Source organism: Jatrophihabitans sp. (genome assembly GCF_036388195.1).
Lineage (GTDB): Bacteria > Actinomycetota > Actinomycetes > Mycobacteriales > Jatrophihabitantaceae > Jatrophihabitans_A.
On sequence record NZ_DASVSG010000034.1, the window covers coordinates 1 to 54410 of the forward strand.

Consider the following 54410-nt stretch of genomic DNA (forward strand, 5'->3'; position numbering starts at 1 on the left):
GGGCGCCGTCCCACTTGGTCTCGTACGCCCACTTGTGGTCCTCGACGGGCCCGGGCAGCTCGCCGGCGGTGGCCAGCATCGGGGTGAGGGCGGGCAGCGCGGGCCAGGACGGGGCTGGCGCTCTGCCACCGCGGGTCATCGTGCCCTCCTAGGCGCTCCTCTAGACGAAGTGTCTATACGGATTCACCCTAGCGTCTCGGGTGCGGCGGAGCCGGGGCGAGCGGGTTCACTAGGTTGGAGGGGTAGCTACTTCGAGATCGACGTCCTGGAGGTCACCGTGTGGGTCCTGCTCTCGTCCCGACTTCGTACCTGGCTGATGCTGGCCGTCGCCGTGCCGGTTCTGCGGGCGGTGCTCCGGCGCGCCTCGGCCTCGGCCGACCGGCGCGACCCGACCTCGACCGCGTCCCGGGCGCTGCGGACGGCGGAGTCAGGGCTGTCCCGGCTGGACCGGCGGCAGCGGCGGCGGGACCGGCGCCAGCTCTGAGCGTGACCCCTCCCCAGCGCGGTTCGGCTGCGGTCTGTCGGCCTCACAGGTGCGTGCACCAGCGGCGCATAATTAGTGACAGACGGTAGCCGTATCGTCGCCCCTGCTCAGCGCAGGACAGAAGGGGACGTAGCCAGTGACCAGGCAGAAGCCAGCGTCCCGCCTGCAGTCATTGGCCGTCCGGGTCGCCGACGGGAATTTCGTCCTCGACCTCAGCGGCCTGTCCTGGCTCGATCCGCTGCACCTGGTCGGGGTCGCCTCGATCGCTCAGCTGGCCGCGGCCCGCGGCTTCCGGCTTCGGCTGAGCGGGCTGCGCGCCAACCAGGCCGGTTATGCCTCCCGGATGCACCTGGGCGCGATCGTCGAGCATTTCGGCGGCAGCCACGACCTGCCGGTCAAGGAGCGAGAGCTCGATCGCAGCGACAGCCTGCTCGAGGTCACCGAGCTGGCCACCGGCGGCGATGTCCGGAAGCTGAGCGCCTTGGTCTATGACCGGGTGGCCGGGCACGACGCCGAGATCGCGCACGCGTTGCACACCGCGCTGGCCGAGATCGGGGCCAACGTGTGCGAGCACTCCGGAACCGTGGGTTTCATGGCGGCCCAGACGCTGCCCTCGCAGGGCGTGCTGCGGTTCGCCGTCGCCGACGCCGGCGTCGGCCTGCTGGGGACGCTGGCCAGCCAGGGCGCCGAGGATGACCGGATGGCGGTCACGATGGCCCTGTCGGGGACCAGCAGGAAAGAGGGCCCGGGCCACGGCACCGGCCTGCCTACCGCGGTGACCGTCGTGAGCCGGCTGGGCGGGCAGGTGCTGCTGGCCAGCGGGTCGGAGGTGACCACCGCCAACGCCCGCGGTCGGCGTCATGCCGAGCTGTCCAGCGGCTTCGTCGGGACCATGTTCGAGGGCTGGGTTCCGGTCACCGGCGCCCGACACAGCAGCCCAACGCTGTACGACTGGGCCCGTTAGTGAGACGATGACGCTATCGTTGACGACGGAACAGCTCCATGCTAGGGCCGTCGGAAGGGCTAGGGCCGTCAGAACACCGATGGTGCGGATGCTGACATGCTGAGGGGGTGGTCGTGGGCGTTCGAACATTGCCGTTGCCGCGACTGGTAGCGGGTCGCGACTACGCCGACGACATGGTGAGCACGCTGGGGACCGTGGTGGGGCAGGATGTCGTGGTCGATGCCACCAAGTTGCTCTCGGGCACCACGTCGTTCGCCTACCAGCTGATCGAGCGGTTGCTGGCCGAGGAGAAGGCCAACTCGGTGCTGCTGGTCGGGGCGCCGGCCGACTTCGCCGAGTACGCCACGTCCGCGGCCCGCGAGCTGCACGTCACCGACCGGTTCGACCTGGCCGAAGAGCTGCCCCGCGCCGCTGCCGCCAGCTGAGGCCGGCAGCGCTTTGGTGCTGCCGCTCAGGACCGTGCCACTCAGGACCGTGGCGAGGTGCCGTCCTCGCTTCGCAACGCGCTGCCGATGGCGGCGTTCACGGCCTGCCATTCCCGCTGCTCCTGGGCCGCCGAGATCTCCGCGGTGCTGATGAAGCTGACCTCGGCCGCCGACCGCCAGCGCTGTGCCGCCGCCACCACGGCCTGGTCGTCGACCCGGGTGAGGGTGACCTCGAGCAGGGCCCGGGCGTCGAGGTAGCGGCGCTCGGCGGCCTCGACCTCTGCCGAGGGCCGGCCGGCATTGGCCCGGCTGAGCGCCCCGTACTCACCGACCCGGCCGCGCAGGGCGAGCGCGGCATCTTGGGCGTCGATCAGCGCGGCCCGCCGGCGCAGGTACCGGCGAGCATGGCTCTCGCGCACGCTCAGGGCCACCTGGGTGCCGATCGCGACGATCAGCGAGACGACCGCCGCGACGACCCCGCTGATCAGGGTGACCGCCGTCGCCGACGCGGCGGCTGTGATCGTCGCGGCGGTCACTGACCGGCGGCGCGGCGGCCCTCAGCCGGCTTTGCCGAGCGCTCGGCCGGATTGGCGGCCAGCAACGGCCGCGCGGCGTTGGCGTCGGCGACCTCGATCAGCTTCAGGTCAGCCTGCACGCCGAGGATGGCCGCCTCGATGGTCAGCGCGGCCAGCGGCTCGTCCTTGTGCTGGCGCCGCAGCGCCCGCAGTGTCTGCAGCTCGGCCATGCGGGCGTCGCGTTGGGTCCGGCAGACCTCGTGCACCTGCTCCTCGCTGCGCCGGCCGGCGGCCATCACCTTGAGGATGAAGTCGTCCCGATAGCCGGCGGTTCGGGTCGTGGGTTCGGCAAGCCAGCCATCCAGTTCGCGGCGTCCAGCAGCTGTGATTTTGTAGACAGTTCGGTCCGGACGGACCTCTTGGGAGACCGTTCGCGAGGTCACCAGCCCGTCCCGGCTGAGCCGTTCGAGGATTTGGTAGACATGACCGATATTGAGCCCGCCCCATTGCGGCCCGACCGCTTTCTCAAAATTCGTCTTTATTTCATAGCCGTAGCTGGGTCCGTCGGCGAGAAAGGACAACACCGCGTGTTGGATAGCCACGGCGACCACTATAGGGCCAAGGCTTTGGTCCCGAGGGAGAGTGGTCAAAGCCAGCCGCGCCGGGTGGCAGGAGCATGATGGAGAGGTGGTGTTACCAACGGGTACGTCGTCGCCAGCGCGCGCGGGCGCCCGGGTCGAACTGGCGGCGGTGACCAAGACGCGGCGCCAGGGACGGACCACCGTCACCCCGCTGGACGACATCTCCCTCACGATCTCACCCGGCCAAATCGTTGCAGTCACCGGGCCGTCCGGAGCCGGGAAATCGAGCCTCCTGCAGCTGATCGGCGGCCTCGACATTCCTGATTCCGGGCGCATCCTGGTCGACGACGCCGACATTGCGGAGCTGTCCGGCAGACATTCGGCACACTTTCGCAGCAGTGTCGGGTTTGTCTTTCAGCGCTATCACCTGCTGGGCAACCTTTCCGCCCTCGACAACGTGATAACCCCGGTGTTGCCGCTGCGGGTGGACTTCGACAAGTGGGAGCGCGGTCAGCAGCTGCTCGCGGCAGTGGGGCTCGCCGACCAGGCCACGGTGGCCGCGCGCGACCTGTCGGGCGGGCAGCAGCAGCGGGTGGCGATCGCCCGGGCCCTGGTCAACCGGCCGCGGCTGCTGCTCGCCGACGAGCCGACCGGAAACCTCGACTCCCGGACCGGTGAGGACATCCTGGACCTGTTGACCGACCTGCAGGCCCAGCACGGCATGACGATGCTGCTGGCCACCCACGACTGGACGGTCGCCAGCCAATGCCAACGGGTGATCGAGCTGCGCGACGGGCGGGTGGTCAACGACCATGACCTGCCCGGGACCGATCCGGACAGCACGCTCCGCCGGATCAGCCGGCCGGGCTGAGCTTCGGTCACGCTACGGCATCAATGCGGCAGCGAGGGCGCATGCATTGTGACAAGCCAGCTTGACCGAATGTAGTTCCAATGCCTAACGTACCTCTGATCCAAATCTGGCTCAGTGTAAGGGAATTCGCTCATGACCGCTCTGCTAGCACGAGCACACTCCGCGGCGTTGCGGGCGAAACCCACCAGCCGTCCGGTCATCGACGGCTGCGCGCCTGACTGCTTCTATGACTATCTCTGCGACTCCAGCCACCGGTATTTCCGACGGCTCTGCTGCTACCGCCCGGACTGCACGGATTACTGCGGCGATTGGGTGCTGGTGACAGGCGGCTGCTGAGCTCGGGCTTGTTGTTCAACGGGGGGAAGTACCGTGTTCGGTTATGCCGTGATGTCCGTTCGGTGCCTGCTGGTGCTGGTGCTGGCCGCCGCAGCGATCGGCAAGGTGTTGCGACGCTCGGAGCTGGCCGAGTTCGCCCGCACCCTGCGGGTCGGTCTGCGGCTGCCGTACGCCCGGCTGGTCGCCGGCGCCTGGGTCGCCCTTGAAGGCGGCACCGCCCTCGCGCTGGCGCTGCCCTCGACGGTGGGATTCGCGGCGCCGCTGGCGGCAGGGGAGTTCGGGTGCCTCACCGCCGGAGCCGCCCTGCTGGTCGCCCAGCACCGCGGCTACACCTGCACCTGCTTCGGAGCCAAGCGGTCCGAGCTGAGCTGGGCAACGGTGCTGCGCAACGGCGCGCTGACCGTGGCCGCACTGCTGCTGGTGGCCGGCCTGCGGTCGCCCGGCGGCTCCGCGGCGTCGGCTGCGGTCCTGCTGGCCGCGGTCCTGACCGTCCTGCTCGGCGCCGTGCTGACCGCGCAGGCCGGCCCGCTACGGGCGCTGCTCGAGCAGTCCGGGGCCTGGCATCCAGCTGGCGGGGCAGCGTCGCCGCCCTCGGCGATGTCGGGCGGACGGCGATGACGATCACCACCGTGCTGGTGGGGTACACGACGTTGGTGGCGACGCTGGCGCTCGGCATCTCACTGCTGATGCTGCGCACCCTGCAGGGTTCCGCGCAGCCCGGCAAGCCGTCGATGAGGCCCGTCGCCCTGCCGGCCAGTGGTCCCGAGGTCGGCAGCACGGCGCCGCCGTTCACCGCCCGGACCGGCACCGGGGGACTGCTGCGCAGCGGCGAGCTGGCCGGGCGCAGCTACCTGCTGGCCTTCGTCTCCAGCAGCTGTCAGGGCTGCCGGAACGCGTTGCCGGGCATGATCGGCTACGCCAACCAGCTGCCCGGAGGGTTCCGCGTGATCACCGTGATCGTCGGGGACCCGCGGCGCGGCGCGGACCTCGAGCAGGCGCTGGCTCCGGTGGCCACGGTCGTGTCCGAACCGGACGGCGGCCCGATCAGCACCGCCTACCAGATCCACCTGTTTCCGTCCTACGTGCTGATCTCCGACACCGGGAGCGTGCTGGCCACCGGGCAGTCCGTGCGCGACCTGCCGCAACCCCAGCCGCAATGACATCGAGCGGGAAAGGGACATCACCGGGGCAAGAGGATCACACTGGCCCGATGAGGACTCCGCACGGCTGCTCGCGGCCGTGATCCACCTGCTGCTGGCGCGGCTGCGGGCCAACCGGCTGCGAGCGGCCGTGCTGGTCCTCGGCATCGCCGCGGCCACCACCGCGTTCATCGTGCTCACCGGCGAGGTGGCCGAACAGCACCTGGAGCTACGCGGACGGGTCAGCGATCAGAGCGCCCCGAACTTCGACATCCTGGTGCGGCCGGCCGGGTCGCGAACCGACCTGGAGACCAAGCAGGGCCTGGTGCGGGCCAACTTCCTGTCCGGCCAGTTCGGCGGCATCACGCTGCGGCAATGGCGCCAGATCCAGGAGCTGTCCGGGGTGCAGGTGGCGGCGCCGGTGGCGATGGTGGGCTACGTCCTGCAGAGCGTGACCATCCCGATCGACATCACCAACCGGCTCAGCCCGGCCGACCAGCAGCTGTTCACCGCCTCGGTCCGCCGGCGCAGCGCCCGCGGGCTGAGCGAGTTCGCCCGGCCGGCCATCAACTACAGCTACGTCACCACAGCCCGGATCAGCGAAGTGGGCACGCTCAACGACCCCGGAGAATTGGGCTACGGGGTCACCCCGCCAGGTGGCCGGCCCCGGGTCATCTGCCCGGTCCGCCCGAAGGCCACCGGCGGCCCGTTCGAGGTGCGCAGCCAGCGCAACGGCACCTGCTGGTCTCGGGTGAACGGCCCGAACGGAACCGGCTTCACCCTGCTGCCCCGCGGCCACGTCGGGATCCTGGTGCAGTGGACGTTCCCGTTCCTGCTCGCAGCCATCGATCCCGCCCAGGAGGCCGAGCTGGCCGGCCTGGACCGGGCGGTGACCCGCGGCAGCTACCTGCTGCAACGCGGGATCGCCCCCGGCCATGGCAGGCACAGCGTGCCCGTCCTGATGGCCGAGCACGCCCGATTCGACGATCAGGACGAGATCAGCATCCAGCGGCTGTCGGCCGCGGCGGCCGCCGAGTTCGGCTCCGGACTCAGCACCGACCGGCTGGACGCCCTGCTGGACACCGAGCGGGGGCCGGTGGTGGCCACCGCCTCGATCACCGCCGACGCCGCCTACCAGCGCCTGCTGACCGCCAGCCTGCAGCTTCCGGCGGGCCCCGTGGTGGACAGCTACTGGACCAGCGGGCGGGTCAGCTACCGCCTTGAGCCGGACGGGTCGCTGCGGCCGCGGCCGGTCGACAACCCGGCGAGCATCTGGACGGCCCCGCTGGACCTGCGTGGCTATGTCGAAGTGGCACCCGACGCCGCCGACACCGCGTTCCGCCCGCTGAGCAAGCACGCGTTGCTGGCCAAGAGCGTCGCCCCCGACGGCGCCGGGCCGCGGCTGGCAGCCATCGGCGTCTTCGACGAGTCCCGGCTGGAGCAGGGATCGGGGCAGGCCTGGCTGGGTGGTTACCGCACCGAGCCGTTGCAGCCGGCCGATCCGGCCAGCAGCGCCCTGCTGGGCGGCCGGACGCTGCTGCCCGACAGCAACATCGCCGGCTACCTGCTGTCGTCCCCGACCATGCTGACCTCCCTGGACGCGGCGTCGGTGTTCACCGATTCCTCGGTCTTCGACAACGTCAGCGACGCAGCGCCGATCAGCGCCGTCCGGGTTCGGGTGACGGGGGCGCACGGCGTCGACGCGGTCAGCCGGGAGCGGGTCCGGCTCGTCGCCGAGGCGGTGGCGGAGACGACCGGCCTGGACGTCGATGTCACCGTCGGCAGCTCGCCGACCACCCGGCGCATCGTGCTGCCGGCGGGCTCGGCGGGCCGGCCGGAGTTGCGGCTTTCCGAGCAGTGGCAGCGCAAGGGCGTGGTCGTGGCCGTCCTGCTCGCGGTGGATCGCAAGAGCCTGCTGCTGTTCGCCCTGGTGCTGGTGGTGTGCGGGGTCTTCACCGCCAATGCCGCGGGCGCCGCGGCTCGCTCGCCCCGGCTGGAGCTGTCGACGCTGAGCTGCCTGGGTTGGACCCGCGGCCAGCTGATGTCGTTGCTGCTGGGCGAGATGGCGGTGATCGGCGCCGCCGCCGGGATCACCGGGGCGCTGGTCTCGCTGCTCACCGCCGAGGCGCTGGGCGTGCCGGCGAGCATCGGCCGGGCCTTGGCCGCCGTGCCCGCGGCGCTGGCGGTGACGTTGCTGGCCGCGGCCTGGCCGGCCTGGCGAGCCTCGCGCGCCTCGCCGCTGCCGGAGCTGTCAGCAGCGGCCGCCTGGAGCTCCCCGGCCAAGGGAGGTGGGCTCAAGAAGGTACGCGGGCCGTCGCGACTGGCGTACCGGAACCTGCGCGCCGAGCCCGTCCGGACCGCTCTGGGAATGGCCGCGGTCGGGGTCGGCTCGGCCGGGCTGACCTTGCTGCTGGCCATCACGGTGGCCTTCCGGGGCAGCGTGGTGGGCAGCCTGCTCGGAGACGCGATCTCGTTGCAGGCCCGCCGGGTCGACTACCTGGCGGTGCTCATCACCCTGCTGCTGGCGGCGATCGCGGTGGCCGATGTCAGCTACCTCAACATGCGCGATCGCCGGGACGATCTGGCGCTGCTGCGGGCGGTCGGCTGGACCGCTGGACGGCTGGGCCAGCTCATCGTCAGCGAGGGCGTGCTGATCGGCCTGGCAGGGTCGGCGGCGGGCGCCGGGCTGGGACTGGCGACCACCGCCGCGCTGGCGGGCTCGGCGCCGGGCAGCCTCTGGCTGCTGGCCGGGCTCACCGCGCTGACCGGCACCCTAATCAGCGCGGTGGCCAGCCTGCTGGCGGCGCTGTCCCTGCCGCTGCTGGTTCGGGCACCCTCGCTGAGCCGGGACTGAAACCTGGGGCAGACTGCAGGCTGTGCCCGACCCGACCGCCCAGCCTGCCGGCGCCGAGCTGCCTGCTGCGCAGCTGGCCGGCGACGGCGCAGCCGGCCCTGCGGTGGTGGTGATCGGGATCGGCGCCGATGGCTGGGACGGGCTCGGCCCGTCGGCCCGGACCGCCCTGGCCGAGGCTGAGCTGGTGCTGGGCAGCGAGCGGCAGCTGCTGCTGCTGCCGGCCGGCCTGCCAGCCGAGCGGCAGGCCTGGCCGTCCCCGATGGTGCCCGCGCTGCCGGGGCTGCTGGCCGAACGCCACCGCCGCCGGCTGGTGGTGCTGGCCAGTGGCGATCCGATGTTCTACGGGATCGGCGGCACCCTGGCGCGGCTGCTCGGCCCGGGCTCGGTCCGGATCATCGCCGGGGTGTCCTCGCCGTCGCTGGCCGCCGCCCGGCTCGGCTGGCCGCTGGAGGAGATCGAGGTGCTCAGCGTGCTGGGCCGTCCGATGGCCGCCCTGCACCCGCTGCTGCAACCGGGCCGCCGGCTGCTGGTGCTGCTCGGCTCGGCAGCCGATGCGGCGGCCATTGCCCGGCTGCTCTGCGAGCGCGGGCTGGGGCCGAGCGAGCTGGTGCTGCTGTGTGAGCTGGGCGGCGCCGGCGAGCGGCTGGTGCGCGGCAGCGCCGCCGGCTGGCCCGGCCAACCGGACGAGCCGCTGGCGGTGCTGGCGATCGAGGTCCGTCCCGAGCCGGGCGCGGCGCTGCTGCCGGCCTCGCCGGGGCTGCCCGACGCCGCCTTCGACAACGACGGCCAGCTCACCAAGTCCGAGGTCCGCGCGATCACCCTGGCGGCGCTGGCACCGGTGCCCGGTCAGCTGCTCTGGGACGTCGGGGCCGGCAGCGGCAGCGTCGGGATCGAGTGGATGCGCAGCCACCCGTCCTGCCGGGCGGTGGCGATCGAGGCGCGCCCGGACCGGCTGGAACGGATCGCGGCCAACGCGCAGGCGCTCGGCGTGCCGGGACTGCGGCTGGTGGACGGGCACGCGCCGCAGGCGCTGGACGGGCTGCCCGCCCCCGATGCGGTCTTCGTCGGCGGCGGGGTGAGCCGGCCCGGGGTGCTGGCGGCCTGCGAAGCCGCGCTGGCGCCGGGTGGGCGGCTGGTCGCCAACGGCGTGACCGTGGAGACCGAGACGGTGCTGGCCGACTGGCACCGCCGGCTGGGCGGCCGGCTGATCCGGATCGCGGTGCAACGCGCGGAGCCGGTCGGCGGGTTCACCGGCTGGCGGCCGGCCATGCCGGTGACCCAGTGGAGCTACACCAAATGAATCTCAGGACGGCGGCAGCCCGATGACCGTCCATTTCCTCGGCGCCGGCCCCGGGGCGGCCGACCTGATCACCGTGCGGGCCCAGCGCATCCTGGCCTCGTCCCAGGTCTGCCTGTACGCCGGCAGCCTGGTGCCCGCGGAGGTGCTGGCCCACTGCCCGCCCGGCGCCCGGCTGGTCGACACCGCCGGGCTGAGCCTGGACGAGATCGTCGCCGAGCTGGTGGCCGCGGACCGGGCCGGGCACCAGGTGGCCCGGCTGTGCAGCGGCGATCCATCCCTGTTCAGCGCGGTGGCCGAGCAGGTCCGCCGGCTGGAACAGGCCGGCGTCGAGTACGACATCACCCCCGGGGTGCCGGCGTTCGCGGCGGCGGCGGCGGCGCTGGGCCGCGAGCTCACCGTCCCCGGGGTGGGCCAGAGCGTGATCCTCACCCGGACGGCCGAACGCGCCACCGCGATGCCGCCGGGGGAGGAGCTGAGCACTCTGGGTGCGTCCGCGGCGACCCTGGTGCTGCACCTGGCGGTGCAGCGCATCGACGCGGTCGTCGCCGAGCTCGTCCCCAGCTATGGCGCGGACTGCCCGGTCGCCGTGGTCGCCTCCGCCAGCCGGCCCGAGCAGCAGATCCTGCGGGGCACCCTGGCCGACATCGGCGAGCAGGTCCGCACCGCCGGGATCCGCCGCACCGCCGTCATCGTGGTGGGCCGGGTGCTGGCCGCGGCGGGATTTCCCGACAGCTACCTGTACTCCGCAGCCCGGAACCGGGACGGGCACTAGCCCCCTTGCGGAGCGGGCTGGGGCGCCCTGCAGCAGGCGGCGGGTTTGACTGCGTCGGGGGTTCTGCCGCCGGAGCGAGTTGAAAGTTGTTCAACTCGTGTGCGTCAGGGATGATTCTCCAGTGCCGGACGCAGCGTATTCAACCCAGGACGGCAAGGCGCTGCTGTCGGTGGGCGCCGCGGCGGGCCGGCTCGGCGTCGCGCCGGCCACCGTTCGGAGCTGGGAGCGCCGCTACGGTCTGGGCCCGGGCGGCCGCAGCGACGGCGGTCACCGCCGCTATACCGAGGCCGACCTCAACCGGTTGCTGCGGATGCAGGAGCTGGTGAACCGTGGCCAGGCCCCCGCCGTCGCGGCCCGGATGGTGCTGGGAGAGCAAGGCTCGTGTAACCCGTCGACTGCTCGGGTCGCCAGCACGGCTACCACCCGCACGCCCGGTGGGCCCGGTCCACGCCGGCCCAATCGCGGCGGTGGCCCCGGTGGCCGGGTCCTGGCGGTGCCCGGCGCGTCACCCGAGGTCCGGGGGCTGGCGCGGGCCGCGAGCAGGCTGGACGCCGACGCCGCGTCCGGCCAGGTCGGTGACCTGCTGGTCAGCCGGGGCGTGGCGCGGACCTGGAACGAGGTGCTCCGGCCGGTGCTGGTCTCGATCGGGGTGCGCTGGATACGGGCCGGCGTCGATGTCGAGCACGTCCTCAGCGAAGCGATCATGGATGCGCTGCGGTCCTACCGCGCCTTCCTGCCCCGTCCGGTGCCCGGCCGTCCGGTGCTGCTGGCCTGCGCGCCGGAGGAGCAGCACACGCTGCCGCTGCACGCGCTGGCGGCGGGGCTCGCCGAACGACGGACGCCGTTGCGGCTGCTGGGCGGCCGGGTGCCCACCGCGGCGCTCACCACGGCTGTCCGGCGGACCGACGCCGGCGCGATCTTCCTGTGGCGGCACTGCCTGGAGGGCCACGAGTCGCCGGTCGAGCCCACAGTCGCCACCGACCCTGCCGAGCCGGATGAGCTGGCAGAGCTGGCCGGGCTGACCCGCAGCCGGCCGGCCCGGCGGCTGGTGGTCGGCGGGCTGGCCTGGCAGCAGTCGGCGCTGCCGGCCGCGGCCCGCTATGCCCCCGACCTGGACACCGCGATTCAGCTGCTTGCTCCCGATTCTCGGTAACTTGTGCAAGGTTGCCGTTCCGAGAACCGGCGACTAGACAGGAAGTAACGGCGATCGGGGTGCTTCGGCGCCGCCCGGCTTGGCCGGCGCTCGACAGGCCCCAGCGGGGCGGAGCGCGGAGCCATGACCCACTTGGACGTTCTGGTGACGGGCGCATCAGGCTTCATCGGCTCGCACCTGTGCCCTGCGCTGGAGCAGGCCGGCCATCGGGTCCGGGCGATGACCCGGCATCCCGACAGCTATACCGGCGCCGGTGAGCCGATGGCCGGCGATGTCAGCGAGCTGGCCAGCCTGCGAGCCCCGATGGACGGTGTAGACGCCGCTTACTATCTTGTGCATTCTCTGGACTCGGCGGAGTTCGAGGAGAAGGACGCCCAGGCCGCGCGAGCATTCGGCATCGCGGCTTCCGAAGCCGGCGTGCGGCGCATCATCTACCTCGGTGGCCTGGGAGCCGAGAACCAGCAACTGTCTGCGCACCTGCGCTCGCGCCGGGCGGTGGAGTCCCTGCTCGGTGAGGCGGGCGTCCCGGTCACCGTGCTGCGGGCGGCGGTGGTGATCGGGCATGGGGGCATCTCCTGGGAGATCACCCGGCAGCTGGTCGACCACCTGCCGGCGATGGTCGCCCCGCGCTGGGTGAGCACCCGCACCCAGCCGATCGCGCTGGACGACGTGATCCGGTACCTGGTGGCGGTGCTGGGCGCGCCGGAGTCTGCCGGGCAGGTCTATGAGATCGGCGGGCCCGAGGTGCTCCGCTACCTCGACATGCTGCAGCGGGTCGCGTGGATCAAGCATGGCCGGAGGCTGCCGGTGCTGCCGGTGCCGCTGCTCACCCCGCGGCTGTCCTCGGCCTGGCTGGCGCTGGTGACCGACGTCAACCTTGCGACGGCACGCACGCTGGTCGATTCGATGACCACCGAGGTGATCGTGCGCGAGAACCCGATCCAGCGGCTGGTGCCGGGCCCGACGATCGGTTACGACGACGCGGTCCGGCAGGCGCTGGCCGCGCGCGCAGCCGCGGCCGGCCAGGACCCGGTGGGCGCCGGCGGCCCGCTGCCCCGGTCCGGATGAGGTCCGCTCCGTCCCGGCTGCCCCGTGTCCTGCGGCCCGCCCTGGTCGACAAGGTGCCGCGCGATCACCACGAGCCCGACGGTGCGTTCCGGCGCCGCCGGCTGGTCGTCGCGTTGGTGCTGGTGGCCGGGGCGCTGATGCTCGGGCTGTCGCTGTCGGTGGAGCCCGCGGACCCCGCGTTCTACCCGCTGACCGGGGCGCTGGCTGGGATCTGGCTGATCGGCGGGCTGGCGTCCGGACCGCTGCACCTGGGCCGGATCGCGTTCCGGGGCGAGCTTCGCCGGCCGATCCTGACGCCGGTGGTGATCGGGCTGGCGGCCGCCGCGGTGTTCGTGCTGGGCGCCCTGGTGGTACGCGAGATCGACCCGTTGCGGACGTTCACCGAGAACGTGCTGGCCCATGCCCGGCGCGGCTCGCTGCCGCTGGTGGCCCTGGTGACGGTGCTCAACGGGATCGCCGAGGAGATCTTCTTCCGGGGCGCGCTGTTCGCCGCCCTGGGCGACCGGCGTCCGGTGCTCGTCTCGACCGGGATCTACGCGCTGGTGACCCTGGCCACCGGCAACCCGATGCTGGTGTTCGCCGCTGCCACCCTGGGCCTGGTGCTCGGCCTGCAACGGCGGGCCTCCGGCGGCATCCTGGCGCCGATGCTCACCCACGTCACCTGGTCGGTGGTCATGCTGCTGGCGTTGCCGCCGCTGTTCGCCGGCTGAGCCTTCGCGCGCCGGCTCAGTGCACCGGACTGCCGGTTCTGCGCTGCTCAGGTCACGCGCTGCTCAGGTCACGCGCTGCTCAGGTCACGCGCTGCTCAGGTCACGCGCTGCTCAGGTCAGGCGCTGCTCAGGTCAGGCGCTGCTCAGGTCAGGCGCTGCTCAGGTCAGGCGCTGCTCAGGCGTGCGCCGCCGGCTGGCCGTAGCTGGCGAAGGCCGCCCGGGCCGCCGCGAGCTGGCCGGCGTCGAGCACCTGCGGAGTTCCCAGCTGCCGGGCACGCCAGGCCAGCTCCGCGGTGTACTCCACGGCCTCGGCCACCATCATCGCCGCGGCCAGGTCGGCGCCGACCGCCACCACGCCGTGGTTGGCCAGCAGCACCGCGAAGCCGCTGCCGAGCGTCCGCACGCAGGACTCGGCCAGCTCGGCAGTGCCGTAGCGGGCGTACGGCGCCACCGGCACGCTCTCGCCGGCCCGGACGATCAGGTAGTGCACCGCCGGGATCTGCTCACCGAGCACCGCGAACGTGGTGGCGAACATGGAGTGGGTATGCACGACGGCGCCGGCGTCCGGTCGGGCCCGGTAGATACCGAGGTGCAGCGCCACCTCGGAGGTCGGCCGGAGATCGCCGTCGAGCTGTTCGCCGTCGGCCGAGAGCACCGCCACGTCGCTGTCCCGCATGCCGATATAGCCAAGCCCGGTAGGGGTGATCGCGATCGTGCCGGAGGCCGGGTCGCGGACCGAGACGTTGCCCGAGGTGCCGCGCACCAGCCCGGTGGCCAGCAGCTCTCGGCAGGCCTGCGCCACCGCGGCGCGCTGGTCGGGGAGTAGCACAGCTGGCTACGCTACCGGCCATGCGCACCATTGACTGGGTCGACGGCACGGTTCGGATCATCGATCAGACCAGGTTGCCGGCCGAGCTGGTGAGCATCGACATCACCGAGGTCGACGAGCTGGTGGTCCACATCCGGTCGCTGGCGGTCCGGGGCGCGATGGCGCTGGGTGTGGCCGGCGCGCTGGGGATGGCGCTGGCCGCCTGCCGGTCGGCCGAGCGGCAGGGCGACCTGGACGCCGACCTGGCGGTGGCCGCCGACAAGCTCATCGGCGCCCGGCCGACCGCGGTGAACCTGTCCTGGGGAGTGCGGCAGCTGACGTCTGCCCGCGAGCAGGGCGCCGGCGTCGAGGAGCTGGTAGCCGCCGCGCTGGCGATCCGGGACGCCGACATCGAGATCAACCAGGCGCTCAGCGACCGTGGCGCGCAGCTGCTGGCCGGCGCCCGCCGGGTGCTGACCCACTGCAATGCCGGCGCGCTGGCCGGTGTGGAGTTCGGGACCGCGCTCGGCGTCATCGAGCGGTTGCACGCCGCCGAGCCGCTGGAGATGGTCTACGTCTGCGAGACCCGGCCGTTGCTGCAGGGCAGCCGGCTCACCGCCTGGGAGCTGGGCCGGCGGGGCATCCCGCACCGGATCATCGTCGATTCGGCAGCGGCCGGGCTGGTGCTGGGCGGCGAGGTGGAGGCGGTCGTGGTGGGAGCGGACCGGATCGCTGCCAACGGCGACGTCGCGAACAAGGTCGGCACCGTCTCCCATGCCCTGGCCGCCAGCTATGCCGGCATCCCGTTCGTGGTGGCTGCCCCCGAATCGACCATCGACTTCGCCACCGAGACCGGCGCCGGGATCTCCATCGAGCTGCGCGATGCCGACGAGGTGCTGGCGCTGGCCGGCCAGCGGGTCGCGTCCCCGGGCAGCACCGGCTGGAACCCCGCCTTCGACGTCACCCCGGCGGGACTCGTGACCGCCATCGTGACCGAGCGGCGCACCATCGACGGCCGCGCCGACGCCAGCGACCCAGACGGCGGCAGCGACGCCGGCAGCGACCCCGACGCCGGCAGCACCGGGAATGACGTCCACAGCGCCCCGGACGCCGGGTTCGTCCCCGCGGCGGAGAGCCCGCAGGGTTAGATGTGCAGGTGCCTGCCGAACGCCATCCTCTGGAGGAGCATTTCGTCACCGCGGTGTCCGCGCTGGAGCGCGGGCCGAGCCGCGATCTCGACAGCCCGGTCCGGCCCGGCAGCGCGCTGACGATCCGGCAGGCCGGCGAGCTGTTCCAAGCGCAGTGCCAGTCCCGCCAGGCCGACCTGGCCGCGATCTGGATGCAGACCCAGGGCCGCGGCTTCTACACCATCGCCTCCTCCGGCCACGAGGGCAACGCGGCGGTCGCGGCGGCGCTGCGGCCGGGTGATCCGGCGCTGCTGCACTACCGCTCGGGTGGCTTCTACTGCGCCCGGTCCCGGCAGCTGGCCGGCCACGACCCGGTCCGCGACATCCTCGGCGGCGTCGCGGCGGCAACCAGCGAGCCGATCGCCGGTGGCCGGCACAAGGTGTTCGGCAATGCCGAGCTCAACATCATTCCGCAGACGTCCACGATCGCCTCGCACCTGCCCCGGGCGGTCGGCCTGGCCTTCGCCCTGGGACGGGCCCGGCGCACCGGGATACAGACGCCGTGGGCGCCGGATTCCATCGTGATCACCAGTTTCGGCGATGCCTCGGCGAACCATTCCACCCTGGTGGGAGCGCTCAACACCTCGTCGAACACCGTCTACCAGGGGCTGCCGATGCCGCTGCTGATGGTGTGCGAGGACAACGGCCTCGGCATCAGCACCCGCACCCCGTCCGGCTGGATCACCCAGCGGTTCTCGGGGCAGCCGAGCCTGCGCTATCTCGCGGTGAACGGCTGTGACCTCGCCGATGTCTATGACGCGGCCAGCCAGGCGGTCGAGTTCGTCCGGACAGCTCGCAAGCCGGCCTTCCTGCATCTGAAGACCGTCCGCTTCCTGGGCCATGCGGGCTCGGACGCTGAGGTGGCCTACCGGACCCCCGCCGAGATCGTCGCGGACTACCAGCGGGACCCGCTGCTGGCCACCGCGGAGCTGCTCGCGGCGGCCGGGTTCGCCGACGGCCCGGAGTTGGCCGCGCGGTACGAGGCGATCGGGGACCAGGTTCGCGAGATAGCGGTCCAGGTGATGGCCGAGCCGCAGCTGGGCTCGGCCGCGCAGGTGATGGCGCCGCTGGCCCCGTGCAGCACCGAGCAGGTGGCCGCGGTCGTGGCCCGGCCCGCCGAGGCCGACCGGGCGGCGCTGTTCGGTGGCCGGCTGCCGGAGCACGAGGGGCCGCTGACCCTGGCGCAGTCGATCAACCGCGCGCTGCACGACCAGCTGGCCCGGTGGCCGCAGGCGATGGTGTTCGGCGAGGACATCTCGGTCAAGGGCGGGGTGTACGGGCTGACCAGGGGGCTGCGCAAGAGCTTCGGCGGGGCTCGGGTGTTCGACACCCTCCTCGACGAGCAGGCGATCCTCGGGGTGGGCCTGGGCGCCGCGCTGGCCAACTTCCTGCCCATTCCGGAGATCCAGTACCTGGCCTACCTGCACAATGCCGAGGATCAGCTGCGCGGCGAGGCCGCCACCCTGCAATTCTTCTCCCAGGGCCAGTACCGCAACCCGATGGTGGTGCGGATCGCGGGCCTGGGATACCAGAAGGGTTTCGGCGGGCACTTCCACAACGACAACTCGGTCGCGGTGCTGCGCGACATCCCGGGCGTGGTGGTGGCCGTGCCGTCGCATCCGAGCGATGCGCCGGCGATGCTGCGCACCCTGCTGGCCGCCGCAGTGGTGGACGGCACGGTCAGCGTCTTCCTGGAGCCGATTGCGCTTTACCACCAACGGGATCTGCATTCAGCCGGCGACGGCGGCTGGCTGGCCGAGTATGCCGGGCCGGAGCAGTGGGAGGCAGCGCACGTCCCGATCGGGCAAGCCCGGCGCTGGATGGTCAGCGGCGAGAGCGGGCGCCCGTCGCATTCGAACGCGGCTGACCTGAGCATCCTGACCTTCGGCAACGGGGTGCCGATGAGCCTGCGGGTCGCGAAGACCCTTGCCGAGGAAGGCACCTCGACTGCCGTGCTGGATCTGCGGTGGCTTTCTCCCTTGCCGGTCAAGGACATGCTGCGGGAGGCGGCCAGCAGCGGCCAGGTGCTGGTGGTGGATGAGACCCGGCGCTCGGGCGGGGTCTCGGAGGGCATCGTGGCCGCGCTGATCGACGGTGGCTTCCGCGGCCCGATCACGCGGGTCACCAGCGCGGACAGCTTCGTTCCGCTCGGCGACGCGGCGCGGGCGGTGCTGCTGGACGAGGCGACCATCCTGCAGGCCGCCCGGTCGATGATCTCGGCGCTGGCCGGGGACTAACCGTGACGCACCCTTACTGGCCCCTGTTCGACCTGCGGCTGCGGGTGGGCGAGCTGGAGCTGCGGCCGATGACCGAGGCCGACCTGCTGCCGCTGGCCGAGCTGCTGCCTGACGACGTCGAGCTGGATCCGGCCGCCACCCGCTATCCGGGCCTGTCGGAGGCCGCCAACCGGCGGGTGATCGGTTTCCAGCACTACTGGAGGAGCTATGGCAGCTGGCGTCCGGACCGGTGGCGGCTGGCGTTCTGCGTACGGGCCGCCGGCGAGCTGGTGGGAGTGCAGGAGCTGGAGGCGGAGGACTTCGCGGCGCTGCGCACCGTCTACAGCTCCTCGCACCTGATCGGTTCGGCGCGGGGCCGCGGGATCGGCCGGCAGATGCGCCGCGCGGTCCTGGCGCTGGCGTTCGGCCCGCTGGCGGCCGAGGCCGCGATCAGTTGGGCCTGGCATGACAACCACGCCTCGCTTGCGGTGTCCCGAGCGCTCGGCTACCTGCCGAACGGCCAGTCCCGGCACCGCCGCGACGGCGGGGTGGACACCATGCTGTACATGCGGCTGAGCCGCTCGGACTGGCTCGCCGCCAGCGGGGGAGCCGGGGTGGCGATCGAAGGCGTCGAGCCGTGCCTGCCGTACTTCGGGCTGCCGGCGGGGACGGAGTAGAAAGGGAGGATGAGCGAAACGACACCGGGCGACCAGCAGGATCCCGCCGCCGCCGACGACCTGCGCCAGCACACCCAAACCGACACCGAGGGCGGGGACGTCACGGACGAGGGCCCGGACGTGCCGCGCGAGCACACCGAGGACCCGGCCGAAGGCTGATCCGAGCGGGCCTGCCGTCTTGAGCGGTTTCCCGTGGGACCTGCCGGCCCTGGCAGCCGCTGACCCGAGCGAGCCTGTCACAGCCTGGCCGGATGGCTAGCGGGCTGGCCGGTTCTCGACCCGCCAGACGAACCGCAGCGCCGACCAGTCCTCGTCCAGAGCTGCCACCTTGACGTCGACGATGCCCAGCGGCAGCGCTTCGTCCCGCAGCAGGTTCTCGGTGATGTCGCTGCGGTGCCCGGCTGCGCGACGCGGCCAGGCGACCCACAGCGCGCCCTGGGGGTAGATGGCGGCGGCAAGCGCCGGCAGCCCGGCCGCAAGCTCCGCGGCAGTGCGGAAGAAGCTCACGATGACGTCAGCCGGTTCTGCCTCGTCGACCAGGAGCAGGTCGGCAGGCTGGTCCAGCGTCCACCCGTCGGGCGGTTGGTCGATCCGGACCCGGTAGCCCGGTTTCAGCCCGAGCTTCTTCGCTTGAGGAGTCGCGGAGTACCCCGCTGCCACCGGCATACCCTCCGCTTCGAACACAGCCAACCTGACGGCCCATGATCGCTGATCCCGGCACTGCCAGGTTCGAGCTCGGCCCGGCTTATCTGTCGATGTCGTCAGCCGGAAGTTCCGGCACGGCTGATTCGCAGCTGTGCTCTTCAAGCCATCGCGTAATCGACTCAAGGGACGCATGGCCGGCAACCAAACCGACCATGAACTCCTCGCCCGCGGCTGCGGTCGCCATGAGCCGCTGGCCGTTGATGGCCAGGAACACCTTCGTCGTCAGCCATGCCAGCCGCTTGTTGCCGTCTATCAGGCTCTGGTTGTTGTCGATGGACTGGCACAGCGCGGCTGCCTTCTCCCAGAGCGAGCGATAGGCGTCCTCGCCGAACACGCTCGCCTGCGGCCGGGCGAGCGCGGCAGCCAGCAAGCCGGCGTCCCGCAGGACGAACCCCAGCCTTTGGACCTGACGCAGCACGTCGTCCAGCTGGAGGTATCGAACCACCGTTACTGGGCGAGGCGGTGGAGAAGCTCGGCGTCCTCGCTGGCCGCGGCATCGAACAGGCCGTCAAGCACGGCCGCTCGACGGTCGGCTGCGATCCGGGCACGGATGGCGAGCACCGCCACCTCGTGCATCGACCTGTGCTCCCGGGCGGCCTGCTCCCGCAAGCCCTCGGTTTCTTCGGCGCTCAAGCGCACCACGAATGCCATATCAAAATGATATCGCGTAATCCCTCTGCGGTCAGGTGAGGACGGTCCGGCAGCCGAGCTTGGGGCTGGCCGTGCCGGGGCCGGCATTGGCGGCGTAGAGGCACACCGAATGCGTCCCGGCCGGCAGCGTGATCGTGATGTCGAAGCCCTGATTCGGGCCGGTCGTCCTGGCCTTGGCGACGTCCGGGCGCGGCACCGCCGACGTCCGGAACCACGCGACCGGCCGGCCGTCGTAGTACACGGCGATGGGCCGCGGCAGCGACCGGTTGTCCGGGTCGACCGCCCAGCCGCGCAGCCGCACCCGGTGGCCGGTCAGCGCCACCGCGCTGTCGTAGTGGCCGAACGGGTTGTGATTGGCCATCGGCGGGGGCACCGGGCCGCCGACGTCGGCGAAGTCCTGGGTGAGCCAGAGCTTGCCGGTGCGGGCGTCGATCAGCACGTCGATGCCCACGAACCGCACCGAGGTGGACAGGATGTTGCGCCGGTGCCCGTCGTTGGGCGCCACCTCGTTGTACATGGCCTTCTGCAGGCCCTCGGCACCGGCCGTGGTCTGCGCGGTGGTCCAGCCGACGTTCTCGGAAGCCGAGCGCCAAGGCACCCCGGCCTGGCTGATCCGGGTGCTGAACACGGCCTCACCGGGCAGCTGGTGGGACAGCAGGTTCGCCTGGGCCATCGTGATGTTGTGCAGCCGCGCGCCGCTGACCAGCGCCGGGCTGGAGGCCAGGGCGGGCAGGTGATGGGCGGCCCGCTCGGCGTTGAGCATCCGCAGCACTGCGGTGGCCGCGGCGGTCTCGGCGGTCGTCGCAGCCTCGGCGGCGCCGGGATGCACCACCAGGGCGGCGGCAGTTGCCAGGCTGGCCAGCGCGATCACCAGTCGAGGCCGGCGCGACGGGCGCGTGGCAGCCGCCACCTGCGAGGAGGGCATCGGTCTTCCCATCTGCAACCCGCCGGCGGGACGCAGGCGGCAATGGGTTACCTATCGGCAACTCGCCCCATGCCCTTAACGCGACGCCCGCTGCCTGCCCGCGTGAGGCCTGCCTGCGTCACGGCGGAACAAGCCGATGCTCAGCGGCTGGCGGCCTTCTTGTACTGGCGCACCGACAGCGGGACGAAGATGAGCAGCAGCAGCACGATCCAGCCCACGGTGTAGAGAACTGGATGCTGCAGCGACCAGTAGTCCGGCTTCGGGACAGTGGCGGGGGTGTTGCCGAACAGGTCCCGGGCTGCCTGGGTCACCGAGGACACCGGATTCCAATTGGCGACGAACTTCAGCGGCGCGGGGAAGTTGTTGGTGGGCACGAAGGTGTTGGCGATGAACGTCAAGGGAAAGATGACGACGAACGAGGCGTTGTTCACCACCTCGGGGCTCGGCACCAGCAGCCCCACCCAGGCCATGATCCAGGAGATCGCGTAGGCGAAGGCCAGTAACAGCAGGAAGCCACCGATGGCTTCGCCCACCGAGCTGCGGATCCGCCAGCCGATCAGCAGCCCGGTCAGCGACATCACCGTGATGATCAGGACATTGTTGGCCAGATCGCTGCCGGTGCGCCCGATCAGCACCGCCGAGCGCGACATCGGCAACGACCGGAACCGGTCGATGATGCCCTTCTTGATGTCATCGGCCATGCCGGCTCCGGTCAGGGTGGCGCCGAAGATCACTGTCTGGGCGAAGATGCCGGGGATCAGGAACTCTCGGTAATTGGTGCCCTGCACCTCGATCGCGCTGCCGAAGACGTAGGCGAACAGCAGGATGAACATGATCGGGGAGATGGTCGAGAAGACCAGGATGTCGGGAACCCGCTTGATCTTGATCAGGTTGCGCTTGGCCACGATGGCGCCGTCGGCGATCGGTTTCAGCATGGTCATCGGGCGCTCGCTTCCTGCTTCAGGCCTGCGACGGGGGCATCGGCGTCGTCCTCGGAGGGATGGCCGGTCAGGGTCAGGAACACGTCGTCCAGGGTGGGACGGCGCAGCGCCACGTCGAGCAGCGAGATGTCGGCGGCGTCCAGCCGCCGCAATGCCTCCATCAGCAGGCTGGCGCCACCGGTCACCGGTGCGACGATCCGGCGGCTGTGCTCGGAGATCTCGACCGGAGCGCCGGCGAGCTCGGTCATGATCGCACGCGCCGCGGGCAGGTCGTCCGCGCGCACCAGCACGATCTCGACCCGCTCGCCACCGACCTGGTTCTTGAGGCTGTCTGCGGTGCCCTCGGCGATGGCCCGGCCGTGGTCGATCACCAGGATGTTGTCGGCGAGCCGGTCGGCCTCTTCCAGGTACTGGGTGGTGAGCAGCAGGGTGGTGCCGCCCTGGACCAGTTGGACGATCACCTCCCACATGTCGGTCCGGCTGCGCGGGTCGAGCCCGGTGGTCGGCTCGTCGAGGAAGAGCACCGGCGGACGGGCGACCAGGGCGCCGGCCAGGTCCAGCCGGCGCCGCATGCCTCCGGAGTAGGTCTTGACCGGCCGGTCGCCGGCCTCCTCGAGGTCGAACTGGGCCAGCAGCTCGCGGGCCCGCTGCTTGGACGGGGCACGGCCCAGCCCGTAGAGCCGGCCGACCATGTCCAGGTTCTCGAAGCCGGTCAGGTACTCGTCCACCGCGGCGTACTGACCGGACAGGCCCAGCTTGGACCGCACCAGGCCGGGATTCCTCGCGATGTCGATGCCCGCCACGCTGGCCGTGCCCGCGTCCGGTTCGAGCAGGGTGGTCAGGATCCGGACCGCCGTGGTCTTGCCCGCTCCGTTGGGCCCCAGCAGCCCCAGGATGGTGCCCTCGGGCACCGTCAGGTCCAAGCCGTCCAGCGCGCGGAGCTTGCCGTAGGTCTTGACCAGTCCACTGGCCGTGATGACGTCACCCATCGGATGTCACGGGGGGCTGTTCGGTCATGTCGTCGGTCCTCACGGTGTGCGTCGGTAGGGAAGTGTTCAAGCTAGGGCACGGCTCCGACAACCCATTTTCGCCGCGCCGCCCCCGAGCGGGGGATGGGCACTCCGTCGCAGTCCACAGGCGGCCCGTCGCCCGCGCAGGCTCACACGCTCACGACCCGGGCGCGAACGCGAACGTCTCCAGCAGGTGCTCCGCGCGCCGCATCGACTCGGCGGGGTCGGCGTCCGGCGAGCCGATCTCGGGATCGAAGTTCAGGTCGAGGAACAGCTCGGTCACCCCCACCGCGGCCAACTGCTCGAAGTCCCCCCGGAGCTGGCCGGCATCGCCCTGCAACGGCCGCCGGTCAGCCCCGGCCGGTTCGTCGGTGAGCCTCGGCACGCCGCGGATGATGAACCGCAGCCGGTCCGGGTCCCGGCCGGCATCCCGGGCAGCGGCGCGCATCAGCTCCAGGTCGTCGCCGACGGTCCGCAGGTCGTGCCGGCTGCTGCTGATCCAGCCGTCGGCGAGCCGGCCGACCCGGCGCAGCGCGCGCTCGGCGGTGCCACCCAGCAGCAGCGGCGGGTGCGGCCGCTGGACCGGCTTGGGATCCACCCGGGCGGACGGCATCCGGTAGAACTGCCCGTCGAAGCTGACCACGTCCTCGGTCCAGATGGCCTTGAGGCAGGCGATGAACTCCTCGGTCCGAGCCCCGCGGCGCGCGGAGTCCACTCCGACCGCGGCGAACTCCTCCTCGGCCCAGCCCAGGCCCAGGCCGGCATCCAGCCGGCCTCCGGACAGCTCGTCCAGGGTGGACAGCTGCTTGGCCAGCACGATGGGGGAGTAGAACGGCGCGTTGACCACGGCGATCCCGAGCCGGGCCCGCTCGGTGACGGCGGCCACGTGCGCCAGCGTCACGATCGGGTCCTGCACCGCGTGGTACATCGGGCCCCAGTCGCCCTCGGCCGGATGCAACAGCCGCTGGAAGGTCCACAGCGACTCATATCCCAGCTCCTCGGCCCGGGTGGCGATCCGGACCAGGTTGGCAGGCCGCGCCCAGCTGCCCGAGACCGGCAGCCCGAACCCCAGCCGCAGCGGGCTCACCGGCCGTCCAGCCACTGGCCGCCGAAGTACATCAGCTCGTCGCGGAGCAGCTCGATCTGGATGCCGTCCGGATCACGGAAGTACAGCGACTCCTCGATGCCCTGGTCCGGGCCGCCGTAGGCGATGCCCTCGACGTCCAGCCGGGCCCGCAGCTCGGCGTGCCGGCCCGGCTCCACCGAGATCGCGATGTGCTGCACCGTGCCCAGCGCTTCCTTGCCGGGCTCCAGGCCCAGGCCGGGGAAGTCGAAGAAGCCCAGCAGGGTCGAGTTGCCGAGGTCGAAGAAGAAGTGCGACGAGCCGGGGTAGTCGCGGTTCTCGACCAGCTCGATCAGCGGAAAGCCCAGCAGGTCCTGGTAGAACCGGATGGTCGCCTCGGGGTCGCTGCAGATCAGCGCCGCGTGGTGGATGCCGCGGCCGCTGGTGGCCGGCCGGCTGCCGGGCGGACGCAGGTACCGCTGGCGCAACTCGTCCCGGCGCTCGGCCAGCCGCGCCTGCTCGGCCTCGTCCGGCTGCTCGGACGGGGGAGTCATCAGCTCAGCCGTTCCTTGAGGAACGCCACGGTGCGCTCCCAGGCCAGCCTGGCGCTGTCCGGGTCATAGGTGCCGAGCAGGTTCTCGTCGTTGTGGAAGGCGTGCCCGGCCGGGTAGAAGAAGAACTCGACATCGGCGCCGGACTCCTCGCGGATCTGCTGCTCCAGCTCGCGGGCGGTCGAGGCCGCATACATCTGGTCCTGCTCGCCGTAATGGCCCTGCACCGCCGCCCGCAGGCCGGAGTAGTCGGTGGGCACCCCGGAGCCGACCCCGTAGAACGGCGCCGCGGCGCCGATCCGGTCGCCCTGCTGGGCGGCCAGCATCAGCACGAAGCCGCCGCCCATGCAGAACCCGACGGCGCCGACCTTGCCGGAGGTGACCGCCTCGTGCCCGAGCAGGAAGTCGACCGCCCCGGACAGGTCCTGCGCGGCCTTGGCCACCGGCAGCTGCGACATCAGCTCGCCGGCCTCGTCCGAGTCGTGGGTGGTCCGGCCGCCGAACAGGTCCGGCGCCAGCGCCACGAAGCCCTCGGCCGCGAGCCGATCGGCCACGCCGACGATGTGGTCGGTCAGCCCCCACCATTCCTGGATCACGATCACCCCGGCCCCGCTGCCGCTGGGCGGCAACGCCAGGTAGCCGTACGCCTGGCCGCCGTTGCTGGCGAAGGTGGTGTTCTGGGCGCTGCTCTCCTCGCTCACGCGGGGCCTCGCTCTCGGATCGGACGGTCGGGTCGGACGGTCGGGTGGAAAACCTGCCTCGAACCTAGGTCCTGCTCCGGATCTCCGGCAACCCGTGATCCCCGCCGCTGATAGGGCGCGATTCTCCCCCGTCCGGGCTGGCTCAGCCGCGCCGGTAGGACAGCACCGCGACCCGGCCGGCCTCACCGGAGGCCCAGCATGCGCCGCTGCGCGCGCAGCTGATCGTGTCGAAGCTCCCGGTGTCGAACTGGCGCCAGCTGCGGCCGCCGTCGTAGCTGATGTCGCTGCCGGAGATGCCGACCGCGATCGCGGTGGGACGGGGGCGGTGCGGCAGCCAGGCGACTCCGGAGCGGTAGCCCCTCGGCGCGTCCGACACCAGCTGCCAGCTGTCGCCACCGGTGCGGGTGCGGGCCAGCGCCTTGGTCGCGCTGGTCGGGGTGGTGAAGTCACCGCCGGTGGCCAGGCCGTGCCAGCGGTCGCGGAAGGCCAGCGCGAAGACGCCGGCGGTCGGGCCGCTGCCCATGCCGGTGGTGGTCACCGTCCAGCTGAGTCCCCGGTCGCGGGAGTGGAACACCCGGGCCTGGCCCTGGCCGCCGGTGCCGAACCAGGCATCGCGGCCCAGCGTGGTGATGCACTGACCGCCGGCGGCGAAGGCTGCCTCGCCGGGCAGCGCGGCCGGCATCGCGGCATTCGAGCGCACCCACCAGCTGCGGCCGCCGTCGTTGGTCGCCAGGATCCGGAACTTGCCGCCGACCGGATCGCTCAGCACCAAGCCGTGCTTGCGGTCGGAGAACGACATGCAGTCGAAGAAGGCCTCCGGGTTGGTGTTCTGGTAGGCGACCCGCCAGTGCCGGCCGCCGTCGCTGGTGACATAGAGCGCCGAGTCGGTTCCGGCGCCGGCCGCCATCGCGACCGCATGCCTGGTGTCGAAGGCATGGATGTCGCGGAACTGGAGCGCGCCGGCCCCGGCCGGCGAGACGTCGCGCCAGTGCCGGCCGCCGTCGACCGTCCTGAGGATCGTGCCGTCGTAGCCGCCGACCCAGGCGACCCGGGCGCTCACCGCGGACAGGCCCCGGAAGTGCGAGGTGCTGCCGGTGTCGACCAGTCGCCAGGCCGGGCTCGCGCCGGGTTTGGAATGCCCGGCGGCAACCGGATGGGCAGCGGCAGGGGTGGCGAGGGCGGGCCCCGCCAGCGCCAGCGCGGCGGTCGTCACGACGAGGGCTCGGATGATCGGCTTCATGCGCCGCGACGTTACTCAGAGCCCGGTTCGCAGTGGATGAAGTCCAGCGCCGGTTCTTCGATGCCCGTCCTAGCGAGGTTGGCAGGGGTTCGCGATGTCGTGGCATCGTGGAGCCATGAGCGTGCAGGCAATCTGGAACGGAACGGTCATCGCCGAGAGCGACGACACCGTGGTGGTCGAGAACAATCACTACTTCCCGCTGGAGTCGGTCCGGCAGGACGTGCTCCGGCCGTCGCGGTACGAGACGGTCTGTCCGTGGAAGGGCACCGCGTCCTACTACTCCCTCGAGGTGGAGGGCAAGCTCAACCAGGACGCCGCCTGGTACTACTCCGAGCCCAAGGAGGCCGCGGCCCAGATCCGGGACCGGGTGGCCTTCTGGCGTGGCGTCGAGGTACGCGGGAGCTGAGCCGTGGCGGGCATCCCGCCCGGTTTGCCGCATGGCGGCTGGTTCCGGCATGGCTGAAGTGGGAGGGTGAGGTGTCCGCTTGCTGCTGACCTACGAAAGGCTGGCTCGCCATGCCTATCCATGAGGGCTCGTGGCCCGATGGCATGCCCTGCTGGGTGGATGTGTCCGTCCCGGACCTCGACGCCGCCCGGCTGTTCTACGAGGGCCTGTTCGGCTGGGAGATGCAGGGAGGCGAGCCGGAATACGGCGGCTACCTCAACTGCGCCAAGAACGGCCGGCTCGCCGCCGGGATCAGCCCGAAGATGATGCCCGACGCGCCGACGGCGTGGCTGGTCCACTTCGCAACCTCCGATGTCGACGCCGCCGCCGAGCGGGTCAGCGGTAACGGCGGCCAGGTCGTCATGGGGCCGATGGAGGTGATGGACCTGGGCAGGCTCGCGGTCTGCGCCGATCCCAGTGGCGCCAGGTTCGGGCTGTGGCAGCCGGGCCGCCACACCGGTGTCGGCGTCGTGAACGAGCCTGCCGCGCTGATCTGGACCGAGCAGCTGAGCCGGTCGTCGGAGCCGATCCGGGCCTTCTACAGCGCGGTGTTCGGCTGGGAGTTCCATGACGTGTCCAGCGAAGGCTTCCGCTATGCCACCTTCTTCCTCGGCGACGACCGCGACATCGGCGGGGTGGGCGAGTACCCCGACGACGACCTCGAGCTGCCCGCCCAATGGTGGACGTACCTCGCGGTGGACGACACCGACGACGCGGTCGATCGGGTGGTCAGGCTCGGCGGCAGCGTGATCCGGCCGCCGAGTGACTCCCCGTACGGTCGGACCGCGATCGTGGCTGACGACCAGGGGGCCTCCTTCTCGCTGATGGCCGCGCCGCCTGAGGGCTATGGTGAGTGACCTCGCGCCGGAGGTCGGGCCGTCCCGGCTGAACTGGCGCAGCACAGCCGGTGGCGGGCACCTGCTCGCGCCGCCGGTCAGCGCGTTCCTGGCCGGCTGGCCCAGCGCCGGGCTGGTCTCGGTGGCAGAGATCGATCCGGAGCTGGCTGACACGGCCGCGTTCTGCGAGTTCTACGGGGTGCCTGCGGAGGCGTCGGCCAACTGCGTCGTGGTCACCGGCAAGCGGGCCGGTGAGGTCAAGTACGCGGCCTGCATGGTGCTGGCCACCGACCGGGCCGACGTGAACGGCGCGGTGCGCCGGCTGCTGGACGTCCGCAAGGCGTCCTTCGCCCCGATGTCGGAGGCGGTGGAGCTGACCGGGATGGAGTACGGCGGCATCACCCCGATCGGGCTGCCGGCGGGCTGGCCGGTGCTGGTGTCTGCCGAGGTGGCCGCGGCCGGGCCGGTGGTGATCGGCAGCGGGTTGCGGCGGTCCAAGCTGCTGCTGGACGGCGCGCTGCTGGGCGACCTGCCGGGTGCTGAGGTGGTGGCCGAGCTGTCCCAGCGCTGAGCGGCCCTGGGGGTTTGCTTGCTCAGCGCGGGTCGTTCAGCGCTCGCCCAGCGCGGCCAGCAAGGCGTCGTGCAGCAGCCCGTTCGAGGCAGCGGCGTTGCCCTGTTGCACGCCGGCCACCCCGTTCAGCCCGGTGAACCGGCCACCGGCCTCGGTCACGATCGGGGCCAGGGCGGCCAGGTCCCACAGCGACAGCTCCGGCTCGGCGGCCAGGTCCACCGCGCCCTCGGCCACCAGCATGTAGGACCAGAAGTCACCGTAGGCCCGGGAGCGCCAGACCCCGTCGATCAGCTGCAGGAAGGCCTGCTGCCGGCCCTGCTCGGCCCAGCCGGACAGCGAGGCGTAGGACAGGCTGGCGTCGGCGAGCCGGCTGACCTGCGACACCCGCAGCCGCCGGGACGGCTGGCCGAACGAGCTGCAGAACGCGCCCTGCCCGCGGGCGGCCCACCAGCGCTGCCCGAGCGCCGGGGCGCTGACCACCCCGAGCACCGGGTCGTCGTCCACCAGCAGCGCCAGCAGCGTCGCCCAGACCGGCACCCCGCGGACGAAGTTCTTGGTGCCGTCGATCGGGTCGAGCACCCAGCGGCGCGGGCCGCTGCCGGACGTCCCGGACTCCTCGCCGCAGAACGCGTCCGCCGGCCGGTCGGCGGCCAGCCGCTGCCGGATCAGCTGCTCGACGGCCTGGTCGGCGTCGCTCACCGGGGTCAGGTCCGGCTTGCTGCTCACCACCAGGTCAGCGGCCCGGAAGCGTTCGGTGGTGACGGTGTCGGCAAGCCCTACCAGCCGCAGCGCCAGCTCCAGGTCGGCTGCCAACCCGGCGTCCGGGGGATATTCCGGGGTGCGGCTCACAACAAGCAGGCTATCGTCGCCGGGTGACCCAGGGCCAAGCCGCAGTGGACCGCGCGCAGTCGCTGGCCGACCCGGCCTCGTTCGATGAGATCGCCGATCCCGCCCTGCGGCGGGTGCTGCGCGCCTATCTGGTGCGCGGACGGCTGCCGGTGGTGCCGCGCGGCGCCAAGCGGAGCCTGCTGCTGGCGTACCTGGCGACCGCCTTCGAGCCGGGGGTGCGCTACCCGGAGCCGGAGGTCAATGAGATCGTCGGGGTGTGGAACCCGGACGTGGCGGCGTTGCGCCGGTACCTGGTGGACGAGGGGCTGCTGGCCCGGCAGGACAGCGTGTACTGGCGATGCGGGGGATGGGTATGACCGGCCCTTCTGAGCGCTCGGCGGTGGCGCCGTTCTACGTCATGCAGGTGTTCCAGGCCGCGGAGTCCCGGCGGCGGCTCGGGCTGCCGGTCTACAACCTGGCGATCGGCCAGCCGGGCACGCCGGCCCCGGCGCCGGTCCGGGAGGCGGCCCGGCAGGCGCTGGACGGGCACCGGATCGGCTACACCGACGCCCTCGGCCTGCCGCAGCTGCGGTTGGCGATCGCCGAGCACACCCGGGCCTGGTATGGCATCGAGGTGCCGGCGGCCAACGTGGTGGTCACCACCGGATCGTCCGGTGGCTTCCTGGCGGCGTTCCTGGCCGCCTTCGAGGCCGGTGATGTGGTGGCGATGCCCCGGCCCGGTTACCCGGCCTACCGCAACATCCTCTCCAGCCTGGGCTGTTCGGTGGCCGAGTTCGGCTGCGGCCCGGAGCACGGGTTCACGCCGACGCTGGCGATGCTGCAGCAGCTGGACCCGGTGCCCGCAGGGTTGATCCTAGGCTCGCCGGCCAACCCGACCGGGGCGATGGTGGCGCCGGACCGGCTCGCCGAGATCGCGGCCTGGTGCCGGGCGTCCGGCGTCCGGCTGATCTCCGACGAGATCTATCACGGCATCAGCTACGCCGGGCCGGGCGCCAGCGCCTGGCAGTTCGACCGGTCCTCGATCGTGGTGAACTCGTTCTCCAAGTACTACTCGATGACCGGCTGGCGGGTGGGTTGGCTGCTGGTGCCGGACGAGCTGCTGGACGCGGTGGACCGGCTGGTCGCCAACTACACGATCTGCCCGCCGACGCTGTCGCAGCTGGCGGCGGTGGCGGCCTTCCAGTCCCATCCCGAGCTCGAGGCCAACGTCGCGCGATATGCCGAGAACCGGGCGCTGCTGCTGCAGGCGCTGCCGGCGATCGGCCTGGACCGGCTGGCGCCGGCCGACGGGGCGTTCTACATCTACGCCGATGTGTCCGACCACACCGACAACTCGCTGGTCTGGGCGCGCAACGTGCTGGCCGAGACCGGGGTGGCGCTGGCGCCGGGACTGGACTTCGACACCGTCGACGGCCACCGGTTCGCCCGGCTGTCCTTCGCCGGCGACATCACCGAGATCGAGCAGGGCGTGACCATGCTGGGCAAGTACCTGCAGGCCGGCGGCTGACCGGCCGGGTCAGCGCAGAACCGCGGCCGTGCTGTGCTGGCCGATCGGCTGGCGCCCCCTCGCGCCGCGCAGCACCCGCAGCACGATGCCCGGCGCGAGCAGCCGGGTCGGCGGGTCCACCAGGTTGAGCACCCGCAGGAACGCCGCCCCCAGCACCGGATCGGCCACCGCCGCCACGTGCAGCCAGTGCACGTACGCGTTGACGAACCGGACCTTCGGCGAGCGCCGGCCGGCAACCTGCGGAAAGCGCAGATCGGTGCCGACCGCGATCGACCACGGCCCGTCGATGACCTTGGCGGCGCCGGCGAAGAAGCGCCGTGCGAGGTCATCGACCCCCGAGGCGAGCAGCCGGCGCAGCAGCAGCGCCTCCAACGCGGCGACCGTCATCCCCTGGCCGTAGATCGGGTTGAAGCTGCACAGCGCATCTGCCACCACCAGGTAGCCGGCCGGGAACCGGCGCAGCCGCTCGGGCAGCACGTCCCGGTCGAGCACCACCACCCGGGCATAGGAGTCGCTGAGCGCCCGGGCCGCGAGCAGCCCGCCGATGCTGGCGCCGATGACCACGGCGGTGCCGGCGGAGGACATGGACGCCCCGCTAGGGACTCCCGAGCCGCGGCACGTCTCTGATCGTGTTCGATGCGCCAGTTACTGGGCGAGCTCCATGAACTTGGCCAGGATGTCGGCGAGCTCGTCGGTCCCGGGCAGCACCTCACCGCTCAGCTGCGTCTCGACCCACATCAGGATCTCGTTGCGGTGCGCGGCGTTCTGGGCGCCCCCGCCCACGCCGCTGCGCTCGTCCAGCAGGTCGAAACCGAAGTTCGCGCCGAAGTCGATGGGGTCCTCTGCCAGCAGGGCGGCCGGCGCGGTCGGGTCCTCCTCGTCCATGTCGCCCTTGACCTCCTTCAGCCACTGCTCACGGCGGGCCGCGAGGAGTTCCCTGATCGAGCCCATCAGCTCGTTGAGCTTGGGCAGGGTGCCGGACTTCCCGGCCCGGCCGGCCACCGCCTTGTAGCTGTTGAAGATCAGCCGGAGCATCTCGTCGTAGACGCCGGCGATCGACACCTCCTCATAGCCCTTGGCCCGCAGCGCCCGGCCGTACTGCTCCACCGGGTCGGCGGCGAACCCGATCAGCTGGTTGTCGCCGCCCACGCCGGCGAACAGGTTGCCGAGGTTGAGGTAGAGCGCCTGGTAGATGTCCTGGACGATGCGCTCCGACGACCCCTTCGCGGTGACCTTCACCCCGAGCCGGGCAGCCATCGAGGCGTACCGGTCGCACAGCTCCTGCTCGATCTTCAGAGCCCGCTCGGTGTCGTCCAGCAGGTCGGCGTAGGCATCCTCGAAGAGCATCTTGGTGTCGTCGTAGTCATCGAGCAGCGCCTTCTTCAGGGTCGCGTTCCGCACGACGTGCCTGATGTTGTCGCCGCCCTGGAACTTCAGCAGCTCCTTGTACTCGACCGGCCAGGCCGGCCTGGACAGCGAGGTCAAGGTGCGCAGCTTGCCGAGGTCGGAGAGCCGCTCCTTGAACGCCACCAGGAACGCCGCCGGGCTGGCGTAGTCGACGTCGGACTTGCAGAACTCCTTCAGGAAGACATCACGGGTCCCGTACGTGCTGAACATGTTGTTCTTGGCGTACTCCCACAGCTCCTTGCCGGTCTTGCCGTACGGCTTGATGGCGGCGCCGGCCACCGTCATCCGGCGCAACGTAGGCACCGACGCGGCTTGCAGGCTGTCCCCGGCGGGTCGGCCGGCAGCCGGCGCGGTGGTCCGCCGCAGGGCCGTCATCACGGAGGCAGCGCTGGCCTCGGCGTCCCGTTCGGCCGGGTCATCGGCACGGCCGATCACCGGCGCGGCGCCGGGGGCGGCAGAGGTTCCGCGGGCGTGCTGGGCCACGTGGCTGAGCTCGTGCGCAAGCAGGTGCTGGCCCGCCGCTGAGCCCGGCGCGTAGCTGCCCTGGCTGAAGTAGATGTCGGCGCCATAGGTGAACGCCGTCGCCTGCACCGAACGGGTCAGGGTGTGGGCGTCGGCATCGGCATGGATCCGGACCGCGCTGAGGTCGGTGTCCAGCGCCGCGCCCATCGGCTCGGCGACCTCGGCCGGCAGCGCGCTGCCCCGGCCGGCCCGGCTGCGCAGCACCGACACGATGTCCTGGCTGACCGGGGCGCCACCCAGCGGGTCGGCGATCGGGGCGCCGGACCGGGCGAGCCCGGCGACCGGCGCGGGCCGGGCAGGCATGGCGGCGGCGTCGGCGAGCGCTTCCTCCTCGCGGCGGCCGGCTCGGTGGGCCGACTGCCGGACCCGGGAGGCCCGCTCTGCCATCGTCACTCCCTTCACTGGCTGAATTTGACGCCAGCTTAACCCGGTAAGGCGGTTTTCGGGCCCGATCAGCCGGCGCCACGGCGGAAATGTCAGCTGAGCGGGATGGCGCCGCCCAGGTCCTTGCGGCTGACCAGCAGCCGCCGGTAGGCGTCCAGCCGGGCCGGGGTGGCATGCCCGGCCGCAACCCAGGCGTCGAGCTTGCAGCCGTCGGTGGCTGTCAGGTGCTCGCAGCTCCCGGGGCAGGTGGCCGCGCCATCCTCCAGGTCCGGGAACGCCCACAGCACATCGTCGGCGCTGACATGGGCCAGGCCGAACGAGCGCACCCCGGGGGTGTCGATCACCCAGCCACGCAACGGTTCGGGCAGCGCCAGCGCGAACACCGAGGTGGAGGTATGCCGTCCCTTGCCGGCCTCGCTGACCACGCCGGTGCTGCGGGCCGCGCCCGGCACCAGCGCGTTCACCAGGGTGGACTTGCCGACCCCGGAATGCCCGACGAAGACGGTGACGTGGGAGTCCAGGACGGCCCTGATCGGCTCCAGATCGGCCCCGCGCGAGGTCACGATGGCGGGGATGTCGAGCTCGGCGTAGTTGGCGAGCACCTGTTCCGGGGAGGCCAGATCCGCCTTGGTCAGCAACAGGATCGGCTCCAGGCCGGCAGTCAGCGCGGCCACCACGCACCTGTCGATCAGGCCGTAGACCGGCGGCGGGTCGGCCAGCGCGGTGACGATCAGCAACTGGTCGGCGTTGGCCACGATGACCCGCTCGTACGGGTCGTTGTCATCGGCGGTGCGTCGCAGCACGGTCTCCCGCGGCTCGACCCGGACGATCCGGGCCAGGGTGTCGGGCGCCCCGGTCAGGTCGCCGACCACCCCCACCCGGTCGCCGACGACGATCGCGGTGCGGCCGAGCTCACGGGCCCGCATCGCGGTCAGCAACACCTCGCTGCTGCCCTCCAGCAGCACCGTGAACCTGCCCCGGTCGACGGTGACCACCATCCCGGTCGCGGCGTCGGAGTGTGCCGGCCGCTGCTTGGTACGGGCCCGGCTGCCGTGGCGGGTGGGCCGGTTGCGGACGTCGTCCTCGTCCAGCCGCCTGGTGTCGCGCTGCGCCATCCAGGCCGCTTATCCCACAGTCCGGACAGGCTCGGACGGCGCAGCGGACCCAGGCGGCGCGAGCAGCTGCTGCCACATGCCGGGGAAGTCTGCCAGGGTCTTGGTGGTGCACCCGATGTCGTCGATCTCGACGCCGGGCACCGCCAGCCCGAGCACCGCGCCGGCCTGCGCCATCCGGTGGTCGGCGTAGCTGCGCCAGCGGCCGCCGTGCAGGGCCGCCGGTCGCAGCACCAGGCCGTCCGCGGTCTCGGTGACGTCGCCGCCCAGCCCGGTCAGCTCGGCGGCCAGCGCGGCCAGCCGGTCGGTCTCGTGGCCGCGGATGTGGGCCACCCCGGTGATCACCGACTCGCCGTCGGCCAGCGCGGCCAGCGCCACCAGCACCGGGGTCAGCTCGCTCACATCGTGCAGGTCGGCCACCAGCGGGCCGATCGGACCGGCGCCGGTGACCGTCAGGCCGGCTTCGTTGCAGATCACGGTGGCGCCCATCGAGGTGAGCAGGTCGGCCAGCAGGGCGCCGGGCTGGTTGGTGCTGAGCGGCCACAGCGGCGCCGTCACCGACCCACCGGTCACCAGGGCCGCCGCCAGGAACGGCGCGGCGTTGGACAGGTCCGGCTCGATGACCTGGTCGGAGGCCTGCAGCGTGCCGGGGTGGATCCGCCACCGGTTGGCGCCGCCGGTGTCGACGCTGGCGCCGGCCGCCCGCAGCGCGGCCACGGTCATCTCGATGTGCGGCAGCGACGGCAGGCTGGCGCCGACATGGATGAGGTCGAGGCCCTTGTCGAACCGCGGCCCGGCCAGCAGCAGCGCCGAGACGAACTGGGAGGATGCGGCGGCGTCGATCCGCACCCGGCCACCGGGCAGCGAACCGGTGCCGTGCACGGTGAACGGCAGCGCGCCCCGGCCCTGGTCGGAGATCAGCGCGCCGGCCTGGCGCAGCCCGTCCAGCAGGGTGCTCATCGGACGGGTCCGGGCCGGCGGGTCGCCGTCGAAGTCGCTGTCGCCGGTCGCCAGCGCAGCCAGCGGCGGCACGAACCGCATGACGGTGCCGGCCAGCCCGCACTCCACCGGGCCGCCGGTCAGCTCACCGGGCTCGACCACCCAGTCCGCGCCGTCGTCGCGCACGCCGATGCCGAGGCTGCGCAGCGCCCCTGCCATCAGCAGGGTGTCGCGGGCGCGCAGCGGAGCGCTGATCCGGGTCGGAGCCGCCGACAGGGCGGCCAGCACCAGCGCCCGGTTGGTCAGCGACTTCGAGCCGGGCAGCGCGACGGTGGCCGATACCGGTCCCTGGGCCACCGGCGCCGTCCAGGGACGTCCGGTCGCCCCGGGGTCGGTAGAGGAGCTCATGCTCGCCGGCCGCACACTCGCACGGCGATGTCAGTCCTGACCGGCCTCTCGACGGCTGCCTGCCCGGGTGCGCAGCGGGTCCGGCGCGGCCTCCTGCGGAAAGCGCCTCAGGAACTCCTCCTCCATCGCGAGCATCCGCTTGGTGTGGTTCTCCAGGGCGTCCTCGCTGCCGCCCAGCAAGGTGTCGTGCCGGGTGTCGTGCAGATGCTTGAGCTCGCGTCGAAGGTCGTCGTCCGCGAGCGCGGCCGGCTCGATACCGTGCGGGTGCTCTGCCATTCACAAGCTCCTTAACTTCGAGTGCTGGCCTGCCGGCTGCTTGGCGCCAGTCCTGCCGCGCAGGCTGGTCGCCGCGCGCCGCTGCCGATTATGCGCAGTGCTGCAGATTATGCCTGTGCGGCTCGGCCGCCGTTACAGCTGCAGGCGTTCCTGCTCCGGCATGGCCACCGGCTCGATCAACTCCGGCCCGTCATTGCGGACGTTGCCCACCGCCGGCGACACGACATAGGGCTCCAGCCGCGCCTCCGGGATCTGGTCGAGGATCTTGCGCGCCGTCTCCGGGTCGTCGCTGGAGCAGTCCAGCCAGGCCGCCCGCAGCTCGGGCGGCACGAACACCGGGTTGCGGTCGTGGATCTCGCCGAGCAGGTCGGGGGCCTGCTGGGTGATGACCGTGCACGACCACAGCCACCGGTTCGGGTCGTCGTCTGCCAGCGTCGGATCACGCCACAGCTCGTACAGCCCGGCCATCGCCAGCAGCCGGCCGTCCGGGTCGTGCAGGAAGTACGGAACCTTGCCGTTCTCGGTCTTCTGCCACTCGTAGTAGCCGGCGGCCGGCAGCAGGCACCGGCGGCGGGCGGCGGCCTTCTTGAACGCCGGCTTCTCGGTGACCGTCTCGATCCGGGCGTTGATCATCCGGGCGCCGCCCTTGGCGTCCTTGGACCAGCTGGGCACCAGTCCCCAGCGCAGCGGCCGCAGCTGCCGAACCGGCTCGGGCGGCGTGGCCTGCTCGGAGGCTTCCTTCGGCGGACGTTCCAGGATCGCCCGCACCGCATTGGTCGGGGCGACGTTCCAGGACGGCGCCGGTTGCTCACCGACCACCTCCTCGACGTCGAACTCGGAGAGGAGATCGGCTGTGGAGGCTGAGCTGACATAGCGACCGCACATGCAGACAATTGTGCCGTACCCGGGGCGGCTCAGCTCGGATGCGACAGGATGGCGGTCCGGAACCCGAGCATGTCAGATATGGAGAGCCGATGCCGCGGTTGACGATCGCGACCCCGGTCGGCCCGGCGGCCGTCGAGCTGGAGACGGCAGCAGGGGCCCGGCGGCTGCTGGTGATCGGCCACGGCGCCGGCGGCTCGATCGAGGCGCCGGACCTGCTCGCCGTCCGCACCGCGTGCCTGGCGGCCGGGATCAGCGTCGCCCGGGTGATCCAGCCGTACCGGGTCGCGGGCAAGAAGGCGGTCCCGCCGATCGGGACGCTGGATCAGGCATGGCGGGCGGTGATCGCCTCGCTGGGCAGGCGCAAGGCCACCGCCGGGCTCGACTTCGTCTACGGCGGCCGGTCCTCCGGCGCCCGGGTGGCCTGCCGGGCGGCCGCGGACGAGACCACCAGACCGCGCGCGGTGGCGGTGGTGGCGCTGGCGTTCCCGGTGCACCCGCCGGGACGCCCGGAGAAGTCCCGGCTGCCCGAGCTGGCCGGGGCGCCGGTTCCGGCGCTGGTGGTGCAGGGCGTCAACGACCCGTTCGGGATGCCCGAGCCCGCCCCGGGCCGGCAGGTCGTGCAGGTGCCCGGCGATCACGGGCTCAAGCGCGACACCGCCCGGATCGGTGAGCTGGTCGCAGGCTGGATCGACGCCCTTGACGACCAGCCCGCGTGACAACCCGACGGACAGCCGCGTACCGACCCGACGGACAGCCGGCGTGACAACCTGATCGCGGCAGTGCCAGAGTCGGGATATGACCGACGACACCGCAGGCATCACCGAATTCCTCGCTGCCCGGGACCTGCTGCTGAACACCCGCGGCGACTATGCCGGCGCCTACCGGCAGTTCCGCTGGCCGCGTCCGGAGCGGTTCAATTGGGCGCTGGACTACTTCGACGGGGTGCTAGCGGCAGAGCGCGGCGGCCAGGACGCGCTGCGGCTGATCGAGGACGACGGCAGCGAGGGCCGTTACACCTTCGAGCAGCTGTCGGACAGCTCCTCGCGGCTGGCGGGCTGGCTGGCCGCCAACGGGGTCAGCCGGGGCATGCGGGTGTTGCTGGTGCTGGGCAACCAGGTGGAGCTGTGGGAATCGATGCTGGCCTGCATGAAGTTGGGCGCGGTGATCATCCCGGCCACCACGCTGCTGTCCCCGGCGGACCTGGCCGACCGGCTGCAGCGTGGCGCCGTCGGGGCGGTGATCAGCCGCTCGGACCTGACCGCCGGTTTCGGAGAGCCCAACGGCTACCTCGCGATCGCGGTCGGCGAGCCGGCGCCGGGATGGCTGAGCTACACCGAGGCCGCCGGCTTCGACCAGCCCTACCAGCCCGATGCGCCGACCGCGGGCTCGGACCCGCTGCTGCTCTACTTCACCTCCGGCACCACCGCCCAGCCCAAGCTGGTGGAGCACACCCACCTCAGCTATCCGGTCGGGCACCTGTCGACGATGTACTGGATCGGGCTGCGTCCGGGCGACGTGCACCTCAACGTCTCCTCGCCGGGCTGGGCCAAGCACGCCTGGTCCTGTTTCTTCGCGCCGTGGAACGCCGGAGCGACCGTGGTGCTGTTCAACTACGCCCGCTTCGACGCCGCTCGGATGCTGGACGTCCTCGCCGGCGCCGGCGTGACCACGTTCTGCGCGCCGCCGACGGTGTGGCGGATGCTGGTGCAGCAGGACCTGACCAGGTGGCAGCTGCCGCTGCGGGAGGTGGTCGGGGCCGGCGAGCCGTTGAACCCCGAGGTGATCGAGCGGGTCCAACGCGCCTGGTCGCTGACGATCAGGGACGGCTTCGGCCAGACCGAGACCACCGCCCAGATCGGCAACCCGCCCGGCGAGCCGGTCAAGCCGGGGTCGATGGGCCGGCCGCTGCCCGGGTACCGGGTGGTGCTGGCCGATCCGGTCACCGGCCGGCCCGTCCAACCCGACGTGGCCAACACAGCTGAGGGAGCATCGCTCGCTGAGGGTGAGATCTGCCTAGACCTGTCCGAGCGGCCGGTGGGGCTGATGGTGGGCTACCGGGACGACGCCGAACGCAACGACGTGGCGATGGCGCACGGGCTCTATCACACCGGCGATGTCGCCACGATCGACGACGAGGGCTACATCACCTACGTCGGGCGCACCGATGATGTGTTCAAGTCCAGCGACTACCGGATCAGCCCGTTCGAGCTGGAGAGCGTCCTGATCGAGCATCCGGCGGTCGCCGAGGCCGCGGTGGTGCCCGCGCCCGATGAGATCCGGCTGTCGGTGCCCAAGGCCTATGTCGTGCTGGCCGAGGGCCACTCGCCGTCGCCCGAGCTGGCCGGGGAGATCCTCGGCTTCTGCCGCGAGCACCTGGCGCCCTACAAGCGGGTCCGCCGGCTGGAGTTCGCCGAGCTGCCCAAGACGATCAGCGGCAAGATCCGGCGTGTCGACCTGCGCCAGGCCGAGACCGGCCGGGCCGGGGAGCGGCCAGTGGGGGAGTACCGCGAGGAGGACTTCAGGCCGTAGCGATCGGCTTCAGGGGGTGGCAATCGGCGCGGTGTCGGCGCCGGTGAGCCGGAGCAGGTCGGCGGGGGCGAGCTCCACCTGCAGGCCGCGCTTGCCGGCCGAGACGAACACGGTCTCGAAGCCGGTCGCGGAGGAATCCACCACCACCGGGATCGCGCTCTTGTGCCCGAGCGGGCTGATCCCGCCGAGGACGTAGCCGGTGGCCCGCTGTGCCTTGGCGGGGTCGGCCAGATCCGCTCGCCGCCCACCGGCCGCGCCGGCCAGGGCCTTGAGGTTCAGCCGGCTGGCCACCGGAACCACCGCACAGACCAGCCGGTTGTCCACCGCGGCGATCAGGGTCTTGAAGATCCGGCGCGGGTCGACGCCGAGCAGCGCCGCGGCCTCCTCGCCGTAGGAGCCGGCCCGGCTGTCATGGGCGTACGGGTGCAGGGTGTAGCTGACGTGGGCGCGGTCCAGCGCGACGGTCGCCGGGGTTCCACCGCTCATGACCGGCGATCCTGCCAGCCGCGGCCGGCGCCAGAATGAAGGGCATGCGCGAGGTGCACACGTCCAAGGGCTCCGGCGAGCCGATCCGGCTGGGGCAGTTCCTGAAGCTGGCCGACGCGGTCGAGCTGGGCTCGGACGTGAAGCTGCTGCTCGATGCCGGCAGCGTCGAGGTCAACGGAGTGGTGGAGACCCGCCGCGGCCGGCAGCTGGCCCCTGGCGACGTGGTGAGCGTGCGCGGTGAGCAACTGGTCGTGCACTGACAGTTGGCTGTTGCTCCAACGTGCCGCATCACTGATAATGTCCATGTAAAGAAAGGCCATCTGCCTTTCGAAATAGGCCGGTTCGAGTCGGGCTCGGCCACGGGGGATCGGATCCGAGTTGGCTCACAGTATCGGCCTGCCTTACTCCGGCGGCCTTGCGCGCGGCTGGGGACACCGCGCTCCGTACCTGCTCAGCGGCGCCATCCTGGGGGCCATCGCGCTGGGTGTGCTCCCCATGACGCCGACGCTGCTGACGATGCTCACCGCGCTGATGCTGCTGGTGTTCGTGATCGTCACCTGGCTGTTCATGCGCCAGCACGACCGGCGGCTGTGCGAGAGCTGCGCGGCCTCGATGCCGCTGAATGCCGCCGAGCACGCCGCCCGGTTCACCCGTCGGTTCCGGCTGGCCCATGCCGGCAGCAATCCCCGAGTGATGGTTCCGTACCTGATCGTCCTGATCGGATCGAACTTCCTGACCGGGACGGTCGGCCGGATCGGCTGGGCGCTGGTGCAGTCCACGATGATCTACCTGATCCTGGCGCACTGCAGCCACCGCAAGCTGCAGCCCTGGTGCCCGCAGTGCTCCGGCGGCGGCAGCGGCAACCGCGACAGCGTGGATGAACCCGACTCACCGCGTGGGGACCGGCTGCTGATCTGAGCCCGGTGGGTGCATGCGGGGAATGGATCGGGCACGGGGGCGTGTTGCAGACCTCGAACGCCGTAGGTCCTCCCCGGCCACGAATGCCCGCCCCTGGAGCAAGCCATGCTCGTATTGGATCGCCTGTCACCGCCGGGCGGGCAATTGATGACCATTCGCCGCGCCTCCTTCGCCGCACCCGTAAGCTCACAGGTGCCGGACCCGATCGTCGGTCCGGCAGCTCCGGCGAAGGGAACTGTGGTGGCTGAGGAGACAGTCGAGGAGCGTCGAGCTCGGTTCGAGCGTGACGCCCTGCCGTTCCTCGACCAGCTGTATGCCGCCGCGATGCGGATGACCCGCAATCCGGCTGACGCCGAGGACCTGGTCCAGGAGACGTTCGTCAAGGCGTTCGCGGCCTTCCACCAGTTCTCCGAAGGCACCAACCTGAAGGCGTGGCTGTACCGGATCCTGACCAACTCCTTCATCAACAGCTACCGCAAGAAGCAGCGGCAGCCGCAGCAGTCCAACTCCGACACCATCGAGGACTGGCAGCTGCACGCGGCCGAGTCGCACACCTCCAGCGGGCTCCGCTCGGCGGAGATGGAAGCCCTGGACCACCTGCCCGACTCCGACGTCAAGGACGCCTTGCAGTCCTTGCCCGAGGAGTTCCGGCTCGCGGTGTACCTCGCCGATGTCGAGGGCTTCGCCTACAAGGAGATCGCAGAGATCATGGATACCCCCATCGGCACCGTGATGTCCCGGTTGCACCGGGGCCGCAAGCAGCTTCAACTGCTGCTGGCCGACTATGCGCGTGACCGCGGGCTGGTCAAGGCAGCCACTACGACGGCCCCGAGCGCCGAAGGAGAACTCGCATGACCGGCTTCGGCCCGGGCGGCATGGACTGTGAAGAAGTCCTCGCCGACGTCTATCTCTACCTCGACGACGAGACCGACGGGGCTGTCCGCCAGCGGATCCGCACCCATCTCGACGGGTGCGCCCCGTGCCTGCGCCAGTACGGCCTCGAGCAGGATGTGAAGGTGCTGGTGGCCCGCAGCTGCGGTGGGGATGTCGCGCCGAGCAGCCTGAAGTCCCGGATCCGGCTCCGGCTGCAGCAAGCGGCCATCGAAGCGAGCCACCTGGAATACCGCGCCGAATAACGGCCGCGCCGAATGACCGGGGCGCCGGATGACGGCGGCGCCGAAGCAACGCCACGCTAAGCAATCCGCATGACGCCGAGCAGCCGCATACGCCCAAGCAGTCGCCTGACGCCGGCTAATCGCCTCACAACGCCGAACGCCTGACTCCCGGGAGCTACCCGGGAGTCAGGCGTTGTCGACGGCGCGTGCCGGTTAGGAGTCGAGCCTCAGGCCCGGACGCCACCGGGCACCGGCAGCCCGCCCTCGGTGCCGGGGAGGTCGGTCACCTCCGGTCCTGCCTTCTCCGCGTAGTAATCCTCGGGGGTCGTCGCGTCGACTCCCTCGGGCGCCTTCATCGCCCGCAGCACCAGCGTGAGCACCACCGTGACCACGATATTGAGGACCAGGGCCGAGAGCGCGATGTACACCCTGGTGTCGGTGAACGGGAAGTTCGCCAGCGAGCCGCCGAAGTGCTTGGTGACACGCGACGCCTGGTTGTAGGCCGCGAGCGTTCCGTAGATCATGCCGACTGCCCAACCGGCCAGCAGCGCCCACCGGTGCAGCCACCGGGTGTAGAGCCCCACCACGATCGCCAGCACCGTCTGCAGGATCCAGACACCGCCGAGCAGCTGCATGTTGATGGCGTTCTGCTTGTCCAGCACCAGCACGAAGATCAGCGCGCCGAACTTCACCACCAGCGAGGTGATCTTGGCCGCCTGCGCCTCCTGCTTGTGGGTTGCGTTCGGAACCAGGAACTCCTTGTAGATGTTGCGGCTGAACATGTTGGCCGCGGCGATGGACATGATCGCCGCCGGCACCAGGGCGCCGATGGCGATGGCCGCATAGGCGACGCCTGCGAACCAGCTGGGGAACTCGTCGCGGAAGAAGTGCGGCACGGCGAGCTGCGGATTCGGCTTTCCGTCGACGCCGATGACTGACGTCTTGGAGGCGATCGCGGCGTAGCCGAGCAGCGCCAGCATCGCCAGCAGCAGCGAATAGGCCGGCAGGATCGCGGTATTGCGCCGGATGACGTTGCGCGACTTGCCGGACAGCACCGCCGTCATCGAGTGCGGGTACATGAACAGCGCCAGCGCTGAGCCCAGGGCGAGCGTCGCGTAGGCCCAGTAGTTGTTGCTGGCGGGCACGAACACCCCGGTGGCAGCACCGGTCGCGGGGTTCTTGGTGGCCATCTTGGCCTCGGCCGCGTCGAACAGCTGCCCGTAGCCGATGTGCACGCCGACGTACACGATGGCCACCGCGATGACCAGGTAGATCAAGGTGTCCTTGACGAACGCGATGATTGCCGGCGCCCGCAGGCCGGAGGAGTAGGTGTAGGCGGCCAGCACCGCGAAGGCGATCAGCAGCGGCAGGTCGCGGAGGAAGGCATTGCTCTCGCCACCCAGGCCGATGCTGTCGAGGACTGCCTGGATGCCCACCAGCTGCAGGGCGATGTAGGGCATGGTGGCGAGGATGCCGGTCCCCGCGACGGCCAGCGCCAGGAACCGGGAGTCGAACCGGCCCCGGACGAAGTCCGCGGCAGTCACGTAGCCCTTGCTGTGCGAGACCGACCACATGCGCGGCATGAAGATGAAGACGATCGGGTAGATCAGGATCGTGTACGCCACGGCGAAGAAGCCGGTGACGGCTCCGGTGGCGAACATCGCGGCCGGAACCGCGATGAAGGTGTACGCGGTGTAGAGGTCACCGCCCAGCAGGAACCAGGTGATCACGGTGCCGAAGCTGCGCCCGCCCAGGCCCCACTCGTCCAGGCTGTGGGGGTTGTCTGCCTTGCGCCAGTTGGCGGCCCAGAAACCGCCGATGGTCACCAGCAGGAAGAAGAACAGCAGGACACCCAGGGCGACCCCGTCCACCTTGCCGTCGGCAGCCAGCACGACGTCGGCGCTCGCGGCCGTGGCGCTCATCGAGGACCTCCGTTACGGCCGCGGCGGTCGCGCTGGATCAGTGCGTAGGCGCCGGCGGTGCAGAATCCGCAGATGATGACCCAGAGCATCTGATACCAGTAGAAGAAGGGGAAACCCCACAGCTCAGGGTCCTTGCGTGCATAGAGTGGCACCCAGAGCAGGGCGATGATGGGTATCGCCAGCAGGATGCCGGCGGCTGCCGCAACGCCCGGGGACAGGCGGTGCCTGGACGGCTGGGTCAAGACGACCTCCTAGATATGAGAACCGTCGAAATCGAGATACGAACCGTCGAAATGTAGTGCAGGGCCGGTTTGGCCAGCGTCTTGACACGCTATCGCGGCTTGATCCAGTTGGGCCAGCGATCGCCGGGGCCTTCATCCGCGCTCCGCCCGGGCCGCAGTCCCCGGCGGGGCACCCAGCCGGCCGGCAGGACGCGGCGGCTCGCACGCCCGGCCGGGGCGGCTACCCGTCGCGCACGCCGGCTGTGGCACTCTCAGCTCACCATGTCAGCACTGTCGGACCTGCTCGCCAGCCAGACCCAGCTGGATCAGCACCAGACCGCCCACCTACAGCAGCTGGTCGCCGAATGGCAGCTGCTGTCGGACCTGTCCTTCGCGGACCTGCTGCTCTGGGTCCCGACCGCCACGGAGGGTGAGTTCCTGTGCGCGGCCCAGTGCCGGCCCACCACCGGGGCCACCGCCTACGTCCAGGACTGGGTCGGTGAACGGCTGTCGGGCAGCCGGGCCGCGGCGCTGCGGATCGCCCTGACCGAATCCCGGATCTTCCGGGAGTCAGACCCCGACTGGGAGGGCGAGACCCCGATCCGGCGGGAGGCGATCCCGATCCTGTTCGGTGACCGGCCGGTGGCCGTGCTGGGACGCGACGGCAACCTGACCAGCCTGCGCAGCCCCAGCCAGCTGGAGCTGGCCTACCTGCAGAGCGCCGCCGACCTGGCCTCGATGGTGGCCACCGGCAAGTTTCCCGGCCCGCCGAACGAGCGCGAGGAGGGCGCCGGGCCGCGGGTCGGCGACGGCATGGTCCGGTTGGACCCTGAGGGCCAGGTGCTCTACGCCAGCCCGAACGGCTCGTCGGCATTCCGGCGGCTTGGCCTGACCGGCAACCTGCTGGGGGCGGGGTTCGCCGACGTGATCACCGAGCTGGCCCGGGATCCGTTCAAGGCCGCGGACCTCAACCAGATGACCGCGGAGGCCTTGGGCGGCCTGCACCCGCAGAGCCGGGAACTCGACGGCGACGGCGCGATCGTGCAGTTCCGGGCGATCCCCCTGCACCCGCGCGGTGAATCGCTCGGCGCGCTGGTGTTGCTCCAGGACGTCACCGAGCTTCGCCGCCGGGACCGCCAGATCATGAGCAAGGACGCCACCATCCGTGAGATCCACCACCGGGTGAAGAACAATCTGCAGACAGTGGCGGCGCTGCTGCGGCTGCAGTCACGACGGGTCGCCAATGCCGAGGCCCGGACGGCGCTGGAGGAATCCATGCGCCGGGTGTCCTCGATCGCGCTGGTGCACGAGACGCTGTCGTCCTCCATCGACGAGGAGGTCGGCTTCGACGAGGTGGTCGACCGGCTGCTGTCGATGTTGGGGGAGGTGGCCGGCTCCGGCGCCCGAGTGCTGGTCGAGCGGATCGGCGCCTTCGGCCAGCTGCCCGCCGACCTGGCGACTCCGCTGGTGATGGTGCTCACAGAGCTGGTCGGTAACGCGGTCGAGCACGGCTTTCCCGGTGCTCGATCCGGATCGGTGCAGGTGATCGGCGGCCGCGCTCGTGGCGTGCTGACCGTTCAGATCCTGGACGACGGCGCCGGCCTGCCTGAGCGGTTCTCACTCGACAACAGTGATCGGCTGGGGCTTCAGATCGTCCGGACATTGGTGGAGGCCGAACTGGATGCGACCCTGGATCTCAGCCGTCGCGGCCCAGAACAGCCTGGTACTGCCGTAACGCTGCGCATCCCGCTCAGTCGGCGGGAACGGGATTCCCGTGGTTGAGGCGCAGGAGTTCGGCGCTAGGACATTCGGGCCCGGGCGCGGGCATTGCGGCGCTTGAGGGCGCGGCGTTCGTCCTCGCTCAAGCCACCCCACACGCCGGCGTCCTGCCCACTTTCCAATGCCCACGACAGGCACTCTGACATGACGGGACAGCGACGGCACACGGCCTTCGCCTCTTCGATCTGCATCAATGCCGGACCGGTATTACCGATCGGAAAGAACAGTTCCGGGTCCTCGTCGCGGCATACCGCGCGGTGACGCCAGTCCATTTAGGTCGATCTCCTCACTTGGCTGGGTAACTGCTGGCAGACAGGCTTGAACAGACAGCAGGTGCTTGTGAATTCTTTCACGAGCTACCGACTTGTTCAAGGACCCGCGACACATGACGCTTCCGTCATGTGGCTTGGTTCACACGATCCATGGTTCAGCGGACGACGAGGTTCCTGGGTCGGTCACGTCCGGTCTATCTACCAGCCTTGCCCACCTTGAGCGACGGGGCAAGTCCAAAACACCTAGTTCCTGCATCTGGCTCTCAATCGCACAGCTCAAACACAGCGGCTGCACGTTGAATTGTCCCGATGATCATGAACTGCTGAGGCATCGCCGTCAAGAGTGGGATTGCAGACACCGTCTGCAGACTCCCCTTGTGTAGACAGCGTGATGGGCGCCACTGTCAGGCGGCCAGACATCAATCAGACATAGACTTCCAAAGCCCGTGGAACGCTGCCGAACCGCACCACCTGGCGCTCCTCCAGCGCGTCGCCGTCCACCTGGAAGGGCAGCGGCCGCTCGGAGCGCAACACGAACTGGGTCAGGTCGTGTTCCAGCCGGGAGCCGAAACCCTTCCTGCGGTCGGCTGCCCGACGCGGCGCGGCGATCATCCGGGCGGCGGCGAGCACGATGCCGGTGGCGCCCATCCGGGTCCGGGCGTAGACGTCCAGGCCGGTGTCGAACGAGGCGCGCGGCGTCGGCGAGATGGGCCGCTCGCCCAGGAACGTCCAGGGGTCGCAGTTGGTCACCAGCGCGAGGTAGAGCCCGGTCACGACGCGGCCGTCCGGAAATTCCAGCGTGATGGCCGGATGGCGGCGGTCCTGCTTGAAGTAGGTGCGCACCGCGGTCTGGACGTACAGCGCGTGGGTGGAGGTGCGCCCGCGCCTGCGGTGCGCCTCGACGGCAGCCACTACTGCCGCGTCGTAGCCCAGCCCAGCGGTGAAGACGAACCACCGGTCGTCGGCACGTCCCAGGCCGATGGGCCGGCGCCGGTCGGTGCCCATCGCGTCGATCAGCACCGAGGTGGCCTCGAACGGGTCGTTGGGCAGCCCCAGTGCGCGAGCGACCACGTTGGTCGAGCCGCCGGGCACGATCCCCAGCCGGGGCACTCCGGGATGCACGCCGTCGGTCAGCAGGCCGTTGACCACCTCGTTCACCGTGCCGTCGCCGCCGAGGGCCACCACCACGTCGACGCCGTCGCGCATCGCCCGGCAGGCCAGCGCGGCGGCATGGCCGCGGTTCGCCGTCTCCTCCACCTCGAGCTTGACGTCGGCGGCAAGGGCGTGCACCAGGAGATCTCGCTGGCGCACGGTGGTGGCGGTGGCACGCGGGTTCGACACGACGAGGACTCGCACCGCCTGACCATACCGCTCGGCCGGGCCGGCGATGCCCAGCTGCGCAGTGCCCGCGCCGAGCCGGCCGCAGGCACTCGCATACGCTGCTCAGGTGCCCGACACCGCAGCCGAACCGGCCGCCAGCCCACCCTCCGGTGTCCGGGCAGCGGCGGCCCTGGTGCTGCTGGAGGCGGCCGCCCTGGCCGTCGCCGCGGCGGTGCTGCTGGTGCTGGCCTTCGTGCACACCACCACCCGGCTCTGGGCGGCGGTGGCGATCGTCGGCTTCGCGCTGCTGGGGGCGGCGGTGCTGGCGCTGTGCGCCCGGGGCCTGGCGCAGCTGCGGCCCAGCGCCCGGTCGCCGGTGATCCTGGTGCAGTTGCTGGCCGTTCCGGTCGGGTACTCCCTCGGCATCCAGGCCGGCCGCGCGCTGATCGGGGTGCCGATCCTGCTGCTGGCGATCACGGTGCTGGTGCTGCTGATGCTGCCGTCCTCGCGGCAGGCACTGGACCGCTTCGGCTGACGGCAGGCACCGGACCGCTTCGGCTGACGGCCGGCCCGGCATCGGCCCCCTCCCACCCGGATCCGGCGGGTTGCTCGTGCGGGGCTAGCCGTGATTCACGTCGGGAAGCCGCTCCCTGAGCTCGGCGAGGGTCTTGGTGAGCAGCCGGGAGACGTGCACCTGCGAGACCCCCAGCACCTGCGCGATCTCGCTCTGGGTCTTGTTCTCGGCAAACCGCAGCAGCAGCACCTGCCGTTCCCGCTCGTTCAAGCCCGCCAGCGCCGGCCGCAGCGCATGCCGCAGCTCGACGTGCTCCAGCGGGCTGTCCGATTCCACCAGGTCCTCGGCGATCGTCCGGCCGGTGCTGGCGCTGGGCACGTCGAGCGGCACTGCCGAGTAGGCCCTGGCGGAGTCGGTGGCCTCGATGACCTGTTCCGCGCTCACCTTCAGATGCCCGGCAAGTTCGTCGACCGTCGGCGCGCGGCCGAGCCGCTGGGACAGCTCGTTGATGCTGACGCCGATCTCGGACTGCAGCTCCTGCAACCGGCGGGGCACCCGCACCATCGGGCCGCGGTCACGGAAATGCCGCTTGATCTCGCCGACGATGTTGGGGGTGGCGAAGGTCGAGAACTCCAGGCCCCGTTCCGGCTCGAACCGATCGATGGACTGCAGCAGGCCGATGGTGCCGATCTGCAGCAGATCGTCGGTCGGCTCGCCGCGGCCGGCGAACCGATGGGCCAGGTACCGCACCAGGGGAAGGTGAATCTCGACCAGGGCGTTGCGGACCTGCTGCCGGCGCGGGCTGTCCGGCGGCAAGGTGCTCAGCTCGGCAAACAGCTGATGGGTTCGATCGCGGTCCGGTCGGCTTCGCTCCGTCATCGGTCCTGGGCGCCGCGGGCCTTGCTCAGGACGAGCGACAGCCGGGGGCCGGATTCATCGAGCACGACCGAATCGGTGAGGGCGGTCAGTACCAGCCAGGCGAAACTCGATCGGTCAGGAGAGCCGGTGATGTCCTGCGGAGCGGTCACGGCCACTTCGACTCGCAGGGCGTCGGCCGAGCCGCCGAAGACGGCGGACAGCCGTGAGTCCGGTCCCGCATGCGGCAGCAACAGCGCCCCGGCCTCGTCCACCGCGATCCGCAGGTCGTCGATCTCGTCCAAGGTGAAGTCGCGAAGCGCGGCCAGCGAGGCGACCACGGTGCGCAGCATCGCCAGATAGGCCGGATCGGCCGGCACGGTCAGCTCGACGGTGTCGGTGGCGTTCATCCGGCGTTCGGTGGTCATCTGGCGGCGCCGCCACCCAGCGTGGTGGAGATGTTCCAGTGCAGCACGACCGGATGGCCATGCTCGTAGCCGAGGCTGCAGACGGCGCCGGTGCCGAGCCAGAAATGCCGGCCCGAGGTCACCGGATCGCCGAGCCAGCGGGCGGCCAGGCACCGGATCGCATGGCCGTGGGAGAACACCAGCACCGGCCCGGACCGCCCGGTTGCCTCGAGCCGGGCCGTGATGGTGTTGAGCAACCGGTCGAGTCTCGCGCTCACCGCGGCGGCGTCCTCGCCACCGGGGATCGGGCCCGACCACACCGACCAGCCGGGCAACTGCTTCCGGATGTCGGGAGAGGTCAGCCCCTCCAGGTCGCCGTAGTCCCACTCCGCGGCATCGGAGTTGGTCTCCTCGACGTGGAACCCGGCGAGCTCGGCGGTTCGCCAGGCCCGCTGTCGCGGGGAGCTGAGCACCAGCGCGGGCTCGGTCGAGCCGAGCACGCCGCGGATCAGCGGCCCGGCCGCGCGGGCCTGCTGCTCGCCGAACTCGGTCAGCGCGATGTCGGACTTGCCGGTGTGCTGGCCGCTGCGGCTCCACTCGGTCTCGCCGTGCCGGATCAGCACCAGCGCCGGCTCGGTGTTGGGCACCGGCCAGCGCCGGACGGCCGAGGCCGACCCGGAGATCGGATCGGCCTCGGTCGGCTGGTCAGGTGCGGACACCGGTTCGCTCACGCGGCCTTCTTGGTCTCCCAGAAGATGGCGTCGATCTCGGCGATCATATCCAGCAGCTTCTGGCCCTCGGCAGGGTCGACCGAGCTCTTGCCGCCCGCCGCGCCGGCCTGCTTGGTGGCCTTGTTGAACAGCTCGTGCAGCTGCGGGTACTTCTCGAAGTGCGGCGGCTTGAAGTAGTCGGTCCACAGCACCCACAGGTGGTGCTTGACCAGGTCGGCTCGCTGTTCCTTGATCATCAGGGCTCGGGTGCGGAAGACCGGGTCCTCATTGGCCTGGTACTTCTCCTGGATGGCCTTGACCGATTCCGCCTCGATGCGAGCCTGTGCCGGGTCATACACACCGCACGGCAGGTCGCAGTGAGCGGAAGCGGTGATCGAACGGCGCATCAAGCGCATGACATCTCCTCCAGTCGTTACAGCGCATTCCAGGTGCGGAACGCTCAAATGGACCCTACTCCGGCGACGGCCCTCCGGGTCAGGCAGCATCAGGGCATGCAGGCTTTGCTTCCCTGGCAGCGGGTCCGGGTCGAGGGCTCGTCGATGACCCCGACGTTGCTGCCCGGCGACTGGCTGCTGGTGCGCCACGGCGCCCGGGTCAGGCCGGGCGCCATCGTGCTGGCGAGGTTCCGCCGGCGTCCGGACCTGCTGGTGATCAAGCGGGCGGTGGCCGAGCAGGACGGCGGCTGGCTGCTGGCCAGCGACAACGCCGGGCAGGGCAGCGACTCCCGCCAGTACGGGGTGGCCGATGTGCTGGCCCGGGTGGTGCGGGTCTGGCGACGGGACTCGCTGCCGGCGGATGGCCGGTGGCGGTCGGCGGCCAGGCGCTGGTGGGGAACGGCTCCTCAGTAGTTCAACCCGCCGGGCCGCGCCTGACCAGCCGGCCGGTCGCGAAGGGGTGGCCGGCGACGTGCCCTAGCGTCCGCGACGGGCATGATCAGGTGATGCATCCACTTCGACCGGCGGGCTCGCCGGCCCGGGCCCGGCGGCCCAGGGTGCTGCGCTGGGTCCGGCGGTTGGGACAGCTGTACCTCGGCCTGATCCTGTACGGGGTGTCGTCGGCGATGCAGGTGCAGGCCGGTCTTGGCCTGGGCCCGTGGGATGTGCTGCACCAGGGCATCGCCTTCAGGCTGGACCGGGAGATCGGCACCGTCAGCATCGCGGTCGGGGTGCTCCTCCTGCTGCTATGGATCCCGTTGCGCCAGCGCCCGGGGCTCGGCACGGTGAGCAATGTGCTGGTGGTGGGCCTGGCGGTGAATGCGACGCTGGTGGTGCTTCCGGCGCAGCACGGTGACGCGGCGCGGGTAGCCCTGCTCGTCGCAGCGGTGCTGCTGTGCGGCGTGGCCACCGGCATGTACATCTCTGCCGGCTTCGGCCCCGGCCCGCGTGACGGCCTGATGACCGGGATCGCGCGACGGACCGGCATCTCGATCCGGCTCAGCAGGACCATCGTCGAGCTGGCGGTGCTGCTGTCCGGCTGGTTGCTCGGCGGCACGGTCGGGGTGGGAACGGTGCTGTTCGCCCTCGCGATCGGACCGCTGGCGCAGCTGTTCCTCCGGCTCTTCGCGCGCTTCGGGCTGGACAGCTCCAACGTCACCGCAATCGCGGCCGAGCCGGCACTGGCGCAGCCGGGCTGAGCCGGCCCGGCAGCTCGGGTCAGTCGTCCTCGTCGTCGGCGCGGGCCAGCCAGGTCGCCAGCCGGTCCACCGCGACCTCGAAGTCGGGGTTGAGGTCGACGAAGCTGCGCAGCCGCTCAGCGAGCCAGGCCAGGCTGACCTCCTCCTCGCCCCGGCGCGATTCCAGCTCCTCGATCCCGCGATCGGTGAAGTACATCCGTCCAGTCCCGTCCGTGCGCGCGTCACTCGCCCGGGTAGCGGACGCCGAGTTCGGCCCGCGCCCGGTCGAGCAGTTCCAGGATGGCGATCGTGTCGGCGGCCGGGATCAGCGGGCTCTCGGTCAACCCGGCCCGCAGGCAGCGGGCGACCTCGGCGATCTCCGGGCCGTAACCGCCCGCGTCGCTGCCCAGCGGATCATCGATCCGGGACTCCAGCCCGCCGATCATCACCGTCAGCGCCGTGGGGCGGTAGAACCGGCCCTCGGGACGGATCCAGCCCTCGGTGCCCACCACCAGCGCGCGGTAGGGCGCCTTGACCGGCGCCGAGCACCACAGCTGGGCGTCCCGGCCGTCCGGATAGCTCCACTGCATCGCCACGGTGGCATCGCACCCGGTCGGCGCCAGTGATCCGGTGACCGACACCGACGGCGGAGGGCCGAGGAAGATCCAGCCGAAGGTCACCGGGTAGATGCCCAGATCCAGCAGCGCGCCGCCGCCGTTGGCGAGGTCATAGAGCCGGTGGGTGGCATCGAAGGGCAGTCCCAGCCCCATCTCGGCCCGCACCGACACCAGCTCGCCGATGGCCGATCCGGCGACCAGCTCCTGTGCCTTGCGGATCAGCGGATTGGTGCGCATCCACATGGCTTCCATCGCGAACACCCGGGCTGCTGCGGCAGCGGCGAACACCTCGCGGGCGTCGGCGGCGTTCAGGCAGACCGGCTTCTCGATCAGGACCGCCTTGTCGGCCTCGATGGCCATCAGCGCCTGCTCGCGATGGCCGGGATGGGTGGTGGCGATGTAGATGGCGTCCAGGTCGGGGTCGTCGACCAGCTGCCGGTAGTTGCCGTAGGAGCGGGGCGCGCCGAACCTGGCCGCGAAACCGGCGGCCCGCTCGCCCTGCCGGGCGCCGACCGCGGCCAGCGCGTTGCCCGGGGTGCGGATCAGGTCGGTGGCGAACTTGCCGGCGATGCCGCCGGCGCCGAGGATGCCCCAGCGAATCTCGGCATCCTCGGTCTCCGGTTCGGGCATGCGTCCCAATCTAGCCCAGCGTGAGATCTAGCCCAGCGCGGTGGCGACGACCTCGCGCTGCTGCTTCTCGTGGATGCTCGCCGAGCCGACCGCCGGGGACGCCGAAGCCCTGCGCGAGGCGCGGTAGAGCTGGCGGGTGTCGTTGTGCGCGGCCAGGCGCTCCGGCAGGTTCAGCGCGATGAACGGGTAGGCGCCCTGGTTGGCCGGCTCTTCCTGCGCCCAGATCAGCTGCGCCTGCGGGTACTTGGCCAGCTCTGCCGCGATCTCGTCGCCCGGCAACGGGTACAGCTGCTCCACGCGGACGATGGCGACGTCCTTCCGGCCGGTCTCGGTGCGCGCCGCGAGCAGGTCGTAGTAGATCTTGCCGCTGCACAGCACCACCCGGCTGACCTGGTCCGGCGCGGCCGAGGAGTCGCCGATCACCGGCCGGAAGGTGCCGTTGGTGAACTCCTCCAGCTGGCTCACCGCGGCCTTGAGCCGCAGCAGCGACTTCGGGGTGAAGGCGATCAGCGGGTGGCGGATGTCCGACAGCGCCTGCCGGCGGAGCAGGTGGAAGTAGTTGGCCGGCGCGGAGCACATCGCGATCGTCATGTTGTTCTCGGCCGCCAGCTGCAGGAACCGCTCGGGCCGGCCGGTCGAGTGGTCCGGGCCCTGGCCCTCGTAGCCGTGCGGCAGCAGCAGCGTCACCGACGATCGCTGGCCCCACTTGGCCTCGCCGGATGCGATGAACTCGTCGATGATGGTCTGCGCGCCGTTGGCGAAATCGCCGAACTGCGCCTCCCAGACCACCAGGGCGTCCGGATTGGCGACCGAGTAGCCGTACTCGAATCCCATCGCGGCGTACTCCGACAGCAGCGAGTCGTAGGCGCGGAACGGAGCGACGGCGCCCGGGATGTGCCGCAGCGGGGTGTACTCCTCGCCGGTGACCCGGTCGATGAGCACCGCGTGCCGCTGGGTGAAGGTGCCGCGCCGGGAGTCCTGGCCGGCGAGCCGGACCGGACGGCCGTCGACGGTCAGCGAGCCGAAGGCCAGCAGCTCGGCCGTCGCCCAGTCCACGTCGCCGCCGGTGGTCTGGGCCACCCGCCGGTCGATCTGCGGCTTGAGCCGGGGATGGATGCTGAACCCGGCCGGGTGGTTGGCGTAGAGGTCGCCGATGGTCTTGATCAGCTCGGCCGAGATCGCGGTCGAGGCGCGCGGCAGGCTGGGCGTCTCCTCCATCACCGGCTCCGGCCGCGGCTTGCCGGTGGCGTCCCGGGTCTCCAGGAACACCTTCTCCAGCTGGGACTGGAAGTCCTTGAGCGCCTCTTCGGCGTCGGTGATGGTGATGTCGCCGCGGCCGATCAGGGCCTCGGTGTAGAGCTTGCGGACGCTGCGCTTGCTGTCGATGATGTCGTACATCAGCGGCTGGGTGAACGAGGGGTTGTCGGCCTCGTTGTGCCCGCGGCGGCGGTAGCACACCATGTCGATGATGACGTCCTTCTTGAACTTCACCCGGTAGTCGACGGCGAGCTTGGCCACCCGCACGCAGGCCTCGGGGTCATCGCCGTTGACGTGGAAGATCGGCGCCGCGATCATCCGCGCGATGTCGGTGCAGTACAGGCTGGAGCGCGACTGCGCCGGCGAGGTGGTGAAGCCGACCTGGTTGTTGACCACGACGTGCACGGTGCCGCCGGTCCGGTAGCCGCGAAGCTGCGACAGGTTCAGGGTCTCGGCGACCACGCCCTGGCCGGCGAAGGCGGCATCGCCGTGCATCAGCACCGGCAGCACCGTGAAACCGTCCTCGCCCTTGTCGAGAATGTCCTGCTTGGCACGGACGATTCCCTCGAGCACCGGGTTGACGGCCTCCAGGTGTGAGGGGTTGGCGGTCAGCTCCACGGCGACCCTGGTGCCGTCAGCGCCCACGTACGTGCCGTGCGCGCCCAGGTGGTACTTCACGTCGCCGGAGCCCTGCGCGGTGCCCGGGTCGATGTTGCCCTCGAACTCGTTGAAGATCTTGGCGTACGGCTTGCCGACGATGTTGGCCAGGACGTTGAGCCGGCCGCGGTGCGGCATGCCGATGACGACCTCGTCGAGGGAGTAGCCGGCCGCGGCGGCCAGCACCGCGTCCAGCAGGGCGATGACGGTCTCGCCGCCCTCGAGGCTGAATCGCTTCTGGCCGACGTACTTGGTCTGCAGGAAGGTCTCGAACGCCTCGGCGACATTGAGCCGGGACAGGATGTGCTTCTGCTCCTCGCGGGTCAGGGTGTCGTTGCGGACCTCGATGTTCTGCTGGATCCAGGCGCGCTCCTCCGGATCGATGATGTGCATGTACTCCACACCGACCCGGCGGCAGTACGCGTCGCGCAGCACGCCGAGGATGTCGCGCAGCTTCATCAGCTTCTGCCCGGCGAAGCCGCCGACCGCGAATTCCCGGTCCAGGTCCCACAGGGTCAGGCCGTGCTTGGTGATGTCGAGGTCCGGATGGGTCCGGATCTTGAACTCCAGCGGGTCGGTG

At 71.2% G+C, this 54410-nt stretch carries 62 protein-coding genes and 1 pseudogene; 31 read left to right on the forward strand and 32 right to left on the reverse strand.

Going from position 1 to position 54410, the window contains the following annotated elements:
- Positions 1–277 precede the first annotated feature (277 nt).
- From VF612_RS02815 to VF612_RS02825, 3 genes are all read left to right on the forward strand, one after another.
- A complete protein-coding gene (locus tag VF612_RS02815) occupies positions 278–484 on the forward strand; it encodes a hypothetical protein (RefSeq protein WP_408658327.1) in 207 nt (68 codons plus the stop codon).
- Positions 485–620: 136 nt separating this feature from the next.
- Complete coding sequence (locus VF612_RS02820) at positions 621–1448, forward strand: ATP-binding protein (protein ID WP_408658328.1); 828 nt, start codon at positions 621–623, stop codon at positions 1446–1448.
- 113 nt (positions 1449–1561) lie between these two features.
- Positions 1562–1873, forward strand: coding sequence for a hypothetical protein (locus tag VF612_RS02825; protein WP_408658329.1), 312 nt, complete (start codon positions 1562–1564; stop codon positions 1871–1873).
- Positions 1874–1914: 41 nt separating this feature from the next.
- On the opposite strand, the gene VF612_RS02830 is transcribed toward VF612_RS02825, so the two are convergent.
- Both VF612_RS02830 and VF612_RS02835 read right to left on the reverse strand, forming a co-directional pair.
- Entirely contained in the window at positions 1915–2409 is a 495-nt protein-coding gene (locus VF612_RS02830; RefSeq protein WP_408658330.1) for a hypothetical protein, read from the reverse strand.
- A complete protein-coding gene (locus VF612_RS02835) occupies positions 2406–2999 on the reverse strand; it encodes a PadR family transcriptional regulator (protein WP_408658331.1) in 594 nt (197 codons plus the stop codon). The genes VF612_RS02830 and VF612_RS02835 overlap by 4 nt, the downstream gene beginning before the upstream one ends.
- Before the next feature lie 181 nt (positions 3000–3180).
- Between VF612_RS02835 and VF612_RS02840 the strand changes: the two genes are divergently transcribed.
- The 9 genes from VF612_RS02840 to VF612_RS02880 all read left to right on the forward strand — a co-directional run bounded on the left by VF612_RS02840 (position 3181) and on the right by VF612_RS02880 (position 13172).
- Positions 3181–3840 carry an ABC transporter ATP-binding protein gene (locus VF612_RS02840; protein ID WP_408658382.1) on the forward strand — a complete coding sequence of 220 codons (660 nt, stop codon included), beginning with the start codon at positions 3181–3183 and terminating at the stop codon, positions 3838–3840.
- A 387-nt stretch (positions 3841–4227) separates the two neighbouring features.
- Positions 4228–4794 (forward strand): MauE/DoxX family redox-associated membrane protein, encoded by a 567-nt coding sequence (locus VF612_RS02845; RefSeq protein WP_408658383.1) that lies wholly within the window; start codon positions 4228–4230, stop codon positions 4792–4794.
- Entirely contained in the window at positions 4791–5336 is a 546-nt protein-coding gene (locus VF612_RS02850; protein ID WP_408658332.1) for a TlpA family protein disulfide reductase, read from the forward strand. The genes VF612_RS02845 and VF612_RS02850 overlap by 4 nt, the downstream gene beginning before the upstream one ends.
- 79 nt (positions 5337–5415) lie before the next feature.
- On the forward strand, positions 5416–8169 hold the full coding sequence (locus VF612_RS02855) for an FtsX-like permease family protein (RefSeq protein ID WP_408658333.1): 2754 nt from the start codon (positions 5416–5418) through the stop codon (positions 8167–8169).
- Positions 8170–8242: 73 nt separating this feature from the next.
- Positions 8243–9469 carry a precorrin-6y C5,15-methyltransferase (decarboxylating) subunit CbiE gene (gene cbiE, locus VF612_RS02860; protein WP_408658384.1) on the forward strand — a complete coding sequence of 409 codons (1227 nt, stop codon included), beginning with the start codon at positions 8243–8245 and terminating at the stop codon, positions 9467–9469.
- A gap of 22 nt (positions 9470–9491) precedes the next feature.
- On the forward strand, positions 9492–10241 hold the full coding sequence (gene cobM / locus VF612_RS02865; RefSeq protein ID WP_408658334.1) for a precorrin-4 C(11)-methyltransferase: 750 nt from the start codon (positions 9492–9494) through the stop codon (positions 10239–10241).
- 121 nt (positions 10242–10362) lie between these two features.
- A complete protein-coding gene (locus VF612_RS02870; protein ID WP_408658335.1) occupies positions 10363–11394 on the forward strand; it encodes a MerR family transcriptional regulator in 1032 nt (343 codons plus the stop codon).
- Positions 11395–11526: 132 nt separating this feature from the next.
- On the forward strand, positions 11527–12462 hold the full coding sequence (locus VF612_RS02875; protein WP_408658385.1) for an NAD(P)H-binding protein: 936 nt from the start codon (positions 11527–11529) through the stop codon (positions 12460–12462).
- On the forward strand, positions 12459–13172 hold the full coding sequence (locus VF612_RS02880; RefSeq protein WP_408658336.1) for a CPBP family intramembrane glutamic endopeptidase: 714 nt from the start codon (positions 12459–12461) through the stop codon (positions 13170–13172). The genes VF612_RS02875 and VF612_RS02880 overlap by 4 nt, the downstream gene beginning before the upstream one ends.
- A 175-nt stretch (positions 13173–13347) precedes the next feature.
- Here the strand turns inward: VF612_RS02880 and VF612_RS02885 are convergent, their stop codons facing one another.
- A complete protein-coding gene (locus tag VF612_RS02885) occupies positions 13348–14001 on the reverse strand; it encodes a class II aldolase/adducin family protein (protein WP_408658337.1) in 654 nt (217 codons plus the stop codon).
- A gap of 20 nt (positions 14002–14021) precedes the next feature.
- On the opposite strand from VF612_RS02885, the gene mtnA reads away from it, so the two are divergent.
- Genes mtnA through VF612_RS02905 form a run of 4 tightly spaced genes read left to right on the forward strand, consistent with a single transcriptional unit; the run spans position 14022 to position 18219 of the window.
- Complete coding sequence (mtnA, locus tag VF612_RS02890; RefSeq protein ID WP_408658338.1) at positions 14022–15128, forward strand: S-methyl-5-thioribose-1-phosphate isomerase; 1107 nt, start codon at positions 14022–14024, stop codon at positions 15126–15128.
- 8 nt (positions 15129–15136) lie between these two features.
- On the forward strand, positions 15137–17404 hold the full coding sequence (locus VF612_RS02895) for a thiamine pyrophosphate-dependent enzyme (protein WP_408658339.1): 2268 nt from the start codon (positions 15137–15139) through the stop codon (positions 17402–17404).
- Between the two features lie 2 nt (positions 17405–17406).
- Complete coding sequence (locus VF612_RS02900; RefSeq protein ID WP_408658340.1) at positions 17407–18060, forward strand: GNAT family N-acetyltransferase; 654 nt, start codon at positions 17407–17409, stop codon at positions 18058–18060.
- A 9-nt stretch (positions 18061–18069) separates the two neighbouring features.
- Positions 18070–18219 (forward strand): hypothetical protein, encoded by a 150-nt coding sequence (locus VF612_RS02905; RefSeq protein WP_408658341.1) that lies wholly within the window; start codon positions 18070–18072, stop codon positions 18217–18219.
- A 96-nt stretch (positions 18220–18315) separates the two neighbouring features.
- On the opposite strand, the gene VF612_RS02910 is transcribed toward VF612_RS02905, so the two are convergent.
- The 10 genes from VF612_RS02910 to VF612_RS02955 form a co-directional block, all read right to left on the reverse strand.
- Positions 18316–18726, reverse strand: coding sequence for a DUF3052 domain-containing protein (locus VF612_RS02910; RefSeq protein ID WP_408658342.1), 411 nt, complete (start codon positions 18724–18726; stop codon positions 18316–18318).
- Positions 18727–18805: 79 nt separating this feature from the next.
- Positions 18806–19210, reverse strand: coding sequence for a type II toxin-antitoxin system death-on-curing family toxin (locus tag VF612_RS02915; protein WP_408658343.1), 405 nt, complete (start codon positions 19208–19210; stop codon positions 18806–18808).
- Between the two features lie 2 nt (positions 19211–19212).
- The gene (locus VF612_RS02920; RefSeq protein ID WP_408658344.1) at positions 19213–19416 is read right to left on the reverse strand and encodes a hypothetical protein; all 204 of its coding nucleotides are present in this window, start codon (positions 19414–19416) and stop codon (positions 19213–19215) included.
- Between the two features lie 31 nt (positions 19417–19447).
- Positions 19448–20341 carry a CAP domain-containing protein gene (locus VF612_RS02925; protein ID WP_408658345.1) on the reverse strand — a complete coding sequence of 298 codons (894 nt, stop codon included), beginning with the start codon at positions 20339–20341 and terminating at the stop codon, positions 19448–19450.
- Positions 20342–20481: 140 nt separating this feature from the next.
- Positions 20482–21282, reverse strand: coding sequence for an ABC transporter permease (locus VF612_RS02930; protein ID WP_408658346.1), 801 nt, complete (start codon positions 21280–21282; stop codon positions 20482–20484).
- Complete coding sequence (locus VF612_RS02935) at positions 21279–22271, reverse strand: ATP-binding cassette domain-containing protein (RefSeq protein ID WP_408658347.1); 993 nt, start codon at positions 22269–22271, stop codon at positions 21279–21281. Before VF612_RS02935 ends, VF612_RS02930 begins: the two co-directional genes overlap by 4 nt.
- Positions 22272–22449: 178 nt before the next feature.
- Positions 22450–23379: a TIGR03619 family F420-dependent LLM class oxidoreductase gene (locus VF612_RS02940; protein WP_408658348.1), complete on the reverse strand. Its 930-nt coding sequence runs from the start codon at positions 23377–23379 to the stop codon at positions 22450–22452.
- On the reverse strand, positions 23376–23909 hold the full coding sequence (locus VF612_RS02945; protein ID WP_408658349.1) for a VOC family protein: 534 nt from the start codon (positions 23907–23909) through the stop codon (positions 23376–23378). The genes VF612_RS02940 and VF612_RS02945 overlap by 4 nt, the downstream gene beginning before the upstream one ends.
- Complete coding sequence (locus VF612_RS02950; RefSeq protein ID WP_408658350.1) at positions 23909–24607, reverse strand: dienelactone hydrolase family protein; 699 nt, start codon at positions 24605–24607, stop codon at positions 23909–23911. The genes VF612_RS02945 and VF612_RS02950 overlap by 1 nt, the downstream gene beginning before the upstream one ends.
- Before the next feature lie 142 nt (positions 24608–24749).
- Positions 24750–25847 (reverse strand): WD40/YVTN/BNR-like repeat-containing protein, encoded by a 1098-nt coding sequence (locus tag VF612_RS02955; protein WP_408658351.1) that lies wholly within the window; start codon positions 25845–25847, stop codon positions 24750–24752.
- A 121-nt stretch (positions 25848–25968) separates the two neighbouring features.
- On the opposite strand from VF612_RS02955, the gene VF612_RS02960 reads away from it, so the two are divergent.
- The 3 genes from VF612_RS02960 (at position 25969) to VF612_RS02970 (ending at position 27699) form a co-directional block, all read left to right on the forward strand.
- A complete protein-coding gene (locus VF612_RS02960) occupies positions 25969–26253 on the forward strand; it encodes a DUF427 domain-containing protein (RefSeq protein WP_408658386.1) in 285 nt (94 codons plus the stop codon).
- Between the two features lie 110 nt (positions 26254–26363).
- Complete coding sequence (locus tag VF612_RS02965; RefSeq protein ID WP_408658352.1) at positions 26364–27149, forward strand: VOC family protein; 786 nt, start codon at positions 26364–26366, stop codon at positions 27147–27149.
- Complete coding sequence (locus VF612_RS02970) at positions 27139–27699, forward strand: YbaK/EbsC family protein (RefSeq protein ID WP_408658353.1); 561 nt, start codon at positions 27139–27141, stop codon at positions 27697–27699. Before VF612_RS02965 ends, VF612_RS02970 begins: the two co-directional genes overlap by 11 nt.
- Before the next feature lie 36 nt (positions 27700–27735).
- On the opposite strand, the gene hisN is transcribed toward VF612_RS02970, so the two are convergent.
- A complete protein-coding gene (hisN, locus tag VF612_RS02975; RefSeq protein ID WP_408658354.1) occupies positions 27736–28548 on the reverse strand; it encodes a histidinol-phosphatase in 813 nt (270 codons plus the stop codon).
- A gap of 23 nt (positions 28549–28571) precedes the next feature.
- Between hisN and VF612_RS02980 the strand changes: the two genes are divergently transcribed.
- Together VF612_RS02980 and VF612_RS02985 are read left to right on the forward strand one after the other, a co-directional pair.
- Positions 28572–28904 carry a DUF2087 domain-containing protein gene (locus tag VF612_RS02980; protein WP_408658355.1) on the forward strand — a complete coding sequence of 111 codons (333 nt, stop codon included), beginning with the start codon at positions 28572–28574 and terminating at the stop codon, positions 28902–28904.
- On the forward strand, positions 28901–30055 hold the full coding sequence (locus VF612_RS02985) for an aminotransferase class I/II-fold pyridoxal phosphate-dependent enzyme (RefSeq protein WP_408658356.1): 1155 nt from the start codon (positions 28901–28903) through the stop codon (positions 30053–30055). Before VF612_RS02980 ends, VF612_RS02985 begins: the two co-directional genes overlap by 4 nt.
- Positions 30056–30064: 9 nt before the next feature.
- Here VF612_RS02985 and VF612_RS02990 read toward each other — a convergent pair.
- The 6 genes and pseudogenes from VF612_RS02990 to VF612_RS03015 form a co-directional block, all read right to left on the reverse strand.
- Positions 30065–30523, reverse strand: a pseudogene (locus tag VF612_RS02990) (squalene monooxygenase); the annotation flags it as partial.
- Between the two features lie 177 nt (positions 30524–30700).
- On the reverse strand, positions 30701–32371 hold the full coding sequence (locus tag VF612_RS02995) for a DUF4157 domain-containing protein (protein ID WP_408658357.1): 1671 nt from the start codon (positions 32369–32371) through the stop codon (positions 30701–30703).
- An 89-nt stretch (positions 32372–32460) separates the two neighbouring features.
- Positions 32461–33483, reverse strand: a complete 1023-nt coding sequence (gene rsgA, locus VF612_RS03000) for a ribosome small subunit-dependent GTPase A (RefSeq protein ID WP_408658358.1) — start codon at positions 33481–33483, stop codon at positions 32461–32463.
- A gap of 9 nt (positions 33484–33492) precedes the next feature.
- Positions 33493–34827 carry a 3-phosphoshikimate 1-carboxyvinyltransferase gene (aroA, locus tag VF612_RS03005; protein ID WP_408658359.1) on the reverse strand — a complete coding sequence of 445 codons (1335 nt, stop codon included), beginning with the start codon at positions 34825–34827 and terminating at the stop codon, positions 33493–33495.
- A gap of 30 nt (positions 34828–34857) precedes the next feature.
- Positions 34858–35103: a DUF6158 family protein gene (locus VF612_RS03010; RefSeq protein ID WP_408658360.1), complete on the reverse strand. Its 246-nt coding sequence runs from the start codon at positions 35101–35103 to the stop codon at positions 34858–34860.
- Positions 35104–35235: 132 nt separating this feature from the next.
- Positions 35236–35988: an SOS response-associated peptidase gene (locus VF612_RS03015; protein ID WP_408658361.1), complete on the reverse strand. Its 753-nt coding sequence runs from the start codon at positions 35986–35988 to the stop codon at positions 35236–35238.
- Between the two features lie 89 nt (positions 35989–36077).
- On the opposite strand from VF612_RS03015, the gene VF612_RS03020 reads away from it, so the two are divergent.
- Together VF612_RS03020 and VF612_RS03025 are read left to right on the forward strand one after the other, a co-directional pair.
- Positions 36078–36704, forward strand: coding sequence for an alpha/beta family hydrolase (locus VF612_RS03020; protein WP_408658362.1), 627 nt, complete (start codon positions 36078–36080; stop codon positions 36702–36704).
- 79 nt (positions 36705–36783) lie between these two features.
- Positions 36784–38517: an AMP-binding protein gene (locus VF612_RS03025; protein WP_408658363.1), complete on the forward strand. Its 1734-nt coding sequence runs from the start codon at positions 36784–36786 to the stop codon at positions 38515–38517.
- Between the two features lie 9 nt (positions 38518–38526).
- Here VF612_RS03025 and ybaK read toward each other — a convergent pair whose 3' ends face one another.
- Positions 38527–39003, reverse strand: coding sequence for a Cys-tRNA(Pro) deacylase (gene ybaK, locus VF612_RS03030; protein WP_408658364.1), 477 nt, complete (start codon positions 39001–39003; stop codon positions 38527–38529).
- Between the two features lie 44 nt (positions 39004–39047).
- Between ybaK and VF612_RS03035 the strand changes: the two genes are divergently transcribed.
- From VF612_RS03035 to rsrA, 4 genes are all read left to right on the forward strand, one after another.
- Positions 39048–39263 (forward strand): RNA-binding S4 domain-containing protein, encoded by a 216-nt coding sequence (locus tag VF612_RS03035; RefSeq protein ID WP_408658365.1) that lies wholly within the window; start codon positions 39048–39050, stop codon positions 39261–39263.
- A gap of 118 nt (positions 39264–39381) precedes the next feature.
- Complete coding sequence (locus tag VF612_RS03040; RefSeq protein ID WP_408658366.1) at positions 39382–39921, forward strand: hypothetical protein; 540 nt, start codon at positions 39382–39384, stop codon at positions 39919–39921.
- Between the two features lie 240 nt (positions 39922–40161).
- Positions 40162–40776 (forward strand): sigma-70 family RNA polymerase sigma factor, encoded by a 615-nt coding sequence (locus VF612_RS03045; protein ID WP_408658367.1) that lies wholly within the window; start codon positions 40162–40164, stop codon positions 40774–40776.
- Positions 40773–41057, forward strand: coding sequence for a mycothiol system anti-sigma-R factor (gene rsrA, locus VF612_RS03050; RefSeq protein WP_408658368.1), 285 nt, complete (start codon positions 40773–40775; stop codon positions 41055–41057). The genes VF612_RS03045 and rsrA overlap by 4 nt, the downstream gene beginning before the upstream one ends.
- A 206-nt stretch (positions 41058–41263) precedes the next feature.
- On the opposite strand, the gene mctP is transcribed toward rsrA, so the two are convergent.
- A complete protein-coding gene (gene mctP / locus VF612_RS03055) occupies positions 41264–42958 on the reverse strand; it encodes a monocarboxylate uptake permease MctP (RefSeq protein ID WP_408658369.1) in 1695 nt (564 codons plus the stop codon).
- Positions 42955–43200: a DUF3311 domain-containing protein gene (locus tag VF612_RS03060; protein ID WP_408658370.1), complete on the reverse strand. Its 246-nt coding sequence runs from the start codon at positions 43198–43200 to the stop codon at positions 42955–42957. The genes mctP and VF612_RS03060 overlap by 4 nt, the downstream gene beginning before the upstream one ends.
- A 261-nt stretch (positions 43201–43461) precedes the next feature.
- On the opposite strand from VF612_RS03060, the gene VF612_RS03065 reads away from it, so the two are divergent.
- Positions 43462–44961, forward strand: a complete 1500-nt coding sequence (locus VF612_RS03065) for a sensor histidine kinase (RefSeq protein ID WP_408658371.1) — start codon at positions 43462–43464, stop codon at positions 44959–44961.
- 17 nt (positions 44962–44978) lie between these two features.
- Here the strand turns inward: VF612_RS03065 and VF612_RS03070 are convergent, their stop codons facing one another.
- On the reverse strand, positions 44979–45230 hold the full coding sequence (locus VF612_RS03070) for a WhiB family transcriptional regulator (RefSeq protein ID WP_408653391.1): 252 nt from the start codon (positions 45228–45230) through the stop codon (positions 44979–44981).
- A 423-nt stretch (positions 45231–45653) separates the two neighbouring features.
- A complete protein-coding gene (locus tag VF612_RS03075; protein ID WP_408658372.1) occupies positions 45654–46586 on the reverse strand; it encodes a diacylglycerol/lipid kinase family protein in 933 nt (310 codons plus the stop codon).
- A 91-nt stretch (positions 46587–46677) separates the two neighbouring features.
- Here VF612_RS03075 and VF612_RS03080 point away from each other — a divergent pair, with 91 nt between their 5' ends.
- The gene (locus tag VF612_RS03080; RefSeq protein ID WP_408658373.1) at positions 46678–47085 is read left to right on the forward strand and encodes a hypothetical protein; all 408 of its coding nucleotides are present in this window, start codon (positions 46678–46680) and stop codon (positions 47083–47085) included.
- 84 nt (positions 47086–47169) lie between these two features.
- On the opposite strand, the gene VF612_RS03085 is transcribed toward VF612_RS03080, so the two are convergent.
- From VF612_RS03085 to sodN, 4 genes are all read right to left on the reverse strand, one after another.
- The gene (locus VF612_RS03085; protein WP_408658374.1) at positions 47170–47943 is read right to left on the reverse strand and encodes a SigB/SigF/SigG family RNA polymerase sigma factor; all 774 of its coding nucleotides are present in this window, start codon (positions 47941–47943) and stop codon (positions 47170–47172) included.
- On the reverse strand, positions 47940–48347 hold the full coding sequence (locus VF612_RS03090; RefSeq protein WP_408658375.1) for an ATP-binding protein: 408 nt from the start codon (positions 48345–48347) through the stop codon (positions 47940–47942). The genes VF612_RS03085 and VF612_RS03090 overlap by 4 nt, the downstream gene beginning before the upstream one ends.
- Entirely contained in the window at positions 48344–48952 is a 609-nt protein-coding gene (locus VF612_RS03095; RefSeq protein ID WP_408658387.1) for a histidine phosphatase family protein, read from the reverse strand. The genes VF612_RS03090 and VF612_RS03095 overlap by 4 nt, the downstream gene beginning before the upstream one ends.
- A 101-nt stretch (positions 48953–49053) precedes the next feature.
- Positions 49054–49452: a superoxide dismutase, Ni gene (sodN, locus tag VF612_RS03100; protein WP_408658376.1), complete on the reverse strand. Its 399-nt coding sequence runs from the start codon at positions 49450–49452 to the stop codon at positions 49054–49056.
- Between the two features lie 96 nt (positions 49453–49548).
- On the opposite strand from sodN, the gene VF612_RS03105 reads away from it, so the two are divergent.
- Positions 49549–49905 carry a S24 family peptidase gene (locus VF612_RS03105; RefSeq protein ID WP_408658377.1) on the forward strand — a complete coding sequence of 119 codons (357 nt, stop codon included), beginning with the start codon at positions 49549–49551 and terminating at the stop codon, positions 49903–49905.
- Positions 49906–49997: 92 nt separating this feature from the next.
- Positions 49998–50690 carry a YczE/YyaS/YitT family protein gene (locus VF612_RS03110; RefSeq protein WP_408658378.1) on the forward strand — a complete coding sequence of 231 codons (693 nt, stop codon included), beginning with the start codon at positions 49998–50000 and terminating at the stop codon, positions 50688–50690.
- Between the two features lie 19 nt (positions 50691–50709).
- On the opposite strand, the gene VF612_RS03115 is transcribed toward VF612_RS03110, so the two are convergent.
- The 3 genes from VF612_RS03115 to VF612_RS03125 form a co-directional block, all read right to left on the reverse strand.
- Complete coding sequence (locus tag VF612_RS03115; RefSeq protein WP_408658379.1) at positions 50710–50886, reverse strand: DUF6104 family protein; 177 nt, start codon at positions 50884–50886, stop codon at positions 50710–50712.
- 25 nt (positions 50887–50911) lie between these two features.
- Positions 50912–51916, reverse strand: a complete 1005-nt coding sequence (locus tag VF612_RS03120; RefSeq protein WP_408658380.1) for a Gfo/Idh/MocA family protein — start codon at positions 51914–51916, stop codon at positions 50912–50914.
- A 27-nt stretch (positions 51917–51943) separates the two neighbouring features.
- A partial coding sequence (locus tag VF612_RS03125; RefSeq protein WP_408658381.1) for a multifunctional oxoglutarate decarboxylase/oxoglutarate dehydrogenase thiamine pyrophosphate-binding subunit/dihydrolipoyllysine-residue succinyltransferase subunit occupies positions 51944–54410 on the reverse strand: 2467 nt, incomplete at its 5' end.

Bases quoted from the DNA above. Each gene is read 5' to 3' on its own strand.
- VF612_RS02845 (WP_408658383.1), top strand. From the start codon at position 4,228: ATGTCCGTTCGGTGCCTGCTGGTGCTGGTGCTGGCCGCCGCAGCGATC.
- VF612_RS02850 (WP_408658332.1), top strand. From the start codon at position 4,791: ATGACGATCACCACCGTGCTGGTGGGGTACACGACGTTGGTGGCGACG.
- cobM (WP_408658334.1), top strand. From the start codon at position 9,492: ATGACCGTCCATTTCCTCGGCGCCGGCCCCGGGGCGGCCGACCTGATC.
- VF612_RS02880 (WP_408658336.1), top strand. From the start codon at position 12,459: ATGAGGTCCGCTCCGTCCCGGCTGCCCCGTGTCCTGCGGCCCGCCCTG.
- mtnA (WP_408658338.1), top strand. From the start codon at position 14,022: ATGCGCACCATTGACTGGGTCGACGGCACGGTTCGGATCATCGATCAG.
- VF612_RS02905 (WP_408658341.1), top strand. From the start codon at position 18,070: ATGAGCGAAACGACACCGGGCGACCAGCAGGATCCCGCCGCCGCCGAC.
- VF612_RS02910 (WP_408658342.1), bottom strand. From the start codon at position 18,726: ATGCCGGTGGCAGCGGGGTACTCCGCGACTCCTCAAGCGAAGAAGCTC.
- VF612_RS02920 (WP_408658344.1), bottom strand. From the start codon at position 19,416: ATGGCATTCGTGGTGCGCTTGAGCGCCGAAGAAACCGAGGGCTTGCGG.
- VF612_RS02925 (WP_408658345.1), bottom strand. From the start codon at position 20,341: ATGCCCTCCTCGCAGGTGGCGGCTGCCACGCGCCCGTCGCGCCGGCCT.
- VF612_RS02930 (WP_408658346.1), bottom strand. From the start codon at position 21,282: ATGACCATGCTGAAACCGATCGCCGACGGCGCCATCGTGGCCAAGCGC.
- VF612_RS02935 (WP_408658347.1), bottom strand. From the start codon at position 22,271: ATGGGTGACGTCATCACGGCCAGTGGACTGGTCAAGACCTACGGCAAG.
- VF612_RS02945 (WP_408658349.1), bottom strand. From the start codon at position 23,909: ATGACTCCCCCGTCCGAGCAGCCGGACGAGGCCGAGCAGGCGCGGCTG.
- VF612_RS02955 (WP_408658351.1), bottom strand. From the start codon at position 25,847: ATGAAGCCGATCATCCGAGCCCTCGTCGTGACGACCGCCGCGCTGGCG.
- VF612_RS02965 (WP_408658352.1), top strand. From the start codon at position 26,364: ATGCCTATCCATGAGGGCTCGTGGCCCGATGGCATGCCCTGCTGGGTG.
- VF612_RS02970 (WP_408658353.1), top strand. From the start codon at position 27,139: ATGGTGAGTGACCTCGCGCCGGAGGTCGGGCCGTCCCGGCTGAACTGG.
- VF612_RS02985 (WP_408658356.1), top strand. From the start codon at position 28,901: ATGACCGGCCCTTCTGAGCGCTCGGCGGTGGCGCCGTTCTACGTCATG.
- VF612_RS02995 (WP_408658357.1), bottom strand. From the start codon at position 32,371: ATGGCAGAGCGGGCCTCCCGGGTCCGGCAGTCGGCCCACCGAGCCGGC.
- rsgA (WP_408658358.1), bottom strand. From the start codon at position 33,483: ATGGCGCAGCGCGACACCAGGCGGCTGGACGAGGACGACGTCCGCAAC.
- aroA (WP_408658359.1), bottom strand. From the start codon at position 34,827: ATGAGCTCCTCTACCGACCCCGGGGCGACCGGACGTCCCTGGACGGCG.
- VF612_RS03010 (WP_408658360.1), bottom strand. From the start codon at position 35,103: ATGGCAGAGCACCCGCACGGTATCGAGCCGGCCGCGCTCGCGGACGAC.
- VF612_RS03015 (WP_408658361.1), bottom strand. From the start codon at position 35,988: ATGTGCGGTCGCTATGTCAGCTCAGCCTCCACAGCCGATCTCCTCTCC.
- VF612_RS03020 (WP_408658362.1), top strand. From the start codon at position 36,078: ATGCCGCGGTTGACGATCGCGACCCCGGTCGGCCCGGCGGCCGTCGAG.
- VF612_RS03025 (WP_408658363.1), top strand. From the start codon at position 36,784: ATGACCGACGACACCGCAGGCATCACCGAATTCCTCGCTGCCCGGGAC.
- ybaK (WP_408658364.1), bottom strand. From the start codon at position 39,003: ATGAGCGGTGGAACCCCGGCGACCGTCGCGCTGGACCGCGCCCACGTC.
- VF612_RS03035 (WP_408658365.1), top strand. From the start codon at position 39,048: ATGCGCGAGGTGCACACGTCCAAGGGCTCCGGCGAGCCGATCCGGCTG.
- rsrA (WP_408658368.1), top strand. From the start codon at position 40,773: ATGACCGGCTTCGGCCCGGGCGGCATGGACTGTGAAGAAGTCCTCGCC.
- mctP (WP_408658369.1), bottom strand. From the start codon at position 42,958: ATGAGCGCCACGGCCGCGAGCGCCGACGTCGTGCTGGCTGCCGACGGC.
- VF612_RS03065 (WP_408658371.1), top strand. From the start codon at position 43,462: ATGTCAGCACTGTCGGACCTGCTCGCCAGCCAGACCCAGCTGGATCAG.
- VF612_RS03070 (WP_408653391.1), bottom strand. From the start codon at position 45,230: ATGGACTGGCGTCACCGCGCGGTATGCCGCGACGAGGACCCGGAACTG.
- VF612_RS03085 (WP_408658374.1), bottom strand. From the start codon at position 47,943: ATGACGGAGCGAAGCCGACCGGACCGCGATCGAACCCATCAGCTGTTT.
- VF612_RS03090 (WP_408658375.1), bottom strand. From the start codon at position 48,347: ATGACCACCGAACGCCGGATGAACGCCACCGACACCGTCGAGCTGACC.
- sodN (WP_408658376.1), bottom strand. From the start codon at position 49,452: ATGCGCTTGATGCGCCGTTCGATCACCGCTTCCGCTCACTGCGACCTG.
- VF612_RS03105 (WP_408658377.1), top strand. From the start codon at position 49,549: ATGCAGGCTTTGCTTCCCTGGCAGCGGGTCCGGGTCGAGGGCTCGTCG.
- VF612_RS03110 (WP_408658378.1), top strand. From the start codon at position 49,998: ATGCATCCACTTCGACCGGCGGGCTCGCCGGCCCGGGCCCGGCGGCCC.
- VF612_RS03115 (WP_408658379.1), bottom strand. From the start codon at position 50,886: ATGTACTTCACCGATCGCGGGATCGAGGAGCTGGAATCGCGCCGGGGC.
- VF612_RS03120 (WP_408658380.1), bottom strand. From the start codon at position 51,916: ATGCCCGAACCGGAGACCGAGGATGCCGAGATTCGCTGGGGCATCCTC.